Annotated in this window: 39 protein-coding genes and 1 pseudogene; 21 read left to right on the forward strand and 19 right to left on the reverse strand. The window is 66.1% G+C overall.

Translation table 11 applies throughout. From position 1 onward, the window contains the following. Positions 1–469: 469 nt before the first annotated feature. From LJE69_RS00150 to LJE69_RS00160, 3 genes are all read right to left on the reverse strand, one after another. On the reverse strand, positions 470–2,335 hold the full coding sequence (locus LJE69_RS00150; protein ID WP_296920005.1) for a hypothetical protein: 1,866 nt from the start codon (positions 2,333–2,335) through the stop codon (positions 470–472). Positions 2,336–2,555: 220 nt separating this feature from the next. Then, complete coding sequence (locus LJE69_RS00155; RefSeq protein ID WP_296919912.1) at positions 2,556–6,530, reverse strand: glycosyltransferase; 3,975 nt, start codon at positions 6,528–6,530, stop codon at positions 2,556–2,558. Between the two features lie 187 nt (positions 6,531–6,717). Next, on the reverse strand, positions 6,718–6,870 hold the full coding sequence (locus tag LJE69_RS00160) for a hypothetical protein (RefSeq protein WP_296919915.1): 153 nt from the start codon (positions 6,868–6,870) through the stop codon (positions 6,718–6,720). A 1,534-nt stretch (positions 6,871–8,404) separates the two neighbouring features. On the opposite strand from LJE69_RS00160, the gene LJE69_RS00165 reads away from it, so the two are divergent. After that, positions 8,405–9,694 (forward strand): serine hydrolase, encoded by a 1,290-nt coding sequence (locus LJE69_RS00165; protein ID WP_296919918.1) that lies wholly within the window; start codon positions 8,405–8,407, stop codon positions 9,692–9,694. 585 nt (positions 9,695–10,279) lie between these two features. Next, the gene (locus LJE69_RS00170) at positions 10,280–10,420 is read left to right on the forward strand and encodes a hypothetical protein (RefSeq protein WP_296919920.1); all 141 of its coding nucleotides are present in this window, start codon (positions 10,280–10,282) and stop codon (positions 10,418–10,420) included. Between the two features lie 59 nt (positions 10,421–10,479). Here LJE69_RS00170 and LJE69_RS00175 read toward each other — a convergent pair whose 3' ends face one another. The 4 genes from LJE69_RS00175 to LJE69_RS00190 all read right to left on the reverse strand — a co-directional run bounded on the left by LJE69_RS00175 (position 10,480) and on the right by LJE69_RS00190 (position 14,038). Further along, positions 10,480–11,106: a hypothetical protein gene (locus LJE69_RS00175; protein WP_296919922.1), complete on the reverse strand. Its 627-nt coding sequence runs from the start codon at positions 11,104–11,106 to the stop codon at positions 10,480–10,482. A gap of 79 nt (positions 11,107–11,185) precedes the next feature. After that, the gene (locus tag LJE69_RS00180) at positions 11,186–11,470 is read right to left on the reverse strand and encodes a hypothetical protein (RefSeq protein WP_296919925.1); all 285 of its coding nucleotides are present in this window, start codon (positions 11,468–11,470) and stop codon (positions 11,186–11,188) included. Positions 11,471–11,977: 507 nt separating this feature from the next. Continuing rightward, a complete protein-coding gene (locus tag LJE69_RS00185; protein ID WP_296919927.1) occupies positions 11,978–12,406 on the reverse strand; it encodes a DNA polymerase III subunit chi in 429 nt (142 codons plus the stop codon). 147 nt (positions 12,407–12,553) lie between these two features. Further along, complete coding sequence (locus tag LJE69_RS00190; protein WP_296919930.1) at positions 12,554–14,038, reverse strand: leucyl aminopeptidase; 1,485 nt, start codon at positions 14,036–14,038, stop codon at positions 12,554–12,556. Between the two features lie 267 nt (positions 14,039–14,305). On the opposite strand from LJE69_RS00190, the gene lptG reads away from it, so the two are divergent. Beyond that, complete coding sequence (lptG, locus tag LJE69_RS00195; protein ID WP_296919933.1) at positions 14,306–15,367, forward strand: LPS export ABC transporter permease LptG; 1,062 nt, start codon at positions 14,306–14,308, stop codon at positions 15,365–15,367. Between the two features lie 72 nt (positions 15,368–15,439). Here the strand turns inward: lptG and LJE69_RS00200 are convergent, their stop codons facing one another. Then, positions 15,440–15,799, reverse strand: a complete 360-nt coding sequence (locus LJE69_RS00200; RefSeq protein WP_296919935.1) for an Hpt domain-containing protein — start codon at positions 15,797–15,799, stop codon at positions 15,440–15,442. 364 nt (positions 15,800–16,163) lie between these two features. Here LJE69_RS00200 and cysM point away from each other — a divergent pair, with 364 nt between their 5' ends. The 5 genes from cysM to LJE69_RS00225 all read left to right on the forward strand — a co-directional run bounded on the left by cysM (position 16,164) and on the right by LJE69_RS00225 (position 21,403). Beyond that, the gene (gene cysM / locus LJE69_RS00205; RefSeq protein WP_296919937.1) at positions 16,164–17,054 is read left to right on the forward strand and encodes a cysteine synthase CysM; all 891 of its coding nucleotides are present in this window, start codon (positions 16,164–16,166) and stop codon (positions 17,052–17,054) included. Between the two features lie 48 nt (positions 17,055–17,102). Continuing rightward, on the forward strand, positions 17,103–18,428 hold the full coding sequence (gene rlmD, locus LJE69_RS00210) for a 23S rRNA (uracil(1939)-C(5))-methyltransferase RlmD (protein WP_296919940.1): 1,326 nt from the start codon (positions 17,103–17,105) through the stop codon (positions 18,426–18,428). A 99-nt stretch (positions 18,429–18,527) separates the two neighbouring features. Continuing rightward, positions 18,528–18,998 (forward strand): CYTH domain-containing protein, encoded by a 471-nt coding sequence (locus LJE69_RS00215; protein WP_296919943.1) that lies wholly within the window; start codon positions 18,528–18,530, stop codon positions 18,996–18,998. A 181-nt stretch (positions 18,999–19,179) separates the two neighbouring features. Beyond that, positions 19,180–19,833 (forward strand): hypothetical protein, encoded by a 654-nt coding sequence (locus LJE69_RS00220; RefSeq protein ID WP_296919946.1) that lies wholly within the window; start codon positions 19,180–19,182, stop codon positions 19,831–19,833. Positions 19,834–19,897: 64 nt separating this feature from the next. Further along, on the forward strand, positions 19,898–21,403 hold the full coding sequence (locus tag LJE69_RS00225) for an ABC transporter substrate-binding protein (RefSeq protein ID WP_296919948.1): 1,506 nt from the start codon (positions 19,898–19,900) through the stop codon (positions 21,401–21,403). Between the two features lie 105 nt (positions 21,404–21,508). Here LJE69_RS00225 and LJE69_RS00230 read toward each other — a convergent pair whose 3' ends face one another. Beyond that, a complete protein-coding gene (locus LJE69_RS00230; protein WP_296919951.1) occupies positions 21,509–21,997 on the reverse strand; it encodes a DUF2939 domain-containing protein in 489 nt (162 codons plus the stop codon). A 271-nt stretch (positions 21,998–22,268) separates the two neighbouring features. On the opposite strand from LJE69_RS00230, the gene LJE69_RS00235 reads away from it, so the two are divergent. From LJE69_RS00235 to LJE69_RS00275, 10 genes are all read left to right on the forward strand, one after another. Then, a complete protein-coding gene (locus LJE69_RS00235) occupies positions 22,269–23,531 on the forward strand; it encodes a multifunctional CCA addition/repair protein (RefSeq protein WP_296919952.1) in 1,263 nt (420 codons plus the stop codon). Between the two features lie 72 nt (positions 23,532–23,603). Beyond that, a complete protein-coding gene (locus LJE69_RS00240) occupies positions 23,604–24,107 on the forward strand; it encodes a PH domain-containing protein (RefSeq protein ID WP_296919953.1) in 504 nt (167 codons plus the stop codon). Positions 24,108–24,112: 5 nt separating this feature from the next. Beyond that, positions 24,113–25,009 carry an amino acid ABC transporter substrate-binding protein gene (locus LJE69_RS00245; protein WP_296919955.1) on the forward strand — a complete coding sequence of 299 codons (897 nt, stop codon included), beginning with the start codon at positions 24,113–24,115 and terminating at the stop codon, positions 25,007–25,009. Continuing rightward, the gene (locus tag LJE69_RS00250; RefSeq protein WP_296919957.1) at positions 25,009–25,764 is read left to right on the forward strand and encodes a TerC family protein; all 756 of its coding nucleotides are present in this window, start codon (positions 25,009–25,011) and stop codon (positions 25,762–25,764) included. The genes LJE69_RS00245 and LJE69_RS00250 overlap by 1 nt, the downstream gene beginning before the upstream one ends. Then, entirely contained in the window at positions 25,761–26,315 is a 555-nt protein-coding gene (locus tag LJE69_RS00255; RefSeq protein ID WP_296919959.1) for a YdcF family protein, read from the forward strand. Before LJE69_RS00250 ends, LJE69_RS00255 begins: the two co-directional genes overlap by 4 nt. 115 nt (positions 26,316–26,430) lie before the next feature. Then, positions 26,431–26,673, forward strand: a complete 243-nt coding sequence (locus LJE69_RS20900) for a uracil-DNA glycosylase family protein (RefSeq protein ID WP_367114601.1) — start codon at positions 26,431–26,433, stop codon at positions 26,671–26,673. Beyond that, positions 26,639–27,736, forward strand: a complete 1,098-nt coding sequence (lptF, locus tag LJE69_RS00260) for an LPS export ABC transporter permease LptF (protein WP_296919962.1) — start codon at positions 26,639–26,641, stop codon at positions 27,734–27,736. The genes LJE69_RS20900 and lptF overlap by 35 nt, the downstream gene beginning before the upstream one ends. 193 nt (positions 27,737–27,929) lie before the next feature. Next, positions 27,930–28,931 (forward strand): MerR family transcriptional regulator, encoded by a 1,002-nt coding sequence (locus LJE69_RS00265; protein WP_296919965.1) that lies wholly within the window; start codon positions 27,930–27,932, stop codon positions 28,929–28,931. Positions 28,932–29,119: 188 nt separating this feature from the next. After that, the gene (hisF, locus tag LJE69_RS00270) at positions 29,120–30,751 is read left to right on the forward strand and encodes an imidazole glycerol phosphate synthase subunit HisF (RefSeq protein WP_296919968.1); all 1,632 of its coding nucleotides are present in this window, start codon (positions 29,120–29,122) and stop codon (positions 30,749–30,751) included. A 14-nt stretch (positions 30,752–30,765) separates the two neighbouring features. Next, positions 30,766–31,695, forward strand: coding sequence for a hypothetical protein (locus LJE69_RS00275; protein WP_296919970.1), 930 nt, complete (start codon positions 30,766–30,768; stop codon positions 31,693–31,695). Positions 31,696–31,701: 6 nt separating this feature from the next. Here LJE69_RS00275 and LJE69_RS00280 read toward each other — a convergent pair whose 3' ends face one another. The 3 genes from LJE69_RS00280 to LJE69_RS00290 all read right to left on the reverse strand — a co-directional run bounded on the left by LJE69_RS00280 (position 31,702) and on the right by LJE69_RS00290 (position 33,768). Further along, complete coding sequence (locus tag LJE69_RS00280) at positions 31,702–32,538, reverse strand: hypothetical protein (RefSeq protein ID WP_296919972.1); 837 nt, start codon at positions 32,536–32,538, stop codon at positions 31,702–31,704. After that, positions 32,535–32,768: a hypothetical protein gene (locus LJE69_RS00285; protein ID WP_296919975.1), complete on the reverse strand. Its 234-nt coding sequence runs from the start codon at positions 32,766–32,768 to the stop codon at positions 32,535–32,537. The genes LJE69_RS00280 and LJE69_RS00285 overlap by 4 nt, the downstream gene beginning before the upstream one ends. Before the next feature lie 70 nt (positions 32,769–32,838). After that, complete coding sequence (locus LJE69_RS00290) at positions 32,839–33,768, reverse strand: DMT family transporter (protein ID WP_296919978.1); 930 nt, start codon at positions 33,766–33,768, stop codon at positions 32,839–32,841. Positions 33,769–34,070: 302 nt separating this feature from the next. On the opposite strand from LJE69_RS00290, the gene LJE69_RS00295 reads away from it, so the two are divergent. After that, positions 34,071–34,673, forward strand: a complete 603-nt coding sequence (locus tag LJE69_RS00295; protein WP_296919981.1) for an OmpA family protein — start codon at positions 34,071–34,073, stop codon at positions 34,671–34,673. Between the two features lie 131 nt (positions 34,674–34,804). Here LJE69_RS00295 and purB read toward each other — a convergent pair whose 3' ends face one another. The 6 genes from purB to LJE69_RS00325 all read right to left on the reverse strand — a co-directional run bounded on the left by purB (position 34,805) and on the right by LJE69_RS00325 (position 42,686). Then, entirely contained in the window at positions 34,805–36,172 is a 1,368-nt protein-coding gene (gene purB / locus LJE69_RS00300) for an adenylosuccinate lyase (protein ID WP_296919983.1), read from the reverse strand. Between the two features lie 380 nt (positions 36,173–36,552). Continuing rightward, complete coding sequence (locus LJE69_RS00305) at positions 36,553–37,383, reverse strand: hypothetical protein (protein ID WP_296919986.1); 831 nt, start codon at positions 37,381–37,383, stop codon at positions 36,553–36,555. 91 nt (positions 37,384–37,474) lie between these two features. Beyond that, the gene (gene acnA, locus LJE69_RS00310; RefSeq protein WP_296919989.1) at positions 37,475–40,138 is read right to left on the reverse strand and encodes an aconitate hydratase AcnA; all 2,664 of its coding nucleotides are present in this window, start codon (positions 40,136–40,138) and stop codon (positions 37,475–37,477) included. Positions 40,139–40,512: 374 nt separating this feature from the next. Continuing rightward, on the reverse strand, positions 40,513–41,142 hold the full coding sequence (gene hflD, locus LJE69_RS00315) for a high frequency lysogenization protein HflD (RefSeq protein WP_296919991.1): 630 nt from the start codon (positions 41,140–41,142) through the stop codon (positions 40,513–40,515). Between the two features lie 199 nt (positions 41,143–41,341). Beyond that, positions 41,342–42,463 (reverse strand): tRNA 2-thiouridine(34) synthase MnmA, encoded by a 1,122-nt coding sequence (gene mnmA / locus LJE69_RS00320; protein ID WP_296919994.1) that lies wholly within the window; start codon positions 42,461–42,463, stop codon positions 41,342–41,344. Positions 42,464–42,476: 13 nt separating this feature from the next. Continuing rightward, a complete protein-coding gene (locus LJE69_RS00325; protein WP_296919996.1) occupies positions 42,477–42,686 on the reverse strand; it encodes a hypothetical protein in 210 nt (69 codons plus the stop codon). 491 nt (positions 42,687–43,177) lie between these two features. On the opposite strand from LJE69_RS00325, the gene LJE69_RS00330 reads away from it, so the two are divergent. After that, the gene (locus tag LJE69_RS00330) at positions 43,178–44,140 is read left to right on the forward strand and encodes a cation diffusion facilitator family transporter (protein WP_296919999.1); all 963 of its coding nucleotides are present in this window, start codon (positions 43,178–43,180) and stop codon (positions 44,138–44,140) included. Positions 44,141–44,158: 18 nt separating this feature from the next. Here the strand turns inward: LJE69_RS00330 and LJE69_RS00335 are convergent, their stop codons facing one another. Then, entirely contained in the window at positions 44,159–44,725 is a 567-nt protein-coding gene (locus tag LJE69_RS00335; protein ID WP_296920002.1) for a Uma2 family endonuclease, read from the reverse strand. A 257-nt stretch (positions 44,726–44,982) separates the two neighbouring features. On the opposite strand from LJE69_RS00335, the pseudogene LJE69_RS00340 reads away from it, so the two are divergent. Further along, a pseudogene (locus LJE69_RS00340) lies at positions 44,983–45,338 on the forward strand (hypothetical protein); the annotation flags it as partial.

Consider the following 45,338-nt stretch of genomic DNA (forward strand, 5'->3'; position numbering starts at 1 on the left):
AGCCCACCCGCCATCCCCAGCGGGTCAACCGTGCCGTTTCCTTCAATGCCATCAAGCACAACGCCTTCGACATCCTCTTCGGCGACGAGGATGCCGAGACGATCCGCAAGCGCCTGACCGCCTTGTTCCTGACCAACCCCACCACGTACCGCGAGGGGCGTAACCCCCCCACGCAAGAACACCTCCGACCGCGGCCTGCTCGACTACCACCGTCGCCGGCGGAAGCACTGCTACTGAACACGAGATGGCTAAAGTCAATGGCAGTGCAGCTTGAGCGTGGGAGCCAGAACCGGACGCTTGGCCGGGATGATGCTCGCCGCGGTGGGCCTCGATCATCTTTCCGGCCACCGCGCTATGGTCCGCACAGCGGACCCTACGAGAACCGCTGTCGCCGTAGGGTCCGCTGTGCGGACCACTCTGCTGGGCTCACGTGCCTGGCCGAACCGATGATCAAGGCCGAGCGGCGTGACTAATCCCGTTGCAGTTCAAGGCCAAAAATCATCAGACCCGCATCAAAGTTGGCGACAAACGCGGTCGCATCCTTAACCCAAACCTCTTCCGCATAGCTCGGTGTCGTGTAGGACGCGACTTCTCGGGGCACCGAAGGATTGGAGACGTCGACCACTCGCAGCGTTTTGAGATCCCCGATGTAGGCGAAAGAACCAGAAACCTGAACAGTCCGAGCTGTGTGTAGTGCATCGAATTGTCCAACCTTCCGTGGGGTCCGAGGATCGGACACATCAAGGATCACAAGCCCAAGCCTTCCCGCCGCCAGATAGGCATAACTTCCAACGACATCGACACCCCTGACGTCTCCCTCGTCTGGTACGTAGTGTCCGATTTCCCTGGGCGCCAATGGGTCCGACACATCGATGATGCGCAGCCCGGAATCCCCTTCTGCAACGAAAACGAGCGGCTCGGATACGTGCACGTCGTAGGTGTAGCCAGGCGTATCCTGGGCGGCGATTTCACGGGGCGCAGTTGGATCGGATACATCGACCACGCGAAGACCCGACGGTCCGTCGGCCAGGTACACGCGGCGATCCGACACCGCTACCCTGGTGGCGTCGCCAGGGGTGTCGAGGTGCCCCACCTCTTTCGGCGAGGCGGGATCGGAGACGTCGACGATGCGGAGCCCATCGACGTCGTTGGCCACGAAGGCGAGCGGGCCCGACACGCGCACACCCAGAGCGCGATAGGTTGGCAGATGTCCGATCTCTCTTGCCGCGCCGGGATCGGACACGTCGAGGATGCGCAGCCCCGTATAGCCATTTGCCAAATAGGCATAGGAGCCGACGACGTGGAGGCCGCGAACCTTTCCGGCCGCGTCATGATGGTTGACGATCGGCAACTTGGCGGGATCGGAGATATCGATGATCTCCAGACCCCGGTCTCCATGGGCAAGATAGGCGTACGAGCCCGAAACGGTAATCGACTCGGAGCAGGTTGGATTATGGTAGCGCCCTAGCCATCGCGGTGCTGCCGGGTCTGAGACATCGATGACGATGAGCCCCGCATCGTTGGCAACGCCGGCCAGATAGGCATACGAGCCTTCGACCCAGATGCGCTCGGCGCCGTACTCCATCTTGTGAAATCCCGTCTGCACGGGCGTGCCGGGATCGGAGATATCCAGGATAGTGAGACCCGCGTCATCGTCTTCGCTATTTTCGAGACCCACCACGTAGGCGTGTCCATTCGTGGCGTAGACGCCCTGCACAATGCCTGGTATGTCGTATCCTCCAATGTCCTGTGGATGCAGCGGATCCGACACGTCGATTAATTTGAGGCCCTTGTAGCTGTTCGCCACGACAGCGGTGGATTCTGTCACATGCACGTCTACTGCGATGTTGCCCGTCTTGTGCTCCTGCACCACGCGCGGTTGCCTGGGATCTGATACATCGACGATAAGCAGACCCTCCCAGCCGGCCGCCACGAACGCATAGTCCCCTTGGACAAACACCGCCCGGACGTAATCCTGGAACTTGACATGCCCGACTTCCTTGGGGGCCTCGGCATCTGAGACGTCGATGATGATCAGCGCGCCGCTATCGTCCGCCGCATAGAGGTGGTTTCCCTGAACATCCAGGTCTCGTACGACACCAGTGGTGTTGATCGATGCCCCTTCTTTCCATGTCAGGGAATCGTCGGGGATCGCGAGGACGCGAACGGCCCCGCCGGATCCGAAATACACATGACCGTTGGATACCGCACTTGCGTAGACCGGACCCTGCCCCCAGCGCCCCAGCCTTTTTAGCACTGGCCGTGGTGAGGCGCTCGTTTCCCCCGTCTCGTTTGAAGTTTGGGCGGACGAGAGACTTACGCCCAAGAACAGCATCAGCAAGGCTATCGCTATCGTTTTGTCGATTGACTGGCAGGATCTTTCTGTTCTCAAGATTCGCCTCCTATCTCCTCGGAAGGTCACATTGACTACTTTGGGAGGCGATTACCCTGATTTCTCAGCCGGCACCTACAACCCGGCGCGGCCGAAGACAAGCGGAATCTCTTGGCCGTTTTGCTGGTCGGCGTCGGCTCAACGAAGCTGCTGTGATGCCCTGCTAGACGGAGGCACCGATCGCTGAGGCATCGGGCCAATCGCCCTCGCTTGCACTGGCTTCGTACCGGTCAATCAGCTCAAACAACTCCCGTATGCGAGACGTCCAGCAATTCGCCTCCAGCGAATCCGTCTGCGCCAACACTCCGCGTTGCCGCCGCCTCTTCAGCGCCTCATCCACAAGCGTTACGAACGCCTCGTTCGTATCCGCAATTGATACACACTCTTCCAGATCAGAGATATTGGAGATACTCTTTGCGACGATGGGCACGCCCAATGCTGCGTACACGTACAGCTTCAGTGGATTCATGGCGCGCGTCTGCGGCGTGTCGAGATGGGGGATCAGCGCCACATCGAACTCCGCAATCCAACCCCGGACCTCCGGATAAGGGATGACCCCGAGGAAATGAACGTTTGGATGCCGGTCGAGTGTCAATACCTCCGGTCTGGCGTGCGTCGATCCGATCAGAACGACATGCCAGTCCCGCCGTTGGCTCGCTAAGAAATCCAGTAGCTGGATGTCGATCTTTGCCTCCAGATTCCCAACGTACCCGAGTTTCGGCCCGTTCAAGCCACGCAACCACCGGCACTCCCGAGAATCGATTAACTTAGGCGGTGGTTCTGTCTCGCAGGCATTCGTGACGATGTGAACATCAACGTCGAACGCCTCCATCGCTTCCTTCATGCTGTTACAGTTTGCCACAACCAAATCGGCACTCTTAACGACATCTCGGTAATGCCTTGTCAATGCTGTGACCTGCTCCTGGTTCAGTCCAGGCCATGTGCGATGATCGTCGACGATATCGGCGATAAGCGTCTTGGGTCGAAATCGCCTGGCGAGCGTTAAGATATATTCATTCTTTGGGTAGACAAAAAAGGCTGCCCGATCAGGGTTGATGTTATATTCGGCGAACAGTCGATGCAGAAACTTGAAATAATCGCTTTGTGCAGGCCACTTCCAAAGTGCTTCCGGGTCCGCCTGCGCATCACTGTATACGAACAGGTGATACGATATGTTGTCAGCCTGCACAAGCCTCCAGTTCTTCCGCCAACTCTCGACGAAAACGCGTCGATCATGAGTGACATCCGTTCCACCTTGCATTGCGGCGAGGCGTTGTCGCTCGATCGGTAGGTCGATGACCAAGACCCGTCGAACGCGCGGGCTCCGCGCGAAGTACTTCGCTAACATGTCCACGCGCCGGCCATACAAATGGGAGTCGTTCTGCTTCCAGAACATGACGACGTCTACCGCGCCGTCGGCTTGGGCGGAACTGGCTCGGGGGGTAAGGTCCATTGGCGACGCCAGCACGCTCTTCTGGAGTTGCACGAAGCTAAGGTGTTCAGGAGCCAACGGCTCGACGCCGTCCCGCAACAGCTTCACGATGAGCGACTGCAACTTGTTGCCGATTGCCGCGTAGCTGTAGTCACGCAGGAAGAGCGAGCGGCGTTGCGCCTGCCGTGCCTGCGCATCCTGCGTGTCAAGTGTACGCGCGAGCACTGTGGCCAAGTCATCGCGCGTGACGGCGTCAATGACTCCGGCGCGGATGAGCGGGCGCAAGGGCACGGTGTCGGTGGCAACAACGGGGATTCCCATGGCCAGCGCATCAACCACCTTCGCGGGAAGCTGGAACTTCGACGTTTCGTGCTCCGGATCCTGCAACACGCAAACTACGTCGCCCACTAGAACATTCTCTGCCAGTTGACTGAAGGGCTGACCAGAGACCATCTGCAAACGCTCGCCGCCAACTGCGCGCAGTTCCAGTTCTAGAGCCTGGTCCGGAAAGTCGCCGATGATGCAGAAGCGGTGATTAGGGTCCTCCAGAGTGCTTACCACCCGGGCTACCTCCAATACCCCCTTATGCCGGCGCGGCGTACCTAGAAACAGCACGACGCGGTGCTCTGGCCCGTAGCCAAATTTGCGCCGCACTGCGTCACGATCATAGTGGGCTGGATCGAATATCCTTTCGTCCCGTGCATGGGGAATCCAATGCCCGCCAAACCGTTGCTGGAGCGCCTCGTTCGATACCAGGATTGCGTCGCCAAGGGGGACCAGTGACTCAGCGAACCGAGTCCAGGTCTCTTGGAAAGGAGAGGTGAAATCACATGCGTTGCGCAAGCTTGCGAGGGACTCCCGCGCGATAGGCGACCGCTCCCTGAAGAATGAAAGTTCCCAGTCATCGATATCGATCAACAGGGGGCGATTCAAGAACGCCTTCATCAGGAGCCCGAGTTGGAGTGATGGAATGCGTGGCTTACATGCGATGATTGCGTCTGCTTCGATGCGCGGCGCCAGTTGTGCAAGCGTGTCGGCAAATGCCGGGAAGTCTGAGCCTGGGATGCGAATGGTAGGGATCGGCGCGTTCCGCAGAGGAGACCACACGTCGTGCCCGTATCTGTCGAAGCCGAACCCGACAAGAATTACGTTAAAGTGACGGGCAAGGGTCTCTGCGAGGAGGTACGCCCGCCCCAACGAATTATGACTAGCTTCCCAGGCGATTACCGCTACGGTTATTCCGGATCGACGTTGCGGCGCAACCTGTGGCGTCGGCGCGGTCTGGCTCGTCGCCCGTGGACACGACGCGATGGGGAAGTGCGCCAGGGAGGAAGGTGGCGCCGCAACAACAGGCCCAACAACGGCCGTCTTTACGGATGAGGGCGATTGGTGGCTTGCGGGAGGCAAATCCCGGGGCAGGGGGGTATGGCTTTCCGAAGGGATCGGCCCGAGAGCGCCGATCAGGCCAAGCGTTCGCTCGAGCCGCGGGCGAAGAACGTCGAACCCATTGCCGGCCGCGCGTCCACACAGGCGCGCCCCTGTCAGAACGAGCGCATGGCCAAACCGCCAACTCCTGGAACGTTGCAACCCTTCCACGACGGGAAGGAGCGCTCGTAGATCGCGATCCAATCGGCATAACGTACGGGCATGCTGTTCCTCGAGCACACGAACTCGGTCTTTGGATGTGGAAAGTGCGGCCTGTAAGTCATGGTATCTGTCACTTAACTGTTTCAGGTCGCGGTCTTTGTGCTCGAGTTGACGGGCCTGACGGTCAAGCTGACGGACGTGACGCTCGAGTTCGTGCTGTTGCTGTGAGATTTGCTCCAGGGAGTTTCTCAGCTCGATACTGCTCTGCTCGAGCTTCTTTTGCGCGCGTTTGAGATGTTCCGCAGACGAAAGGCCGGACTCGTATAGCCGCAACTGCGTGGCTTCCGGCTCGGAGACGTCGAGCATCGGCGCAAGCGTGTCCCAGTCAGCCGTGTCCACGGCATGGAAGAACGCAGCCTGCATTGGGGAGAGATAGGCATCCTGTTCGGCCGGTGCGGTATGATGTCGGTGCAACCGAGGGTCTATGAAGGCGTTGATCTCCGCAGCGGCGGGGACGGTTAACCTGCGGACTCCCCACGCCCTGAGCTGCGAGTGAACACGCTTAGCGACGTCTGCGGGGTCAGACATCAGATCGCGGTGTCGATAAACGGCCCTGGGATAACCCTCCGTTGCGCGAAGGAGCCTGCGAAGATACGCCTGGGTCAATGAGATGCCCACGGGCAGTGGAATGCCATTTCTGGCCTGTAGCGAGCGCGCAATCTCGATGGGGTGGCGGGTGCAAATGAGAAACACCGGACACTCGAGAAGCGGCAGCCATGCCGGCAGATTGACGCAAAGCCGGGGCTCCTTGATAACAAATGGGCGGTGTGCGTCGAGGCGGTCGATGAGAATGCGCGCTTTCAGATTGAACGTGGCGCGCGCGTAGTCCGGTAGCTGTAGCGGGTCGTAGTCGGCAATCCGATTCCAATCCTTGCCGACAGAGAGCAGCAACATGTCGTTTAGTTTCCGTACGTCACGGCGTTCCCAGAAGCCCTTGGGGTTCTCGGCATTCGGCTTGGTTGCAATGTACTCAGGACCGAAGTACGCGCCCATCATGTTGACCAGGCGCGTGAACATCGATGTTCCGGAGCGATGCATTCCTAAGACGACGATCTGCATAGTAATTCCGTAAGACCATGGAGCCAAGTCTGACGCCCGTAAGGACGCCGCTCGCAGGGAAACTCAAGGATCTGTCGACGCGGGACAAAACGCGTCACCGCGCATGCCTGTGATGTAACCGACTGCGTCGCACTTCCACGACGGACGTTCGCGCGACCGCCCGAAGGCGCCGGAGCGCATGCGGGTACTAAGGTGATTGCGGGAAGTGCGATACCAGCACCGACGATTGCCTCGGCGATGGCGCCAAGGCGTCGAGGCCGCCACCGCCGAGGGATATTGCAGCGAGATACTCGGTGGTGGCGCCGATAACGAGAAGGATCACGGCGTTGGTGAGATCCATGTAGATTTCTCGCAACGGCCGCAGTCAGTATCCACCGGGCAGCGGCTTGGGATACGGTGACGCTGGCCTTGATCATCGTTTCGGCCAGAACACGGGACGCAGAGCGTCCGCCCCTGCTCCCACGCTGGAGCGTGGAGCCAGAACTGCACGCTTGGCCGGGATGATGATCAACGCCGTGACACTGAACGCGCGGGCCAAAGAATGGCGTGACATCCAGAAGCGCGATTTGCAAACGCCGCCACCTTAGCGGGGCAGTCGCGGAAGGTGGCGGGGCATCCTGCGCCGCAAGGGAGATGCCGATACATCAACATGTCCGTTGGGCGAAGGACACGTCGTGGGACATCACCCCGGTGGGCCCGGCTGGAGCCGGTGACCCGGGGCATTCGCCTTCGGTCGAGTTCGGTCTTATAGGCTGCGCCATGTGACGACACGCATGGTTCTTGTGGGCCTGGCCGATCCGCGTCCATCGCTGACCTCACGACCGCAGCTCCGCGGTATTTCGTTGGATCGCCAGTCGTTCTGGCCGACCAGCATACGGAGCGACTGACCATCGCCTATTGCGAGAACCCCGGCGATCAGGTCGGGCGCGGGCGATTGAGAGCGATGCCTGGCACTGAACCAAACGCTCGGCGCGGCCGCAACCAGGGACCGATCTATCGGTAGTTTCTTCCCGATTGGCTGTCAAATATTCCCCGAAGATCGGAGCGGTGGTCCAACGCTGGCGGTGGGGGTTAACCCGAAGAGAAGCCAAGAATCATTTCCGGGGCGCGGAAATGTCGGCGTATGGCGTACAAAGCCAAGGTCGGTGTGGGGAATTCCCTGAGTCGGCGCCATCGTCTAACCGGCCAGCGAATAGGAAGTCTCTCCGACGCCTATCGACGAGGGCAAGCATCAGAGGCATTGGAGCGCCTGGCTGGAGTGTTCGACGGCGGGGGTGCACATGATGAGCCTGATGTGGAGGCCACCGCTGCACCGCCCAACGAGCAAATCGGGTGGCTCGCAGTCGCGCGCCGAAATGGTCGCTGCCTTGGCTAATGACGGCCCTCACCGGCTTGCGCCGGTTTTCGCGTAGACTCAAGGGGGCGTGCGCATTAGAGTGTCCGGTCGAGGCTGCGCTGTCGTGGCCCGCGGAGGAAGAGCACGCAGCCGAGATGAGGCAAGGTCGCAGCGGTCGGCGTTCTCGAGCTTGTTGCACGCCGCCATGAGGTGCGGCACGAACTTCTCTTCGGCATAGAGGGAGCCCATCCGCATTGCCATCACCGCCTCGGTCATGATGAGCGGGACCCGCTTGGACGGATCATCGGCAGCCGGCACCAGGTTCTTGTCTGTCGCCTCCTTCGGCGTCCACTGCCAGGCGCCCGCCGGGCTTCTGGTCTACTCCCAGTCGTAGCCGAACAGCATGCCCGGATAGTCGCTGTCCCGCTGCGCGGGGGCGGCGTCCACCCCCCTTCCAGAAAGATGTCTGTCAGGTCCAGGGGTGGTGAAGCCGTCGTACCGGCCTGGCTTCGTAGCCGGCTTCTTAGGCGGGGTGGGCATGCCAACCCCTTTTTGCGAGGCGATTGAAATGAAAACTCATTTGATGTGGTTGTGTGGTCTGATCTGGGGCTTGGCTGTGTCTTCGGGCGGTCACGCCGATACACAGGATATCTCGGCGCGTTTGGCCGAGGCTATCCACGAGAGCAGGACGCCTGGGGTCGTTTACCAGGAATACCATGGCGAGAACCTCATCGCTCATGGCAAGGCCGGTACGCGCATGCTTGGGCAGGACAGCCCCATTAGCTATGGCGATGTCATGCACTGGGGCTCCATGGGCAAGGCGCAGACGGCACTGCTGTGCGCCAATCTCATCAATGCCGGTGCACTCGAATCATTCGACGTGAAGCTCGTCGATCATGTTCTCCCGGAACAACGTGATGCTTTGCTGGCGAAGGATCGTCGCTATGGTCTGATCACGCTCCGCATGCTGCTGGGCATGTCCAGTGGAATCGATGACGACATGGTCACGGATGACTATTCAGATGCGTGGTTGTGGAGCCAGTATCGCTATAATCTGGAGCCATCTCTTGGGCGCAAATTGCTGGTGGACGAGTTGGCCAAGTCGTACGCATTGTCGGCCGATCCGGGTGCGAAGTATTTCTACTCCAATGTTGGCTACACCCTTGCCGGGTACATGGCCGAGACGGCCTGGAACCGCAAGCACCCCGATAATCGGATGACATACGAAGCGCTCATGCGGGAACGTCTGTTCAAGCCGTTGGGAATCACAACCGCGAATCCGGGCGCACCGGGGATGACCAGTACCTACAGCGGCTTGCTCTTGCCGGCGGGGCCCACGCCTGTCGCCATCGGTCACAACATGCAAGACAACAACCCTGCTCCACATACGCCGAAGAACCAGCCTGTGGGCATCGGATACCGCTATGCCGATCTGCCGTTGGTGATGACCCCCGCCGGTCTCTGGGCCATGACGATTGGTGACATGGCCAAGCTTGAACGGGTTTACATGCAGTCTAAGCAGACACCGCTGCTGGACCGCGTCGGTGTGACGCTCGACCTCCTCAAGGCAATCGAAGAGCCTCATATCAAGGTGCAGGATCAGATGTACTTTACACTGGGCTGGTTGCGCGATATGTCGGAAGCGGAAACCGTGCTGATGTATCAGGGAAGTAATGAACGATGGGTTTCGACCATTTCGATCAACGTAGCAAAGCAGCGCATGAAGATTGCCGGATCGAATTCGGGGACGGAAGAGAATGGCATGTTCATGCGAAAACTGGTGCAGCTGTCCGACGGGGATCCGCATGTTCCTCCAGGCGACCAATGATTCTGACTTTGTCTAGACGAGTACCTGAGCGGGGTAGTGCAATGTAGCGTCCTTGCCGAGAAGCCCTGAGACGGGACTGGATCAGTCCCGTCGTGCTTGGACCGGGTCGTGACTGCCGGCGTATTGCGGCACTGCTGCAATGGACCATGGCCAAGTGTTGCCCGCAATCGGCAATCTGATTGCTCGTGAAGATCCTGTTCCCTGGTGATTGTCGTGCTTGGCAGATGCGGTGCTTGCAGACCCACCGCGCCGGAAGGCGGACACTCCCTGATGTGAAGCCGGGAGCCCGCTGTGGGGCGTGCTGTGCATCTCAGTACCGGTGGACGAGGTCTCCGCTACGGGCAGCTAAGCGAACCCCTCATTTCTTGTCCGAGAGAGACGGTAACGGGCCAGAATCGGACCTTGCGCTTTCGGCGGAACGCTGCTGCCAGCAACCGTAGATTCCGCAGTGGTCGCTGGCTGACCGGACTTTTGGGGCTTGCGAGTGGTCCAATTGCTTTGGACAGGCTGATGAGCGTCTAGCAGTCAACCTGGGCATCAGTCCACTTCACTCGTTCGAGAAACAACCCCGAGAGGTGGCGAATCATGAACAGAATGAGCAGAGAGGGCATGGACAAGGTCGTGAGCGACCATTTCTTGTACGAGGCCACCGATGACATTGAGGGCGTGCTGCGGACCTTCACGGACGACGCGCAGCACGTCGTCAACTGCGCTAACCGATCCTGACCGTTGCTGGCGAATCTCGCGACGCAAGACGTCGCGAGGTCGTGGTCTCCGATTTCGCTTCACTCCAGCTGGAAGAGCGGTCCTGCCAGATCGTCAAAGCTCGAGGTATTCAACACCTGGACGCCGGCATTGTGCTCGCCGTTGAAGGGCGTGACGCTGTCTGGGCAACCCGCTGCAGACGCGTCATAGGGTGAGTCGAACCAAAGTCCGATGTGATAGGTGTGAACGGGATCCGTCTTCGGGTTCTTGTCGGCATCCGTGAAGGGGTCACGGTGCACGACCGGAGATGCGGCGACGCCCAGTGCGACGACAAAGGTTTCCTTGCTGAAGCGACCGATGAACTGCTCCTCTCCATGCCCATTCGCATCGGTCTCGAGATCACCCTGATACCAGGAAAGCCCGAACGGGGGATTCGGGACCTGGATCACAAAGACGTCAAGCACCACGTTCTTGGGTAATCCGTCCACTGCAATATCCATCACCTCGACAGGCCCCTGTGACGTCACGACAACGCTGCCCGCGGCGTACGGCAGGCAACCTGCTTGTACGATGCCTGGGGAGCGATCGAGATCGAACGCGATGCTGTTGGTTGCGTTAGGATCGTCGTACTGGGCATGGGCGACGCCCGATACAGCGAGAGCCAACAAGGAAGGTTGGCAGATCGTAGTGAGCTTTTGTGTGAACATGGTGCGAATCTCCTATTAACCGATCGGGCTGCGCAATATGAGAGTCTTGTCCGGGGGGCGAGTCCCGGAGCGCGTGCGATCAGGATGCCCGTGCAGGCTTGTCGGGACGCGAATCGCTGGAGATCCCGCGCGGCACTAGCGAATGTTCCGGGACTTGCCTGGTGGTGTGCGGAACAGAGCTGTATTCGCGCATATCCTTCTTCAGGGCATGCAGTGCCCAATTGAATCGCGGCTCTGTTGCGTTAACAGATACCGTCGCGAAGCTGACATTTCTGGACATGCGCAGCGTGGCGATGCGGAATGCGAAGCGCTGCCTGAAGTAGGTCGCGCTGCCCAGCGAGAATGGGGCGGCTTCCAGGCTCACCTAAGATGCGTGGGGGCCGTATGGAGTCAACTGCTACATGAGGCTGGTTTGCAGGCCCACCGACGCGTGTTTCGGTGCGTGCGACACTGAGTCAAGAGAGGGTCGCTGCGGCAGGGGCAAGAATGAGTGGGGTGGGGATGGGGAGTCGATTGGTCATGAGGGTGATCGTCCGATGGGGCCGTTCGGTTGTCACGTCACATACCTCATGGGCACGCGCCTGACACATTTTCCCCAGCCGCCGCGCTCGTCCGTGACCAAACAAGCACCGCTCCTCATGTTTCATCTAAGCCTAGACGCATCTGGCAGGATTGGTGACCATCCATTTTGTCGGTGAATTGCGATGCCGACTGGCTTGAAAGCCAGCTTACGTCACTTGCCCGGCCGGCTCAGCGCCCTAGGATTGCGGCAGCGACTGCCGATACCAGCGGGGCGTTGGCACCGCGCTGCACCACGATTTCCCAGCCTGGGTTGGATGTGCGCCCCGGAGCCCCGATGCCGGCGCCGCTGTCAGCGCACCTCGTGGTGCTTCAGGTCATAGCCGCAGTCGCTGTAGTACTTCCAGCGCTTGCGGCCGGCCTGGAGGACGGTCCGGTCTTGGTCGAGCGGCTCGCATAGCCGCTCGAAGCGGGCGAAGAACTCGGGCACCTCGGGGCTCAGGTTGATGAGCACCTGATCCTCCGTCGCCGGCTCGCCGTCCATGCTGATGAGCACGGGTGTGAGCGCCGCGTTGGTCTCGCCCACCAGGCCGTGGGGTAGGAAGCTCTCTTCGCGGTAGGTCCAGAGCAGGCGGTCGAGGTTGCGGGCGGTGGCCACGTCCGCGCAGTGGATCAGCACCCGCTGGCCGTCCGCGCGGGCGCGCTCGGTGATGCGGCAGGTGAGTCGCAGCCGGTCGTCGCGAGCGCCATCGGCGAGGACGTAGAAGTCGATGCGGGTCATGGCGTCGCGCCGCCCCCTCCAGGCCCGTCGCACCAAGATACGGGCAACAGTGTCATCGTTGTCGTTGTCGTTGTCGTTGTCGCTGTCGAAATCAGGATCGGCTTATGTGCCGATCCCGATCCCGATTTCGGCTTCGACTCGGATGGGCTATGCGTCGGTCTCGACGCCACTGCGGTGGATGAGAAATTCGCTCAGCAGTGGCACCGGCCGGCCGGTGGCGCCCTTCTCTTTGCCTGTTGTCCAGGCGGTGCCGGCGATGTCGAGGTGCGCCCAGCGGTAGGACTTGGTGAAGCGCGACAGGAAGCAGGCAGCGGTGACGGCACCGGCGTCGCGCCCGCCGATATTGGCCATGTCGGCGAAGTTGCTGTCGAGCTGCTGCTGGTAGTCGTCCCACAGGGGCATGCGCCAGACGCGGTCGTCGCTGGCCTCGCCGGCATGGGCGATCTCGGCGGCGAGCTTGTCGTCGCCGGTGAAGAGCCCGGACGGGTGGCGGCCGAGGGCGACGATGCAGGCGCCGGTGAGGGTGGCCATATCGAGCACCACGTCCGGCTCGAAGCGCTCCACGTAGGTGAGGGCGTCGCAGAGTATTAGACGGCCTTCGGCGTCGGTGTTGAGCACCTCGATGGTCTGGCCGGACATGCTGGTGACGACGTCGCCGGGCTTGTTGGCGTCGCCATCCGGCAGGTTCTCGGAGGAGGGCACGACGCCGATCAGGTTGAGGGGCAGGCCCATGCGCGCGGCCGCCACTACGGCGCCGAAGACGCTGGCGCCACCGGCCATGTCGTACTTCATCTCGTCCATGTCGGCGGCGGGCTTGATGGAGATGCCGCCGGCGTCGAAGGTGAGCCCCTTGCCCACCAGCACCACCGGCTTGGAGTCGTCGCCGCCCTTGTAGGTCATGACGATGAGCTTGGCAGGCTGGCGGCTGCCGCGGCTCACCGAGAGCAGGGCGCCCATGCCGAGTGCCTGCATGGCGTCCTCGTCCAGCACCTCGGTGGTGAGCGCGGCGTGCTCGCCGGCGAGCTCGACCGCACGATCGGCGAGATAGGTGGGTGTGCAGTGGTTGCCGGGCAGGTTACCGAGCTCGCGGGCCAGCGCGACGCCTTCGGCGATGGCGCCGGCATGGGCCACGGCCCGCTCGGCGGCGGCGTGCTTGGGCTTGTCCACCCAGATGCCGAGCGCTGCGAGCAGCACCGGGGCATCGTCCTTGGGCTTCTTGGTCGCTTCGTAGCGGTAGGCGGTCTCGGCGGCCTTCAGGGCCGCCGCGCGGACGGAGGCGTAGTCGTCGAGGCCGTCCGGAAGCGCCAGTAGCGCCTTGTCCACACGCATCTCGCCGAGCCGTGCCAGGGCGCCGCCCAGCGCCTTGGTGAGCTTGCCGCGGTCACACTCCTTGCGCTTGCCGAGGCCGATCAGGAGCACCCGCTCGGCGGCGATGCCGGGCAGATCATAGGCGAGGAGCCAGCCCTTGCCGCCGTCCAAGTCGCCCTTGCCCAGGAGCGCCGCAATGGCGCCGCCGGTGGCCTTGTCGATGGCGTCGGCCGGCTGCGAGAGCTTGCGCTTGTCGAACACGCCGAGGATCAGGCAGGGGGTCTTGGCTTGGGCGAGGTCGCCACCGACGATCTTGAGCTGCATGGGGTCTCCGTTGACGCTAGCTGCCGCGCGCGTGGTGTCGTGGCCCGAGGGCGCCGGCGCACGCTTGGCGGGCGCTCGGTGGACACTGGAGTGAGGCTTGGGGGCGCTGGTGCGCCGCCGCCGCGCGTGGCTGTGGTACCTTCCGCGAGTCTACCGGAACGGCACGGGTGGCAGAAACGAGATGCGTGGGCAGCAGTGGGCAGGGGCGGCGGGGCCGCGCGGGACCAGATCGCGGTCATCCGGCCTGATGCCGCCGGATGCGCACGCATGAACCGGCTGGATCGCTACCTGGCGCGCGCCGTCGTCGAAGGCTCGCTCCTGACGTTGGCAGTGCTGCTGCCGCTGCTTGGGTTCTTTCTGCTCGCCGACGAGGTCAACCACGTCGGCACCGAGCACTACAGCTTCATGGATGCGCTGTGGTTCGTGACCTTGAGCCTGCCGCGCTACGCCTACCAGATCTTCCCCATCGCGACGCTCATCGGCGCGCTGGTGGGTCTCGGCCAATTGGCGTCCGGCTCCGAGCTGGTGGCCATGCGCGCCGCGGGGGTGTCCATCGGCCGCATCGTGCTCGGGGCGATGCTGGGTGGCGTCTTGCTGGCAGCGGGTGCTACGGTGGTGGGGGAGGGCATTGCTCCGCCGGCGGAGCAACGTGCCCTGGCGCTGCGGCAGATGGCGCAGAGCGGTGACGCTGTTGCCATGACCACCGCCGGGCTGTGGGCGCGCGACGGCGATACCTTTGTGAACATCCGCGAGCTCGAGCCCGGCGCCGTGCTGCGGGACATCCACATCTACCGCGTCAAGGGCACCACGCTGCTTTCCGCGACGCACGCACAAAGCGCCGTCTACGAGGATGGCGGCTGGGTGCTGCAGAACATCGAGCGCAGCCTGATTTCCGACAGCGGCGTCAGGGTGCAGCGCATGGACAAGGCTGGCTGGTCGTCGCTGCTGCGCCCGTCGCTGCTGAAGGTGATCGTCGTGGAACCGCAGGCGCTGTCCGTTTGGGGACTCTACCGGTACATCCGCTACATGCAGGCAAGCGGTCAGGACGCCGGCCGCTACGAGGTGGCGTTTTGGGGCAAGCTGGTGCAGCCGCTGCTCATCCTGGCCATGATTTTCGTCGCCATCCCGGTGCTGCTAGGGTCGGCGCGCACCACCGGCACCGGGGTTAAGGTGTTCGCCGGCATCGTCATCGGCATTGCGTTCTACCTGGTGAGCCGCAGCTTCGCGTTCCTGTCCCTGTTGTTTGGCATGAGCCCGCCGCTGGCGGCGCTGGCGCCGCCGCTGCTGTTCGTTGGCGGCGCCTTGCTGGTGCTGCGCAGGGTTGGCTGATGGCGGAACGCAGGCGCCGGCGCGGCTGCCGGCAGGGCGGCCCGGGGTTCTGCCGGGGGCAAGCGGCGGGCTTCAGCTGAGATCTTCCGAGAAGGCGAGCAGCCGCGTCGCCTCTGCATCCACGGCGCTCAGTGCGATCCGGCAACCGTTGACGTCTCCAGCCCGCGCCCGTTGTTCCAGTAGCGTGAGCCGACTGCGCAGCGCGTGGACGCCGCAGTAGGCGGCGCCGCCGCTGATGTGGTGGGCTTGCTCCGCGGTGCCGGGCAGGTCGCCGTCCGCGTGCCGCTCCCGCAGCAGGCTGAGCTCGTGCGGCAGGGTCGCGCACAGGCCCTTGAGCAGGCTCAGCGCAAGCGCCCGGTTCCCACCGACGCTGGCTAGCGCCGCGTCCTCATCCCAGACGGGGAGGTCTGGGTCATCGTCGGTCGGGGTCATTCCAAGTCTCCATAAGCTGCCACGTGATCCGTGGCCAAACGTAACCCGTCGATGACTCGTTTGTACACCTCCTGTGTTAGTTGGTCCCTTTTGCGCATCGGTGTGCTGGTGCACAATGCTTGACCAAAGGGAGACGTCGATGATGGGCAGTCCCGCGCTGGGCAGTCAGGCCAAGATCGGCTCGGTACCGTGCCTCGCACACGAATCTGGCTCACGAAGCGAGTGGTATTGCGGTTCTGCATGTTCGGTGTGCCGGATCGACAGCGGTGGGGCACGGTCGATGATCGGGCATGATGCCCGGCGGGAAAAACACCTAAAGCGTTGGCGTTTCCGTTAGTTACACATTTTGAGAGGCATCGCGCTGATGGACTATCCGGGCATCGAGTATTTCGTCGGCAACACCCCGCTAGTGCGCCTCAAGCGTCTGCCGGGGGCGACCTCCAACGTTGTCCTGGGCAAACTTGAGGGCAACAATCCCGCTGGCTCGGTGAAAGACCGGGCAGCGCTCAGCATGATCAGCCATGCCGAGGCCCGGGGGGATATCCAGCCCGGCGACACGCTTATCGAGGCCACCAGCGGCAACACCGGCATCGCGTTGGCCATGGCGGCGGCCATCAAGGGCTACCCCATGCTGCTGATCATGCCGGAGAACATGAGCGTCGAGCGTCGCCAGGCCATGGCCGCCTACGGCGCGGAGATTCGGCTCACGCCGCGGGAGGCGAGCATGGAGGGCGCCATCGACCTCGCCCGCGAGCTGGAGACCCAGGGCTTCGGCAAGCGCCTGGACCAGTTCTCCAACGAAGACAACCCGCTGGCGCACCAGGAGACCACCGGCCCCGAGATCTGGCGCGACACCGGCGGCACGGTGACGCACTTCGTCAGTGCCATGGGCACCACCGGCACCATCATGGGCGCCAGCCGCTACCTGAAGGCACAGAACCCGGCGGTTCAGATCGTTGGGGTCCAGCCGGCGGAGGGCTCCAGTATCCCCGGTATCCGGCGCTGGCCCGAGGCGTACCTGCCGAAGATCTACGACGCCGCGCGGGTGGATCGCATCATCGACGTGAGCCAGCAGGAGGCCGAGGAAACCATGCGTGCCATGGCTGCCCGGGAGGGCATCTTCGCCGGCGTGTCCTCCGGCGGCGCCATGGCCGCGGCGCTGCGGTTATCGAAAGAAGTGGAAGACGCGGTGATCGTCACCATCGTGTGCGACCGCGGTGACCGCTACCTGTCCACCGGCGTCTATCCCGCCTGACCGCCAGCCTGCATCATTTTCTAGAATAACCCCGGTACGATCCCCGCCTTGAGCAAGAAACGCAAGCCGCTGCCGACGGAGCCCGTCGCCGCGGACATCGAGAGCCTGAGCCATGACGGCCGCGGCGTGACGCACGTGGACGGCAAGGCCGTGTTCGTGCCCGGCACCCTGCCCGGTGAGCGGGTGCTGTTCCGCTACACCCGCCGCGCGCGTCGCCACGACGAGGGCGTGCCGCTGGAGGTGCTGGCGGCGGCCCCCGAGCGTGTCGAGCCCCGCTGCCCCCACTTCGGGGTCTGCGGCGGCTGCGCGCTGCAGCATATGGCCCCGGCGGCGCAGGTCCACCTGAAGCAGCAGGTGCTGACAGAGACCCTGGCGCGCATCGGCAAGGTCGCGCCGGCGCGCTGGCTGGAGCCGCTCACCGGCGAGCCCTGGGGCTACCGACGCAAGGCGCGCCTCGGCGTGCGCTGGGTGCCGAAGAAGGGGCGGGTGCTAGTGGGCTTTCGCGAGCGTGGGTCGTCCTTCGTCGCGGACCTTGGCCACTGCGACGTACTGCGCCCGGAGGTGGGCGAGCGGCTGCCGGCGCTGGCGGCGCTGATCCAGTCCCTGACCATCCGCGAGCGGGTGCCGCAGATCGAGGTGGCCCAGGGTGACGGACCGACGGTGCTGGTGTTCCGGGTGCTGGAGGCGCCGACGGTGGCGGACCGGGACAAGCTCCTGGCCTTCGCGGTAGCGACGGGATTGCACGTCTATCTTCAGCCGGGCGGGACCGAGACGGTGGCGCCGCTGCCAGACCAGGGGGGCGCACTCCGCTACCGCTTGCCGGCGCACGACGTCGAGATCCACTTCGAGCCCAACGACTTCACCCAGGTCAATCTGGAACTCAACCAGCGCATGGTGGATCAGGCGCTGGCGCTGTTGGACCCGCAGCCGGACGAGCGCGTGCTGGATCTCTTTTGCGGGCTTGGCAACTTCACCCTGCCCATCGCGCGCAGGGCGCGTTTCGTGGTCGGCGTCGAGGGTGATCCGGGGCTGGTGGCGCGGGCGCAGCGCAACGCCGAGCACAACCGCATCGGCAACGTGGAATTCCAAAGCGCCGATCTCTACGCCGAGCATACCGCCGCCGCGCCTTGGCACCAGGAGAGGTTCCACAAGGCGCTGCTGGACCCGCCGCGCAGCGGCGCCCGCGAGGTGCTGGACGCGCTGGCCGCCACCGGCGTGCGGCGCATCGTCTACGTCTCCTGCTATCCGGCGACGCTCGCCCGCGATGCGGAGCACCTGGTGCACGCTCTGGGCTTCCGGCTGGAGGCCGCCGGGGCCATGGATATGTTCCCGCATACGGCGCATTTGGAGTCGATGGCGGTGTTTGAACGGTGAGGAAGTACGGAATACGTAGTGCGTTGGAGCGAGCAGGGGCGCCCGCCATATTCCGTACTCTGTGCTCTCACGCAGGAATGTGAGCTGAGGTAAGCCCGAATGGCCACTGAAATCGAGCGCAAATTCCTCGTGACCAGCGACTCCTGGCGCGACGCCGTCGAATCCGAGACGCGCATGGTGCAGGGCTATCTGGCCAACAACCAGACCGCGACGGTGCGCGTGCGCGTGGCTGGCGACAAGGCGTTCCTCACCATCAAGGGCATGATCCGCGGCGCGGCGACCCGCAGCGAGTACGAGTATCCGATCCCGCCCGCGGACGCGGAGGCGATGCTCAAGGAGCTCGCCGTCTCGCCGCCCATCGACAAGGTGCGCTACAGGGTCCGCTGCGGCGAGCACGTCTGGGACCTCGATGTGTTTGCCGGCGAGAACGCCGGGCTGGTGACGGCGGAGGTGGAGCTGACGCGCGAGGACGAGCCGTTCCAGATGCCGGATTGGGCCGGACGCGAGGTCACCGCGGACCTGCGCTACTACAACGTCAACCTGGCCCGGCACCCGTATCGGCGCTGGTGACCAGCGCGCTGCCGGGCGCGCGCGGAAAGACTCGGCGCGCCCATGCGTGGCGGCATTCCCGCCGGTTTGCGGCCCTCCTTAGGATCAGCGGAGGCGTTATGCTTGGAGCAAGCACAGAAGCCGCGTAAAGGCCGGGTGGCGGCGGCGACGATGACAGCAGGAATAATCGAGGAGGCCGATGATGGTTGAGGCGGCACTGGAGCGTCGGGTGGACACGCTCGAAGACTACATGAAGGAGCTCAGCTATCAGTCCATGCGCACGGAGATGGAGCTGGCCAGGCTCGCGCGCGAGATGCGCGAGTTCAAGGACGAGATGCGCGAGTTCAAGGACGAGATGCGCGAGTTCAAGGACGAGACCGAGCGCGATCGCAAGCGCATGAACAAACAGTGGGGAGAGCTGGCCAATCGCCTGGGCACGCTGGCCGAGGATATCGTTGCCCCGAATCTGCCCCGGATCGCCCGCGAGCTGTTCGACTGCACGACCCCGGAGCTGGTCGGCGTGCGTCTCGCCCGGCACGTGGCCGACGCGACTTTCGAGGTGGACGTTCTGGTGGTTTGTCCGCGGGTCGTGCTGCTCAATGAGACTAAATCCCGCCTGAAAAGCGAGCACCTCGACGAGCTGCTCGCGAAGGTCGCCGCCTTCCCCGAGTTCTACCCGGAGTACCGGCGCGAGCGGGTTATCGGCGTCGCCGCAAGCTTGAGCGTCGATGGCTCGCTGATCCGCCGCGCGACGCACCTGGGGCTCTTGGTGATGGGCATGGGCGATGAGACGATGGAGGTACTCAACCCGGAGGTCGTCGAGCGCCCCGGAGGTGTGGCGCCGGGCGGCGGCTGACGCCGCTGCACCACCCGTGTTCGGAAGGTCCTGACCCTCAGGGCGCCATGCACCACTCCGCGCCATGCATCGCCGCAGGTTCCTGATCGCGCTCGCCGGCGCGCCGTGCGCCGGGCTCGCCGCGGGCTGCGCGCGCCGGGAGTCCGCCGCGGGCGCCCTGCGCTTTGCCGTCGCCACGGAGCCCCGCAACCTGGACCCACGGCTGGCAACGGACGCCCTGTCGGAGCGCGTCAACCGGCTCTTGTACGCGCGCCTGGTGGAGTTCGACGCCAGGGGTCGGCCGGTGCCGGGCGTTGCCGACCTGGAGCAGCGCACGCCGACACACTGGCGCTTTCGGCTGCGCGATGGCATCGCGCCCTTCGGCAACGGCGAGCCGGTGCGCGCGCGGGACGTGGCGGCGACCTACGCATCGGTGCTGGACCCTGCGACTGCCTCGCACCACCGGGCGGTGCTGTCGGTGATCGAGCGGGTGCGGGTGCTGGACGATCGCACGCTGGAGTTCCAACTGCCTGAGCCGGTGCCGCTGTTTGCCTATCACCTCGGCATCGGCATCCAGCCGGCGCGGCTCATCGAGGCCGGACATGCCTTCCAGCGCGAGCCCGTCGGCAGCGGGCCGCTGCGGCTCGTCGACTGGCCGGAGCCGGGCCGCCTGCGGCTGGCCCGTCGCGGTGACGGGCAGCGCATCGAGCTGGTCACCGTCAAGGACCCGAACGTGCGCGTCATGAAGCTGCTGCGCGGCGAGGTGCAACTCCTGCAGAACGACCTGCCGCCGGAGTTGGTGGGTTACCTGAGCCAACAGCCGCAGGTGCGGGTGGCACGGGCGGCGGGCGTGAACTTCTCGTATCTCGGATTCAATCTTTCCGACCCGGCCACCGGGCAGTTGGCCGTGCGCCGTGCGGTCGCCCACGCGGTCGATCGCGCGGCCATCCTGAAATTCCTGTTCCGTGGCAATGGCCGCCTCGCGGAGGCCCTGTTCCCGCCCGAGCACTGGGCCGGTGCGGATGACCTGCAACCCTATGCGTTCGACCCGGCGCTGGCCAGGCGTCTGCTGAACGAGGCCGGGTACGGGCCCGAGCGGCCGCTGCGACTCAGCTACAAGACGTCAAGCGACCCCTTCCGGCTGCGCCTGGCGACCGTGATCCAGGCACAGCTCGCCGCCGTCGGCATCGACGTGCGGGTGCAAAGCTACGACTGGGGCACCTTCTTCGGCGACGTCAAGGCCGGGCGCTTCCAGCTCTACAGCCTCACCTGGGTGGGTGTGCAGAGCCCGGACATCTTTCGCTACGCCTTTCACAGCGCCTCCCTGCCACCCGACGGCGCCAACCGGGGGCGCTATCGGAGCGCCGCGGCGGATCGGCTCATCGACCGCGCCGCCGCGACCATGGACCCGGTGCGGCAGGCGGTGCTGTACCGGGAGCTCGAGCACCTGCTGCATCGGGATCTCCCGTATCTGCCGCTGTGGTTCGAGGACCAGGTGTTGGCCACCCGGCAGGGCATTGCCGGCTACCGGCTGGCGCCGGATGGGCACTACGATGGGCTGGCGACGGTGACGCGCGTGGCGGCCGCCTGAGCCGCGCGACTGGTGGGCGAAGGCGATGTCACGGGCACTGACGCGCGAGTGAAATCGGCTGCGCACCGATTTCCCTTGCATGGCCGACGTGCAGCGCGTCGCACCTCAGCGCACCAGATCGATGATTCGCCAGTCCTTGCCGTCCAGCCCGAGCACCACGTGGGTGGCGTTGCCGATGGGGCCGACGCGGATGACGAAGCGGTTCCATGACTCGAAAAAGGCGAAGTCGATGGCGTCGATGAACAGCGCCGGTCGGCTGCCCGTGGTGCGCTCGGCGGCCTCGCGCAGGGCGTTGCGTACCCAGTCCAGGGTGATGGCCTGATCGAGTGCCGCGTCGCCGAGGCGCCCGAGGTTGGTCTTGAGCCAGGACACCACCTGGTCCGCGCCCGCGCCGGAGCGTGGCTCGAAGGCGGGTACGGCCCGCGCGAGACGCCGCTGGTAGTTGGCCTTGATGGCGGCGAGGTCCACGTAGGGCGCGAGCGCCTTCGGGTCCGCTGCCCGCACGGCGTCGTCGAGCCGGAACACCGTGTAGTAGGGCCAAAGGCCGTAGCCGAGCGCGGCCAGCAGCAACAGATAGCCCAGAATGCGTCCCATGGATGTCTCACCCGCGTGCACGAATCGAAACGCCCATTTTACTGAGATGTGGCCGCGACGACCCCCTTGGTGATGCGTCCCGCGATCCGGGACGCCTGGTCGGACACGCGGGTGGCGATGGTTATAATCGGCGGCCTTTCCACCCGGGGGCATCGATGGCAGCGCAACCGACAGACCGATCCCCTTTCCTGGTGGCGCCGCCAGGGAGCATGGCCGCTCGGATGCAGCGGCCCGATCGACAATGGCCGGCGCGCCCGGAAAGACACCGCTCATGAGCAGCACGGCGACGGATGGCCTGGATATCTACCTGGTGGGCGGCGCGGTCCGCGACCGCCTGTTGTGCCTGCCGGTGGACGAGCTGGACTATGTGGTGGTCGGCAGCACGGCCGAGGAGATGCGCCGGCGTGGTTTCACCCGGGTGGGCAAGGATTTTCCGGTCTTTTTGCATCCAGAGACCAAAGACGAGTACGCCCTTGCGCGCACCGAGCGCAAGTCCGCGCCCGGCTATCGCGGCTTCGAGGTCCATGCCGCGCCGGAGGTGACGCTGGAGCAGGACCTCGCGCGCCGGGACCTCACCATCAATGCCCTGGCCGAGGACTGGGACGGGCACATCATCGACCCCTTCGGCGGTGTCGCGGACCTGAAGGCGGGGGTGTTGCGGCACGTTTCGCTCGCGTTTGCCGAGGACCCGGTGCGCATCCTGCGGGTGGCGCGCTTCGCCGCGCGCTTCGCGGAGTTGGGCTTCCGCGTCGCCGACGAGACCATGGCGCTGATGTGCGACATGGTTGCCGCGGGCGAGGTGGACGCGCTGGTGCCCGAGCGGGTCTGGCAGGAGATGGCGAAGGCGCTGGCCGAGGCACGGCCGTCGCGCTTCTTCGAGGTGCTGCGTGCTTGCGGCGCCCTGGCGCGGCTGCTGCCCGAGCTGGACCGCCTCTGGGGCGTGCCGCAGCCGGCGGAGTCGCACCCGGAGATCGATACCGGCGTGCACGTGATGATGGTGGTGGACATGGCTGCACGGCTCTCCGATGCAACGGAGGTTCGCTTCGCCGCGCTCTGCCATGACCTCGGCAAGGGCGTTACGCCGCGAGCGGAATGGCCCCAGCACCATGGCCACGAGGAGCGCAGCGTGGCGCTGGTGGAGGAGATCTGCGTGCGGCTGCGGGTGCCCAAGCGCTTCAGCGAGCTGGCGCGGCTCGTCGCCCGCTATCATGGCCTGGTGCACCGGGCGGCCCGGCTGCAACCCGGCACGCTGCTGACCATGTTCGAGGCCGTCGACCTATTCCGCCGCCCGCGGCGCGTCGAGCAACTGCTGCTCGCCTGCGAGGCCGACTACCGCGGGCGCCCCGGCTACGAGGAGCACGCCTATCCGCAGGGCGAGCTGGTGCGCAGTTGCGTCTTGGCGGCACAGCGGGTGGACCAGCGCACCATCGCCGCCGCGGCGGAACCCGGGCAGATCGCCGAGGACATTCGCCGCGCACGGCTCGCGGCCATCATCGAAGCGTGCCGGCGCATTGGCGGTGCAGCAGGGCCATGATGCCGCGCATCGTGTTACCGCAGCGGGGATGTTGGTACCATCTGCGCCGCTTTTTCCGTCAGGAGCAGTCCGATGTCCAAGCCACCGATGTCCAAGCCATTGTATGCAGCGAACCCCTCCGTGTGGCGGATGCACCCGTTCGGCACCCTCGTCGCCTGGCTGCTGGTGCTCGCCGGGGCCTATGTCGCCGTCACCGGCCATGTTCCGTATTTGTCCGAAATCACGGCGGGCCGGCCGTTGCCGTCCTGGGCCAAGGTCAGCTACCTGGGCTATCTGCTCATCGCCTGGGGGCTGCTGCAATTGTTCAGCTGGTGGATGCAGGGGCTCTTCGACCGACTGGAGATCACCGAGCGGGACGTGATTTGGACGCATGGCTTTCTCAACAAGCAGTACACCGAGACCAACATGAGCTCCATCCGCACCGTGCGGGTGCGCCAGTCGCTGCTGCAGCGGATGCTGAACGCGGGCGATCTGGTGATCTACACCACGGGCGACGATCCCGAGCTCACCATCAAGGGGCTGCCGCGCCCGGGCGACATCCGCGAGCTCATCAAGACCCGCGGCGTGGAGGACTGAGCGCCGTGTGTGGCGCCTTGTCGTCTTGGCCCACCGCGCGCCGGGGTCCGCGCGGGCTCGCCCTCGGATTGCTGGCGCTCTGCCTGGCCTGCACGGCCTCCGTCGGCGCCGCCACCGGCGCGCTGGACCGCATCAAGGCCGCCAAGACCATCACCGTCGCCTACGATCCGAACGCCTATCCCATCTCCTTCAAGGACACGGACGGCACCCCCCGGGGCTATTCCGTGGATCTCTGCCGGCGCATCATCGCCGGCGTGCAGCGGGCGCTTGAGCTCGATGCGCTGGAGGTGGCCTGGATCGAGGGCAATACACCGCGGCGCATCGCGGCCGTGGCCAACGGCGAGGCGGACCTGGAGTGCGGTACCACCACCATGACGCTGGCGCGCCAGCGGCAGGTGGATTTCTCCAATGTCGTGTTCGTGGAGTCCGGCGGCATCCTCACCAAGTCCGATAGCGGTATCCGCGCACTGGAGGACTTGGGCGGCAGGAAGCTCGGGGTGATCCCCGAGACCACCACCGAGCGGCGCCTGCGCCCGGTGCTGCAGGAACGGCTCGTCAACGCGGAGATCAAGCCCATCCGCGACGCCCGCGACGGCCGCGAGCAACTCGTCGCCGGCGCGTTGGATGCGATCGCGGGTGACCGCCTGGTGCTGATCGGGCAGGTGGCGGAGACGGGCAACCCGCAGGACTTCTCGATTCTCGACGCTGATTTCTCGGTGGAGCCTTACGCCTTCGCGGTGCCGCGCAACGATGCCGATTTCCGCCTGGTGGTGAACACGGCGCTGGCGCAAATCTACCGCACGCGGGAGGTGGACCGGATCTTCGAGCGCTGGTTCGGCGAGGACTCTGAGCCCACGGCGCTGCTGGAGACCGTCTACTTCATTTACGGCTTTGCGGACTGATGCTCGACTGGCTGTTCCTGCCCGAGGCCTGGCTCGCGCTGGTGACCCTCACCGCGCTGGAGATCGTGCTCGGCATCGACAATATCGTCTTCATCTCCGTGCTCGTGGGCCGGCTGCCGCCGCAGCAGCGCGACCGAGCCCGGGTGCAGGGGCTGGCGCTGGCCATGGTCACGCGCATTCTGCTGCTGCTGTCGCTGGCGTGGATGATGCGCCTAACGGCGCCGCTGTTCATGCTGCTGGGCCAGGCGCTGTCTGGGCGGGACCTGATCCTCATCGCCGGCGGTCTGTTCCTGCTGTGGAAGTCGAGCCAGGAGATTTGGGACAGTCTGGAGGGGGCGGACGTGCAGGGCGAGCACGTCACACGCCCGGCGGTGCCGGGCTACTGGTCGGTGCTGGGGCAGATCGCCGTTATCGACATCGTGTTCTCGCTGGATTCGGTCATCACTGCCGTCGGTATGGCGCAGCACGTGCCGGTGATGGTCATCGCCATCGTGCTCGCGGTGGGCGTCATGATGTTGGCCGCCAAGCCCATCGGCGACTTCGTCGATGCGCATCCGAGCATCAAGATGCTGGCCCTGTCGTTCCTGATCCTGGTGGGCGTGGCGCTTATCGGCGAGGGGCTCGACCTGCACATTCCCAAAGGCTACATCTACTTCGCCATGGGCTTCTCCGTGGCCGTGGAGATGATCAACATTCGGCTGCGCAAGCGCTTGGCGGCGCCGGTGCACCTGCATCGGCAAGGGCCGGGCGAATGACTGCCGCGCCCGCCCGGGCGCCTTTGGTGGTGGTGCTGGGCGCCCCGGTGACGGCGGCCGGAACGCCGGGGCCGGCGCTGCAGCGCCGGCTGCGCTGCGCGCTGGAACTGCTGCGCCGCAATCCCACCGCGTGGGTGCTCGCCACCGGCGGCGTGCCGCCCGGCGCCGTGTCGGAGCGCCCGGAGGCGACCGTGATCGCGGAGCTGCTTCAGGCGCACGGCATAGCCGCCGAGCGCATTCTGCGCGAGCCGACGGCCCGCAACACCTGGCAGAACGCCGCTCGCAGCGTACAGCTGCTGCATGCCACCCCGCGCGCGTTCGCTCCCGTGCTGCTGGTGAGCGACCCCTGGCACCTGCCGCGAGCCAAGCTGGCGTTTCATGCGCACGCGCTGCGGGTACGTGGCGCCGGCTGTTCCGTACCGCCCGACGAGCACCCGCCGCGGCTATGGGTGCTGCTGGCACACGAGCTGGCGGGCTATGGCGCCTATCTGCTGCGCTGGCTGTGGTGCATGCTGATGCGCGGGACCAGGCGCTCGCCGATGTCCGGCTGAAGGCGGGGCGGCTGCATGCCGGACCGACTCACGGCGCTCGAGGCCCCTGCAGGTGGAACTGCGCGCCTGTCGGCGCTGCCCGCGCGCGCAAGGTCCACCGGTGCACGGAACTGCGGTGCGCTCGCCGGTTCTACTGATGGGGCAGGCGCCGGGGCGCGGGGAAATCGAACGGCATCGGCCCTTCTGCTGGACGGCGGGCAAGACCCTGTTCGGCTGGTTCGCCGAAATCGGCCTGGCTGAGGCCGGCTTCCGGGCGAGCCATCGCGTTGCGCGCCACACCGGCAAGCACGGACAATGCGCCACCGAACCCGGAAGCCGCGCACATGTGGAGTATCGTCGACCGCTATTTCCTCGCTGAGATCGTCAAGGTCTTCGCCGCCATCATGGTGACCCTGCTGCTGGTGGTGGCCAGCATGCTGTTCCTGCGCACCCTGGAGCAGGTCAACATCGGCGCCCTGCAGGCGAACATGGTGCTGCGCTACCTGGGCCTCCAGGTTTTACGCGATACCGCCACGCTGCTCGCGCCCGCGGCCTTTCTGGCGGTGCTGATGGCGCTCGGGCGCATGGCGCGCGACAGCGAGCTCATTGCTTTCACCGCCGGCGGGCTGGGGCCGCTGCGGGTATTCCGGGCCGTGTTGTTTTTCGCGTTGCCGACGGCGCTGCTGACGGCCTGGTTCGCACTCGTGCTGCAACCCTACGCGTCGGCGCAAATCCAGCTCATCGAGGCGCGCGAGGACGACGAGGCGACCCGCATCAGCGGTTTGCAGGCAGGGCGTTTCTATCAGCAGAACAACGGCACGCTCACCTTCTACGCGGCGGGCATGGACGCCGAGAAGGGCTTCACCGATGTCTTCGTGCAAGACCGCAGCAGCGATCCGCCGCGGCTGGTGCTGAGCAAGCGGGGCGCTTATGGGGTCTCGAAGAGCGGTCAGGAGACGGTCGTGCTGCAGGATGGGCAGCGCTTCGACGGCGCGGCCGGACGTGCGGACTACACGTTGTTCGACTTCGCCCGGCTGACCTATTTTCTGGAAGGGGACGACGCCATGCAGCAAGCGCGTTGGCGGCGCCCGGCGAAGCCCACCCTGGCATTGCTCTCATCCCCGGACATCCATGACCGCGCCGAGCTGCAGCACCGCCTGGCGGCGGTCATCGGCGTGCTGTCGCTGGTGATGCTGGCCGTTCCGCTGACCCAGTTGTCGCCGCGCCGGCGCAGCAGCGGGCGTTTGTTCCTCGCCTTTCTGGCCTATTTCGCCTTCTTCAATGCCCAGCGTCTCGCCGAGGACTGGATGACCCACGGTGTCACGCCACCCTGGCTGGGAGTGCTCTGGTATCAGGTGGTCATCGTCGCCCTGGTCTTCGCGGCCCTCGTGCCCGGCAGCTACGGGTTCCGGCGACTGCTCGCGCGGCTGCATGCACGTTGAGCCGACGTGTTGCTGTTCAAAACTTGGACGAAGCCTGAACGGCACCATCTGCTGGGAAATGAGGTTTCGCGAGCGGACCCTGCTGAACCCCCTGAGTGAGCGACATGAACAACTGCTGTCCAGGATGTGGCCCCAGGACTGCGCTATTCTGGAATGTTGTCGAGATAATGTTTCGGAAATGAGTCATCAAAGTATGGACAACGCGCATCGACTGTTGCGGGAGACGGCGGAGCCCGACGGCTGTCAGACCTATCGCATCGGCGCCGTCGCCCGGCTCACGGGCATTCCGCCGGATACGCTGCGCGTCTGGGAGCGGCGCTATGCCGTGGTGACGCCGGTTCGCTCGGAGGCGGGGACCCGGCTGTATCGCGCCGAGGACGTGAGCCGCCTGAATCTGATCAAGCGGCTGGTGGACAACGGCGACGCCATCAGCCACGTGGCGCGTCTGACCCTGGACGATCTGCGCGAGCGCGCGCAGGGCCTGGACAGCACAGCGGTGTCCGCGCAGGAAGAGCGGCCCTGTCGGGTGGGCGTGCTGGGTCCGTCGCTGCCGGCCATGTTGGCCTTGGACCGAGCCAGCGCGGAGGCCGGCGCTGATGACGGTGTGCAGTTCGCCGGCCTGTTCACCGAAGAAGCGACGTTTCGCGACAGGGCCGGACAGCTCGGACTCGATGTCCTGGTGTTGGAGTGTCCCACCCTGCACGAGGACCAACTGCGGCATTTGGCCGATCTCGCGGCACGTAGCGGTGCCCCCCGCACGCTGGTGATTTACAGCTACGCCAGCCGCGAAGTGCTCGCGCGGCTGGAGTCACAGCACATGGTGCCGAAGCGCGCCCCCGTGGATGCGGCGGAGCTCAGGCGCTGGTGTCAGGCCCTGCTGGGCACCGGCCGTGCCGCGGCGGCGCTGTTTGCGGACTTCGATATCAGTGCGCCGGCGCCGGCACGGCTCTTCGACAGTGCGGCGCTGTCGCGCATCGCCGCGGCATCGCCCGCCGTCAAGTGCGAGTGCCCCCATCACCTGGTGCAACTGGTCTCCGGTCTCGTGGCCTTCGAGACCTACTGCCGCGAGTGCGAAATCCGCAACGTCGACGACGCCGCGCTGCACGCCTTCCTGCACGCCGCTACGGCCCAGGCCCGTGCCACCATGGAGTTGGCCCTGGCGCGGGTGGTCGAGGCGGAGGGTATCGAAGTCTGACGTCGCGGAATCTGCATCGACATCGGCCCCGATCCCGACCCGAATTCGATCCCGATTTCGATATCGGCGCGTCGTCTTGTGGAGACGGTCCGCCGACGCTTTGCGCTTCAGCCAGGCAACCGGGCGCGAGCGTTTGGTAACCGGCTGGTAAACTGCGGAGGATCGCTGATACCCGAGACCCCGCTCCGATGATTTCCCTCCTCGACTATGGCGCAGGCAACGTCCGCAGCCTGCGCAACGCGGTGACCCGCCTGGGCTACGCCATCACCGACATCCGTACGCCGGACGACATTCTCGGCGCCGAGCGCCTGCTGTTCCCGGGTGTCGGTGCCTTCGGCGCGGCCATGGGTCGGCTTCAGGAACTGGGCTTCGTGGAGCCACTGCGGCAGTATTTGCTGGCGGACCGTCCGTTTCTAGGCATCTGCATCGGCCTGCAATGTTTGTTCGAGGGGAGCGACGAGTCGCCGGAGACGGCGGGTCTCGGTGTCATCCCCGGCCGCATCGGGCGCTTTCCGGCATCCGACCTGTCGGTGCCGCACATGGGCTGGAACGGTCTGCGCGTGTGCCGTGAGTCATCACTGCTGGCCGGCCTGGAGCGGGACCGCTTCTATTTCGTGCATTCCTATTGCGCCCGGCCGGGCGCCGACAACGCCGACTGGCTGTTGGCGGAGACGGACTACGGCGCACCTTTCGTCTCCGCCGTGCAACGCGGGGAGGTGATCGCCCTGCAGTTCCACCCCGAAAAGAGCGGCATCGCCGGCCTGGAACTGCTGCAACGCTTCTTGACCGGCACGGTGACGGTCGCGCCCTTCGCCGATGCCGGGGCGCCCGCGGCCACGCCGTCGCCCGATCACGCTCGGACCGGGGCCGATCGCCCGCCGACGCGGCTCGCCAAGCGCGTCATCGCCTGCCTGGACGTGCGCAGCAACGACGCCGGTGACCTGGTGGTCACCAAGGGCGATCAGTACGACGTGCGCGAGCAGGGCGAGGTGCGCAACCTCGGTAAGCCGGTGGACCTGGCGGCGCGCTACTACCGGGAGGGCGCGGACGAGATCACCTTCCTCAACATCACCGCCTTCCGCGATTTCCCACTGCGCGACCAGCCCATGCTGGAGGTGCTCAGGCGCACCTCGGAGCAGGTGTTCGTGCCGCTCACCATCGGCGGCGGCATCCGTGCCTTCACCGACGCCGATGGCCGGGACTACAGCGCCCTCGACGTCGCCGACGAGTACTTCCGTTCCGGCGCCGACAAGATCTCCATCGGCTCGGACGCGGTCTACACGGTCGAACAGGTGCGCGCCGCGGGCGCCGACGGCACCAGCGCCATCGAGCAGATCGCGCGGCGTTACGGCAACCAGGCCGTGGTGATCTCGATCGATCCGCGCCGGGTCTACGTCGCATCCCCCGAGGACACCGAGCGCACGGTCGTCGAGACGACCATTCCGGGGCCGGCCGGCGAGCGCTTCTGTTGGTTCCAGTGTACCGTCAGCGGCGGTCGCGAGGGGCGCGACGTGGACGCCGTGGAGCTGGCGAGCATCTGCGAGCAACTCGGCGCCGGCGAGATCCTGCTCAACAGCATCGATCGCGACGGCACCGGTGCCGGCTTCGACCTGGAGCTGATCCGTGCGGTGCGCGCCGCGGTGCGGATCCCGGTGATCGCCTCCAGCGGCGCCGGCAGCCCGGCACACTTCGTCGAGGTCTTCACCGAAACCGCCGCCGACGCCGCGCTCGCTGCCGGCATCTTCCACCGGCGCGAGGTGCCCATCTCCGGGGTCAAGGAGGCGCTGGCAGATGCGGGCGTACCGGTACGCGCCGCCTGACGAAGATGATCCCCATGTCCACGCATGCTGGTTTGCATCGCCCGCAGGCCCGTCGTCGCGGCATCGCAGGCGGCCTGATGCGCGCCTTGATGCGCGCCGGCGTGCTCGGGCTGCTGGTGGCGCTGTTGCTCGGCGGGTGTGGCGGCGCGGGGGTTCGTCTCGGCAGCGGCAAGGCGACGCCGCCGCCGGGCATGGATCGCGACGAGCTGCTCACGTCCATCGCCGCCTGTCACCTGCGGCGCGTCGTGCAGAACAACGACCGCGGTGCGACCGATGCCGTGGTCATCGCCGCCATCGAGCGCTACGGCTTCGACGTGGAAGAGATGGTGGATCGCGCCAACGCCCTCACCGTGGCGGCATCCGACTCGGCCACCGGTGGCTCGCTGCGGCGCCTGGCCGCCAATGCCTGCGAGAAGCTGGCGACGCTCACCGGAACCACGCCGAGCCTGGTGCGCTTCGACCGCACCGGCAAGGTGGGCAACACCTGGGTGGTGGTGAACGGCGAGATCGACGAGGGCTTCGCCGACGACGTCATCGAGAAGCTGCGCAGGGAGAAGGCAGTGGGGCTGTTGATCAACAGCCCCGGCGGCTCGCTGTACGAGGCGCGTCGGCTCGGCCGCTATCTGCGCCAGAATGGCCTGCGCGTGGGCGTCAGCGGCGTCTGCACCTCTGCCTGTGTGGACGTGCTGGCCGGCGGTATCGAGCGCTACGTCACCCGCGACGCCAAGCTCGGCATCCACCAGAGCAAGGTGCCCAAGTACCTGAGCAGCCATGAGGGTGGGCAGCTCTCGGTGGTGGCCGCCGCCCTCTACCTGCGGGAAATGGGCGTCGACGACGCGGTGGCGCTGGCTGCGGCATCCGTGCCGAACGACAGCATGTACTGGATCTCCCCCGACGAGGCGCTGGAGACGGGGCTCGCCACCAAGCTGGTGGACTCCCTCTGAGGCGTCCTACTCGACGGGGGTCACGCGCAGCTCCAGCGTCGACAGGGCGTCAGTCATGGCGTGGCCGGCGCCGCTGATCCCGCCGGACTGGCCGCCGCCGGCGGCATCGGTGCCGCCGAGGGGCAGCCAGGCGCCGAGCGGTCCGCTCACCCGGGTCTGCACCCCGCCGCTGCTGATCCTGCCGCCGTCCCAGGCGGCGCTGCGCTGATCGATGCTCACCACCACCCGGTCGCCCATCACGCGCGGCGTAACCCAGAAACCCGTGCCGGTCTCGACGCCCGCGACCGAGTCCCGCCGCCACTCGCCCGCGGGCGCGCGCCAGCGCTCGCGCACCGGCACGGGCGTGATGCTGCCCACCTGAATGCGTGCGCTGCCGCCGTCCAACACCCGCACCCTTTGCAGTGCTTGGCTGTGCTGCCAGGTGCCGTGGTCGCGCACGGCGATACCGGTGCTGTCGCCGGACCCCAGCACGACCCGACCACGGTCGCCGATGGGCTCATTGACGCTGATGCCGAAGCCGCGCTCGGAGCGGGTATCCGCCACGGCGCTGCGGACCTCCACCAGCAAGTTGCGGGCCGGGCGGTCCAGCTTGGCGAGCGCGCGGCGGATGTCCGCGAGGCGCGCGGGGGACGCTCGCACCAGCAGCACGTCGTTGGCACCGGTGACGACCCCATCCGGCCCCGCCAGCGGTGCGAGCTGCGGGATCAGTGCTTCCGGCAGCCGGTGATGGAGCTCCAGGATCGTGAGCGGGTAGTCCGCGGCGGCGGCCGCGGTAGCCAGCAGCAGCGCGGTGGCGAGCCAGGCGCGCAGCCGCGGCGCCGCGTGTGCGATGCGCCGGCTCACAGGTAGAGCCGCCGCAGGCCGGGGTGGACATCGCTCTGCTGCCACAGCAGGCTGATGAGGATCTCGGTCTGCGCCTGCGTGGCGAGCCGGCTCACGGCGGCGCTCTGCGCGTCCGCGGAGCGCAGTTGCAGCAGCCCCGCGCTGGCGCCGAGCCGCCGTGTGGCCAGGTCCGCCGCGAGCGGCCGCTTCGGATCGGCGAGTTGGAATTGGATGGGTTGCTCGTGTGCCATGGTCGTCAGGCTCGTGGCAGATGGGCTCGCAAGGGGTGACCTCGTCGGTGCCGTCATTGGTGTCGCCGGCTCATCCGTCGAGCCTAGCCGCGTCCAAGCGTCGGCCGGCTCGACCACCCACCACGCGGGCCGGCCGGTGGGCCGCGCCGGCGGTCAGGAGTCCGGCGGCGGCGATGAGCACTGTGCCGGCGATGGTGCGCCATGTGAGCGGCTCATTCCATAGGAGCCACCCATAGCCGGCACCGAATACCACCGCCGCGTACCCGAACACGCCCATGCGCGAGGCGGGCGCCAGCGACAGCCCTCGTGTCAGCGCCAACTGACCGAGCGTGGCGGCCACCGCGACACCGGCGAGCCCGAGCATCGCCCGCGCCGACGGCGTCTGCCAGGCCCAGATCAGCGGCACCGCGGAGATCCCCGCGGCGATGAGCGCAAAGTAGAACACGATGCGCGTCGGGGGCTCGCTGCGGGAGAGCCGGCGCACCGTCACCTTCGCCAGGGCCGCCAGCACGCCGCCCAGCAGGCCGATGAGCGCCGCCGGCGACACGCTGAATCCACCGGCGCCATAGCTCGGGTCCAGGATCACCGCAACGCCCGCGAAACCGATGCCCAGCGCCAGCCCCAGCGCCGGCGTCATCCGCTCGCCGAGCCAGAGGATGGCGATGACCGGAATGAAGATGGGTGCGGTCAGTTTCAGCAGCATCGCATCCGCGAGCGGCATTGCCGCAATGGCATAGAAGAAACAGTACATCGCCGCCACACCGGCACCCGCCCGCAGCAGGTGCAGGGCGGGTACGCGGGTGGCGGCATTGCCGACGCCGCGGCGCAGCAGCCAGGGCAGGAGCAGCGCCAGCCCGAGGATATTGCGTACGAACACGATCATGGGATTGTGCAGCTCCGCTGAAACCAAGCGAACGCCGACGCCCATGGTCGCGAAGCACAGCTCGCCGAGGATGATGTAGGCGGCGCCACGAATCAGGGACTGGGCACGATCGTTCATGATGTCTGTATGTTGCGCAAGCGATACAGTTGTATGTTTCCGTGATTGCGGCGCGACTTGGAAACTCTTATTTGAACAGAAGGTTAGCGCGGTGCCTGGGCAGTGGTGATGCAAGAAAACCGAAAAGGCCGAAAAAGTTGCACTAATGCCGCCAACATTCGCTAAACTATTGGAGCCGATCCCTGTACCAACGTCCGGTGATCCGACTGCCACAAGCAGACGCCCAGCCCTGTCTCATAGACGTTTGTAGCGCGGCTCACCGCTGCCCATTTTCTCATCACGAAACGATTCGGGAGCTCAAGATGCGTCACCTCAACACTCTGCGCACCCTGGCGCTGGCCATTCCCGCGGCCACGGCGCTCAGCTTCAACGCCGTCGCCCAAGAGCCGGACGTGTCCTACTGGTACGCCGCCGGCGACCCGACCGTCCCAGACGGTCAGCTCTGGTCCACCGGCTACGGCGAGTGCTGGCAGTCCGCCTATCCGGATGGCCCCACCAACCTGCCGCCGTGCCAGGTGGAAGTGCGCGCGCCGCTGGTGCTGCAACTGAACTTCGCTCTCGACCGCTACGGCCTCAACGACATCCTCAACCCCGAGGTCCTGACCGAGCTGGACCAGTACATCCAGGAGGTCAAGGAGTCGCCGCGTGAGGAGCATCTCGTGGTCGGCGGCTTCACCGACAAGCTGGGCAGCTGGGAGCACAACCTCGTCCTGAGCGAGAACCGCGCCGACACCATCCGCAACTACATGATCGATCAGGGCATCCCGTCGCAAGACATCACGAAGGTGAAGGGCTTCGGTTGGGACGTGCCGACTGAGTTCCAGACCGGCGACCTCGGCCCGCTCGAGAACAACCCCCTGCGTCGCCGTGTGGTGGTGCTCGAAGTGCCGCCCCTCGGCAAATAAGGCCGGCAAATAAGGTCGGCAAACAAGGTTTGTCAGAGAGCGTCTGCCACGGCGCTCAGCGCCGTGGCTCAAGACTGGAAAAGGCCCGCCGCGCCCCGCGCGGCGGGCCTTTTCTTTGCGCGACAGGACCCTCAGATGGCCTTCGCCTGCGCCGCCGCGTTGCCGATGTAACGGCCCGGCGTCAAAGCCTTGAGCTCCAACTTGGCGGTGTCGGGGATGTCCAGGGTGTCGACGAATTCGGCCAGCGCCTCGGCGCCAATGCGCCGGCCGCGGGTGAGCGCTTTGAGCTTCTCGTACGGCTGCTCGACGCCGTAGCGGCGCATGACGGTCTGGATGGGCTCGGCAAGAACCTCCCAGTTGGCGTCCAGATCCGCGGCCAGGCGCTCGGGGTCCGCCTCCAGCTTACCGATGCCCTTCTGCGCCGATTGCAGCGCGATCAGCGCATGCGCCAGACCGACGCCGAGATTGCGCAGCACGGTGGAGTCGGTGAGGTCTCGTTGCCAGCGGGAGATGGGCAGCTTGGCACCGAGGTGGCCGAAGATGGCGTTGGCGAGCCCGAGGTTGCCCTCGGCGTTCTCGAAGTCGATGGGGTTGACCTTGTGCGGCATGGTCGATGAGCCGACCTCGCCGGCGACGGTCTTCTGCTTGAAGTAGCCGAGCGAGATGTAGCTCCAGACGTCGCGGCAGAAGTCCAGCAGCACCGTATTGAACCGCGCCTGCGCGTCGAACAGCTCGGCGAGGTAGTCGTGCGGCTCGATCTGAGTGGTGTAGGGGTTCCAGGTTAGCCCGAGGGACTCGACGAACCGGCGCGCGAAGGCTGGCCAGTCGATGTCCGGATAGGCGGCGAGGTGGGCGTTGTAGTTGCCGACCGCGCCGTTGATCTTGCCGAGCAGCTGGACGCCCGCGACCGCGTCGCGCTGTGCGCGCAGGCGCTGCACGACATTGGCCATCTCCTTGCCGAGCGTCGTCGGCGACGCCGGCTGACCGTGGGTGCGCGAGAGCATGGGCAACTCGGCATAGCGGTGGGCAAGGGCGCGGATGGCGTCGATGACCGCGTCCATCTCCGGCAGCAGTACGGTGTCGCGGGCGGCGCGCAGCATCAGCGCGTGGGCGAGATTGTTGATGTCCTCGCTGGTGCAGGCGAAATGGATGAATTCCGACACCGCCGTCAGCTCGGCGTTGCCGGCAACCTGCTCCTTCAGGAAGTACTCCACTGCCTTGACGTCGTGGTTGGTGGTGCGCTCGATCGCTTTGACCCGGGCGGCGTCATCCACCGAAAAGCCTTCGGCGATTTCATTCAGACGTGCCTGTGCAGCGTCGGAGAGCTCCGGCACCTCGGCGATGTCCGGATGCGCCGCCAGCGCCTGGAGCCAGCGCACCTCCACCAGCACGCGGTGGTGGATCAGTCCGTACTCGCTGACCAGCGGGCGCAGGGCTTCGGTCTTGCTGCCGTAGCGGCCGTCGATGGGGGAGATGGCGGTGAGTGTCGTCAGTTCCATGGTCGGTGAGCCGGAAGCGTCGGTAGCGCGTGCAAACGAAACAGGTTAGCGAGCCGAGGCGCCGGCGTACAGGGGCGGTCCGCTGGGAGCGCCGGCTTCCAGCCGGCTCGCCGCGTGCCCGGCGCGACGCCGGGCACGCGGCGTTGGGGCGTCAACAAGCATATAGACGTCTTGGCGACATCGCAGGGCCAGAGCCTGTCTCCCGTGGGAGCGCCGTCCTCGGCGCGACGGGCGTCCAGTCGCGGCGATGACGCCGCTCCCACGTGGGCCGGCGCGACGCCAACGGGGGCGCCGGCTGAGTACTGCGTGTGACGGGAGGTGATGGCGGCTGCCGCCGGGCGTTGTTCGACCCAGTCGCCGATGGATGGGGGCGGCGGGCCTCAGAGGCTTGGACCGCGGCGCCCTCGCCAGCGCGATCGCACCACCTCCAGGGCCGTGATGCCGAGGGCGAGCAGGGCCGGAGTTTCGGGCACGGGCGTGGCATTTGCGGCGTTGCCGCTGATCTGGAAGGAGCCACCGTCCCCGGTGCTGAGGCCAAAGTCGAAGATCAAGCTGTCGAACGTGCCCGCAAGGGCGATGGAGCCATAGCCTGACTTGGCATCGATAGGATCGGCATCGCGGGGGAAATATTGGGTTTCACCGCCTTGAACCACTGGACCGGTGGCGAAGCTGAGGTTGCCATTGGAGGCGACGATCGACAAGTCCGCCTGCGTGAGGCCCTGCGGGGCGAAGTCCAGCGTCGTGCCGTCGAGATTGGCGATGTGGAACACCAGGTCCACGATCGGTGCGGCGAAGGTGAGCTCGATCTGCGTGTGAGCGCTCGACGGATAGGTGCTGTAGCCGATTTGATCTCCGAGCGCCTGGGTTGGCGAATAGCTGGAGGCAAAGCCGTACTGCTTCGAGGCCCCGTCGATGGTCGAGTTGTTGTAGAGCGCGCCGATCGCGCCGAATCCGCTGCGCATCGGCCCGCTGACAACCGAGCCGGTCACGGCAACGCCGTCGATGATCCCGCTGAGCTGACCCTGGGTCTTGTCGCCCGGGGTCAGGGAGGTGATGTTCAGGAACGCCGCCCCCGCCGGTCCGGGCGCCGCGAGCGCGGCCAGCAGGGCTATGCTGGCGGTGAGCCGCCCAGATGCGGTGCGAGCGCGTCGCGTGAGGGTTCGCGTGGTGATTGGCCGAATTGTCGCAACGTGGAATCTGGAAGGAATCATTGATCGGATGGTTGAAGTCTCTGGTCGTGGTCGTGGTCGGATAATCGACAACGACCACGACAACGACAGCAAAGTTAGGTGAAGCGCTGCACTAGGCTGCGAGCTTCCGCAGCACGTAATGCAGGATGCCGCCGTGCTGGTAGTACTCCACCTCGTTCGGGGTGTCGATACGCACCCGGGCGAAGAACTGCTTGGTGCCGCCGTTGTCGGCCGTGGCGGTGACCGTGACCTGTTCCGCCTGCCCGGTACCGAGGCCGTCGATGCTGTAGGTCTCGTGGCCGGTCAGACCGAGGGAAGCGGCGCTGTCGCCCGGCATGAACTGCAGCGGCAGCACGCCCATGCATACCAGGTTGGTGCGGTGGATGCGCTCGTAGCTCTCGGCGATGACGGCGCGCACACCGAGCAGCCGCGGCCCCTTGGCGGCCCAGTCGCGGGATGAGCCGGAGCCGTATTCCTTGCCGGCGATGACGACGGCGGGCACGCCTTCGGCTTGATAGCGCATGGCGGCATCGTAGATGGACATCTCCTCGCCAGACGGCTGGTGCAGGGTCACGCCGCCCTCGGTGCCGGGTGCCATCTTGTTGCGCAGCCGGATGTTCGCGAAGGTGCCGCGCATCATCACCTCGTGGTTACCGCGGCGGGAGCCGTAGGAGTTGAAGTCCACCGGCTGCACGCCGTGCTCGACGAGGTAGCGCCCGGCGGGGCTGTCCGCCTTGATGCTGCCGGCAGGGGAGATGTGGTCCGTGGTCACGGAGTCACCCAGCAGCGCGAGACAGCGGGCGCCGGCGATGGCCGCCACCGGCGCGGGCTCCATGGTGATGCCCTGGAAATAGGGTGGCTCCTGCACGTAGGTGCTGTCGGCATCCCACGCGAAGGTCTTGCCGGCGGGCGCGGTGAGGCCCTGCCAGCGGGCGTCGCCGTCGAAGACGTGGGCATAAGTCTCGCTGAAGTCGTCTTTGCCCAGGAACCTTGCCACCGTGTCCGCCACCTCGCCCTGGGTGGGCCAGATATCGCGCAGATAGACGGGGTTGCCGTCACTGTCCGTCGCCAGCGGCTCGTTGTAGGGGTCGAAGTCCATGCGCCCGGCGATGGCGTAGGCCACCACCAGCGGCGGCGAGGCGAGGTAGTTCATGCGCACCTCGGGGTGCACCCGGCCCTCGAAGTTGCGGTTGCCGGAGAGCACCGAGGCCACCGTCAGGTCGCCGTCGGCGATGGCCTTGGACACCTCCGGGCGCAATGGACCGGAGTTGCCGATGCAGGTGGTGCAGCCGTAGCCCACCACGTGAAAGCCCAGCGCCTTGAGCGGCTCCATCAGTCCGGCGGCCTCCAAGTACTTGGTCACCGCCATGGAGCCGGGGCCTAATGAGGTCTTGACCCAGGGCGGTACGCGCAAGCCACGCTCGACCGCCTTCTTCGCTACCAGACCGGCGCCGAGCATGACGCTCGGGTTGGAGGTGTTGGTGCAGGAGGTGATGGCGGCGATGACCACGGTGCCGTCGCCGATCTCCACGTCCTGGCCGTCCATGCTGGTCTGGATGGCGGGGTTGGTCTCGACCCCGCGCTCTTCGTTGACCGCCTTGAGCGCCGCCTCGAAGCCGGTCTTCACGTCGGTCAGCGCGACCCGGTCCTGCGGGCGCTTCGGGCCGGCGAGGCTCGGCACCACGGTGCTGATGTCGAGCGCGAGCGTCTCGCTATAGTCGGCTTCGACGCTGCCATCGGCATCGAACATGCCCTGCGCCCTGGCGTAGGCTTCCACCAATGCCACCTGCTCATCGGAGCGGCCGGTGAGGCGCAGGAAGTCGAGCGTTTCGCCGTCGATGGGGAAGAGGCCGCAGGTGGCGCCGTATTCCGGGGCCATGTTCGCGATGGTGGTGCGGTCGCCCATCGGCAGGGTCTGCACCGCCGGGCCGTAGAACTCGACGAACTTGCCCACCACGCCGTGCTGGCGCAGCATCTCGACGATGGTCAGCACCAGGTCCGTGGCCGTGGCGCCCTCTGGCAGCTTGCCCGTGAGCTTCACGCCGACCACCTTCGGGATCAGCATGGACACGGGCTGGCCCAGCATGGACGCCTCCGCCTCGATGCCGCCGACGCCCCAGCCCAGCACGCCGACGCCGTTGATCATGGTGGTGTGGCTGTCGGTGCCCACTAGGGTGTCCGGATATGCTTGGAGCACGCCGTTCACCTCGCGGCCGAAGACCACGCGGGCGAGATACTCCACGTTGACCTGGTGCACGATGCCGGTGTCGGGTGGTACGACCTTGAAGTTGTCGAAGGCCGCCTGGCCCCACTTGAGGAACTGGTAGCGCTCCTTGTTGCGGGAGAACTCCAGCTCGGCGTTCAGGCCCAGCGCTTCGTCGGAGCCGTACTTGTCCACCTGCACCGAGTGGTCGATGACCAGCTCCGCCGGCTGCAGCGGATTGATCTTGTCCGGGTCGCCGCCCAGCGCGCTCATGGCGTCGCGCATGGCCGCGAGGTCCACCACGGCGGGCACGCCGGTGAAGTCCTGCATCAGCACCCGCGCGGGGCGGTACTGGATCTCGGTGCTCGGCTCCGCCTGCGGGTCCCAATTGGCGATGGCCTCGATGTCCGCGCGCTTCACGGTCACGCCATCCTCGTGGCGCAGCAGGTTTTCCAGCAGGATCTTCATCGAGAAGGGCAGCCGGGCGCTGTTGTCCATGGCGTCCACGCGGAAGATCTCGTAACGCTTGCCTGCCGCGTCGAGGTGGGCCTTGGCCTTGAAGCTATCGTGCATCTGGGGCTCCGGAGGGTCTTGTTGCAATGCGGAATGCCCCGGATTCTAGCGGCGCCGGGGGCGCAGCGCATCCGCACCCTGCAATTGTTTCGATTTGCATGGCCGGGAAAGGTGCCGGCGCATCAGAGCGATGCGACGTCCGCGGGCGTCTGAAATGAAAGCGGATGCAGCAGCGAGGGGCTCGTGGGAGCGGCGTCCCCGCCGCGATTGGAGCGATCGAGCCTGAGATCGCTCCGAGGACGGCGCTCCCACAACAGCGCGATGCTCCGTGGGAGCGGCGTCCCCGCCGCGATCCGCGCTCGCACTGCCGCGGGAGCGGCTTCTCCCTCACGATCAGTCGCGCAGCCGGTGGACGGATGAGCGTGGGCCTTGACCTAAGCGCTTTCGGTCGTGCGCAAATAGGCCCGGGCCGCGTCCAGCATCCGACGCCGCCCGAGCAGCACCTGCCAGCGGGTGCCGCCGCACTGGCGCCACAGCACCGCCGCCCGGATGCCAGCCAGCAGCAACGCGCGGATGCGGTCCTGGTTGTCCGGATTCTGGAGATACATCGGATTGCCGCGGACGATGATCCGCGGCGTGAGCTTGCTGATGGTGTCTTGATAGATGCCGGCGAAGCCCGCCAGCACGTCGCGGTCCAGCAGCGGCAGGTCGCCGCGGGCGGCGGCCGCGCCCTGGATGCGACGGGCAATCTCCTTGCGCATGCTGGCGCGGCTCGCGAGGTTGCGCTCGTGGCGCATCAGCGAGATGACGTAGCGCGTCAGCTCCATCTCCCGGGTCGGCTCGCCGGTGAGCTGCGCCACCACCTGGCGCGCACCCGTCGCCACTGCGCCCGGTTCGCCATAAACCGCGGGCACGTCCTCGGCGTCGATCTGAAACAGGCTATAGATGCAGGGCTCCATCTGTGCCGTGTCCACGCTGCCGCGGTTGGCGATGCGCTGCACGCAGTAGGCCGCCTGGTGCAGGCCGGCGAGGGCGATGAGGCGGTCTTGATCGGAGTGTTCCATGGAGAGGGGCTAGGGGCTAGGGACTGGAAACTAGAGGCTAGTGTACCGGCGCGGAGATGCCGCGACCGCTCGCGGTGCCGGCCGAAGTGTCGGCCGGCGTGTCGCCCTCCAGGGCGACGCTGGCAACAAGCGGCCGGTCTCGGAGTCTTCACGTCGCTGCACCGGTCCTTCTGCGATATGCGCCCGCGGCAGGCTTTCTCTAGCCTTTCCCAGTCGGTGACGCGCTCGTGATGACCGCACCGCCGAGGCACTCGTCACGCGCATAGAAGACGACCGACTGCCCCGGCGTCACCGCGCGCTGGGGAACCGCAAAGTGCACCCGGCAGTTGGCGCTATCGTACTCGACCAGGGTGCAGCGCTGCAGTGGTTGGCGATGGCGCAGCCGGCACAGACAGTCGAACGGCAACAGCTGCGGTGCGACCGGCGGTGTTCCCGCGATCCAGTGCAACTGCTCGCCCCGTAGCGCGTCAGTGTAAAGCAGCGGGTGCTCGCCGCCCTGGACCACGATTAGGGCGTTGCGCGCGGCGTTCTTGGCGGCGACGAACCAGGGCGCGTCGCCCGTCGCGCGCACGCCGCCGATGCCGAGCCCGGAGCGCTGGCCGATGGTGTACCAGGCGAGCCCGCGGTGCTCGCCGAGCACCTGGCCGTCGGGCGTCTCGATGGGCCCTGGGTTTTCCGGCAGCCAGCGCGCCAGGAAGTCCCCGAAGCGTCGCTCGCCGATGAAGCAGATGCCAGTGCTGTCCTTCTTCTCGGCATTGCCGAGGCCGAGTCCGCGGGCGATGCCGCGCACGTCGGCCTTGGTCAGGTCCGTCAGCGGAAACAGCGCGTGACTCAGCTGCTGCCGCGTCAGCCTGTGCAGGAAATAGGTCTGGTCCTTGCCGGCGTCCGCGGCGAGCCTGAGTCGGCTGCGGTCCGGGTCGTGGCTGACACGGGCATAGTGGCCGGTGGCGATCCAATCCGCGCCCAGGTCCAGCGCGTGCTCCAGGAAGGCACGGAACTTGATCTCGCTGTTGCAGAGCACGTCCGGGTTCGGCGTGCGCAGCGCCCGGTACTCGGCGAGGAAGGTCTCGAAGACGCGCTCCCAGTACTCGGTGGCGAAGTTGACGGTGTGCAGCCGGATGCCGAGCCGCTCGGCCGCCGCCTGCGCGTCCGCGAGGTCCTCCGCCGCGGCGCAGTAGCCGGGCTCGTCGTCCTCCTCCCAGTTCTTCATGAACAGCCCCTCCACCGCGTAGCCTTGCGCAAGCAGCAGGTGTGCGGCCACGGCGGAGTCGACGCCGCCGGAGAGGCCGACGATGACGCGGTTGGCGGGATTGTCGGGCAAGGGCAGGGCGGACTCAGATGTCGGCGGGGAATAGGTCTGCCACCGGCAGCGTGAAGCCGGGCAGCGCCGGCTCGGCCGTCAGCACATCGCCGGGGCCGAGCAGCGCAAGCTCGGTCGGACTGCGGTAGCTGGACACGCGTCGGCGCTTGGGGGTGAGCAGCCGCTCCGGCTCCAGCGTGTGGGCGGTGGCGTTGGACATGACCGTTTTAGGTGGTGAGCTCATCAGGCGACAATGCTGCGCGGCAAGGTCGATGGCGCACCATGCTCCAGATGATCGGCCGCCGCGTCTAGAAGGGATGCCGTCACGATCATGTCGGCTTGGTGCATTTGCCTGCAAGTGTAGAGAGGTGTCGTGCAGCGTCAACACGATAGATGCGCGAGCACCCGGCCCAAGATGCCCGGGAGTCATGGCCTCCGACCGACGAGTCGTGATCCCGGCGCCGAAGACTTGCTGTCGCGTTCCGCCGAGCTCATCTCCTGGAGGTGCGCCGTGGCGAGCGCGGCGGTCTTGATCATAAACCCATCCAGAGCCATGGCCTCGTGGGAGCGGCGTCCCCGCCGCGATTGGACGCCCGTCGCGCCGAGGCCGATGCTCCCACGGCGACGGATGGACCCATGATCGACGCCAGCGCGGCGACGAGCAGGCCGCGCTCGCGCCATCGAGCCGCTACGGTCGTTTCCTGACCGCAACCACAGCAACCCGCGGGAGCGACCATGAGCCCCAGAAAGGCCGTCCACGCGAAAGAGGAGAAGCCGATCGCCGTCTACGGCGCCATGGCCGGCAACGCCACCATCGCCGCCGCCAAGGGTGTTGCCGCCTTTTTCACCGGCAGCTCGGCGATGTTCTCGGAGTGTGTCCACTCGCTGGTGGATACGGCCAACGAAGGGCTGTTGCTGTTCGGCATGCATCGCGCCAGGCGCCGGCCGGATGCCCAGCATCCGTTCGGCTACGGCAAAGAGCTGTACTTCTGGAGCCTGATCGTCGCCATTGTGCTGTTCGGCATCGGCGGTGGCATCTCGTTCTTCGAGGGCGTGACACACGTGACCGGGCACGTCAGCGAGGGCGCCGCCAGTCCGCTCTGGAACTACGCCGTCATCGCCATCGCGCTGGTCGCCGAGGGCACCTCCTGGGGCATCGCCTTGCACGAGCTGCTGCCGAAACTGAAGGCGCGCGGCGTCCTCAGCACCATCCGCGATGCCAAGGACCCAACCGTGGTCACCGTGCTGCTCGAAGACTCCGCCGCGCTGATCGGCCTGCTATTCGCTTTCCTGGGCGTGCTGCTCACCGAGGTCACCGGCAGCCCGGTCTACGACGGCATTGCCTCGATGCTCATCGGACTGACCCTGGCCGGCGTCGCCGCCTTACTGGCCTACGAAAGCCGCAGCCTGCTGATCGGCGAGACCGCCGATCCGGCTGTGGTCGCCGGCATCCGCGAGGTCACCAACGAGGACCCGGACGTCGCCATCGCGGGCGAGCCATTGACCATGCACTTCGGCCCCAACGACATCTTGCTGAACCTCGATGTCCGCTTCCGACCCGGACTCTCCTCGGAGCAGATCATGTCCGTGGTGGACCGCCTGGAGCAGGCGATTCGCGGCCGCTATCCCGAGATCCGGCGCATCTTCATCGAGGCGGAGTCGCTGCGGCGCGACGGCAGCAAGCCGCCCATGCGGTGACCTTCGGAGACCTGACAGCTACTCGAAGAGCTCCCGAACCGACAGAGCAAACCCCGGCAGGAGCTCCGGCTCCTCGATCACGTCGTCCGGCCCGTAGATGTGCATCTCGTCCGGCGGGCGATAGGAACTCACGCGCCGCGTGCGCGGGTCGATGATCCAGACGGCTTGGACGCCGCAGGCGAGGTACTCGTTGACCTTTTCGTCGATCTCGGTCCAACGGTCGTTCGGGGAAACGACTTCGATGGCCAGTTCCGGCGGGACGTCGAGGTAGCCGTCGGCCTGCGCTTGGACCAGCCGCTCGTTGGAGATGTAGACGACATCGGCGCCGCGGACGGTGTCGGGGTGGCGTTGAGTGATGATGCCGACTTCGCCGGTCATGACCTTGCCGAGGGCATGCTGCTTCACGAAGTTTCCGAGCTCCCTTGCGACGTTTCCTTCAACGCTGGCGTGCGGATGGCCGGTGGGTGGCATCTCGATGAATCTCCCTTTGACGAGCTCTCCCGGTACCGCCGGGCCGTGCTGCCAAAGGTCCTCGGCGGTGAGTAGGTGGTCGGCTTGTGGTGAGCTTGCGGTCGCGACGGACATGGCGCGGGTTCGGATGGCCGGTTGCGATGGGGTTAGCTTAGGGGATTATGGGGATTGCGGGTAGGCTCGTGAGCCTAAGTCCGTCCGCTGCCGTGGGAGCGCCGTCCTCGGCGCGATCGGCGGCTGGTCGCGGCGAGGACGTCGCTTACGGGGGGAGTGACAGCGGTGGGGGTTTGTGCGTGCTCAGCCCCTCTGAATCGCCGGAGCGCGCGGGGCTCGCGTGCTTGGGAAGGTGGGCTCGTTTGGCTGTGACACTCGTGCAGCTGCACGAAAATGCCGAGGCCGTTCTTGGTGCAACCGTTCAGGTGTCGGCCTCCAGGTCGACACGGATCAGCACGGGGGGCGGCGATGTTGGCAGCGGTTTCGATACTTCCGCGACCGTGCATGAGCGGCGGGTCGGGGGCGAGACGCCCCCGCTCCCAGTTGCCGGCGAGACGCCGGCGCTCCCGGTTGCCGGCGAGACGCCGGCGCTCCCGGTTGCCGGCGAGACGCCGGCGCTCCCAGTTGCCGGCGAGACGCCGGCGCTCCCGGTTGCCGGCGAGACGCCGGCGCTCCCGGTTGCCGGCGAGACGCCGGCGCTCCCGGTTGCCGGCGAGACGCCGGCGCTCCGACT

It is taken from the genome of Thiohalocapsa sp. (assembly GCF_022340605.1).
Lineage (GTDB): Bacteria > Pseudomonadota > Gammaproteobacteria > Chromatiales > Chromatiaceae > Thiohalocapsa.

Coding starts and splice junctions, on each gene's coding strand:
- LJE69_RS00150 (WP_296920005.1), bottom strand. CDS start 2,335: ATGCTGTTCTTGGGCGTAAGTCTCTCGTCCGCCCAAACTTCAAACGAG.
- LJE69_RS00155 (WP_296919912.1), bottom strand. CDS start 6,530: ATGCAGATCGTCGTCTTAGGAATGCATCGCTCCGGAACATCGATGTTC.
- LJE69_RS00160 (WP_296919915.1), bottom strand. CDS start 6,870: ATGGATCTCACCAACGCCGTGATCCTTCTCGTTATCGGCGCCACCACC.
- LJE69_RS00165 (WP_296919918.1), top strand. CDS start 8,405: ATGCCAACCCCTTTTTGCGAGGCGATTGAAATGAAAACTCATTTGATG.
- LJE69_RS00170 (WP_296919920.1), top strand. CDS start 10,280: ATGAACAGAATGAGCAGAGAGGGCATGGACAAGGTCGTGAGCGACCAT.
- LJE69_RS00175 (WP_296919922.1), bottom strand. CDS start 11,106: ATGTTCACACAAAAGCTCACTACGATCTGCCAACCTTCCTTGTTGGCT.
- LJE69_RS00185 (WP_296919927.1), bottom strand. CDS start 12,406: ATGACCCGCATCGACTTCTACGTCCTCGCCGATGGCGCTCGCGACGAC.
- LJE69_RS00190 (WP_296919930.1), bottom strand. CDS start 14,038: ATGCAGCTCAAGATCGTCGGTGGCGACCTCGCCCAAGCCAAGACCCCC.
- lptG (WP_296919933.1), top strand. CDS start 14,306: ATGAACCGGCTGGATCGCTACCTGGCGCGCGCCGTCGTCGAAGGCTCG.
- LJE69_RS00200 (WP_296919935.1), bottom strand. CDS start 15,799: ATGACCCCGACCGACGATGACCCAGACCTCCCCGTCTGGGATGAGGAC.
- cysM (WP_296919937.1), top strand. CDS start 16,164: ATGGACTATCCGGGCATCGAGTATTTCGTCGGCAACACCCCGCTAGTG.
- LJE69_RS00215 (WP_296919943.1), top strand. CDS start 18,528: ATGGCCACTGAAATCGAGCGCAAATTCCTCGTGACCAGCGACTCCTGG.
- LJE69_RS00220 (WP_296919946.1), top strand. CDS start 19,180: ATGGTTGAGGCGGCACTGGAGCGTCGGGTGGACACGCTCGAAGACTAC.
- LJE69_RS00225 (WP_296919948.1), top strand. CDS start 19,898: ATGCATCGCCGCAGGTTCCTGATCGCGCTCGCCGGCGCGCCGTGCGCC.
- LJE69_RS00230 (WP_296919951.1), bottom strand. CDS start 21,997: ATGGGACGCATTCTGGGCTATCTGTTGCTGCTGGCCGCGCTCGGCTAC.
- LJE69_RS00235 (WP_296919952.1), top strand. CDS start 22,269: ATGAGCAGCACGGCGACGGATGGCCTGGATATCTACCTGGTGGGCGGC.
- LJE69_RS00240 (WP_296919953.1), top strand. CDS start 23,604: ATGTCCAAGCCACCGATGTCCAAGCCATTGTATGCAGCGAACCCCTCC.
- LJE69_RS00250 (WP_296919957.1), top strand. CDS start 25,009: ATGCTCGACTGGCTGTTCCTGCCCGAGGCCTGGCTCGCGCTGGTGACC.
- LJE69_RS00255 (WP_296919959.1), top strand. CDS start 25,761: ATGACTGCCGCGCCCGCCCGGGCGCCTTTGGTGGTGGTGCTGGGCGCC.
- lptF (WP_296919962.1), top strand. CDS start 26,639: ATGTGGAGTATCGTCGACCGCTATTTCCTCGCTGAGATCGTCAAGGTC.
- LJE69_RS00265 (WP_296919965.1), top strand. CDS start 27,930: ATGGACAACGCGCATCGACTGTTGCGGGAGACGGCGGAGCCCGACGGC.
- hisF (WP_296919968.1), top strand. CDS start 29,120: ATGATTTCCCTCCTCGACTATGGCGCAGGCAACGTCCGCAGCCTGCGC.
- LJE69_RS00275 (WP_296919970.1), top strand. CDS start 30,766: ATGTCCACGCATGCTGGTTTGCATCGCCCGCAGGCCCGTCGTCGCGGC.
- LJE69_RS00285 (WP_296919975.1), bottom strand. CDS start 32,768: ATGGCACACGAGCAACCCATCCAATTCCAACTCGCCGATCCGAAGCGG.
- LJE69_RS00290 (WP_296919978.1), bottom strand. CDS start 33,768: ATGAACGATCGTGCCCAGTCCCTGATTCGTGGCGCCGCCTACATCATC.
- LJE69_RS00295 (WP_296919981.1), top strand. CDS start 34,071: ATGCGTCACCTCAACACTCTGCGCACCCTGGCGCTGGCCATTCCCGCG.
- purB (WP_296919983.1), bottom strand. CDS start 36,172: ATGGAACTGACGACACTCACCGCCATCTCCCCCATCGACGGCCGCTAC.
- LJE69_RS00305 (WP_296919986.1), bottom strand. CDS start 37,383: ATGATTCCTTCCAGATTCCACGTTGCGACAATTCGGCCAATCACCACG.
- acnA (WP_296919989.1), bottom strand. CDS start 40,138: ATGCACGATAGCTTCAAGGCCAAGGCCCACCTCGACGCGGCAGGCAAG.
- hflD (WP_296919991.1), bottom strand. CDS start 41,142: ATGGAACACTCCGATCAAGACCGCCTCATCGCCCTCGCCGGCCTGCAC.
- LJE69_RS00325 (WP_296919996.1), bottom strand. CDS start 42,686: ATGAGCTCACCACCTAAAACGGTCATGTCCAACGCCACCGCCCACACG.
- LJE69_RS00330 (WP_296919999.1), top strand. CDS start 43,178: ATGAGCCCCAGAAAGGCCGTCCACGCGAAAGAGGAGAAGCCGATCGCC.
- LJE69_RS00335 (WP_296920002.1), bottom strand. CDS start 44,725: ATGTCCGTCGCGACCGCAAGCTCACCACAAGCCGACCACCTACTCACC.